The organism is Williamsia serinedens (assembly GCF_024171725.1).
In the GTDB taxonomy this organism is placed as follows: domain Bacteria; phylum Actinomycetota; class Actinomycetes; order Mycobacteriales; family Mycobacteriaceae; genus Williamsia_A; species Williamsia_A serinedens.
Genome location: NZ_JAMTCG010000011.1, coordinates 1 through 54299, shown reverse-complemented (window position 1 = coordinate 54299; position 54299 = coordinate 1). Strand labels below are relative to the sequence as shown.

General features: G+C 69.2%; 62 protein-coding genes (1 of these 62 running past the window's edge). 28 read left to right on the top strand and 34 right to left on the bottom strand.

The annotated features are described in order from the left end of the window. The 15 genes from LX12_RS21415 to LX12_RS21345 all read left to right on the top strand — a co-directional run. Positions 1-1752, top strand: partial view of a cutinase family protein gene (locus LX12_RS21415; protein ID WP_253656648.1) — the 3' portion only. 177 nt of this gene lie to the left of the window's left edge; the window shows 1752 of its 1929 coding nt (coding positions 178-1929); the start codon falls outside the window, past its left edge; it ends in the stop codon at positions 1750-1752. Between the two features lie 169 nt (positions 1753-1921). After that, a complete protein-coding gene (locus LX12_RS21410; protein WP_253656647.1) occupies positions 1922-3988 on the top strand; it encodes a VldE C-terminal domain-containing protein in 2067 nt (688 codons plus the stop codon). After that, a complete protein-coding gene (locus LX12_RS21405) occupies positions 3985-4623 on the top strand; it encodes a hypothetical protein (RefSeq protein ID WP_253656646.1) in 639 nt (212 codons plus the stop codon). The genes LX12_RS21410 and LX12_RS21405 overlap by 4 nt, the downstream gene beginning before the upstream one ends. A 48-nt stretch (positions 4624-4671) precedes the next feature. Beyond that, positions 4672-6708 (top strand): MinD/ParA family ATP-binding protein, encoded by a 2037-nt coding sequence (locus LX12_RS21400; protein ID WP_253656645.1) that lies wholly within the window; start codon positions 4672-4674, stop codon positions 6706-6708. Positions 6709-6748: 40 nt separating this feature from the next. Next, entirely contained in the window at positions 6749-8044 is a 1296-nt protein-coding gene (locus tag LX12_RS21395) for a hypothetical protein (RefSeq protein ID WP_253656644.1), read from the top strand. Further along, complete coding sequence (locus LX12_RS21390) at positions 8041-8448, top strand: hypothetical protein (RefSeq protein ID WP_253656643.1); 408 nt, start codon at positions 8041-8043, stop codon at positions 8446-8448. The genes LX12_RS21395 and LX12_RS21390 overlap by 4 nt, the downstream gene beginning before the upstream one ends. A gap of 31 nt (positions 8449-8479) precedes the next feature. Beyond that, the gene (locus LX12_RS21385; RefSeq protein ID WP_253656642.1) at positions 8480-9220 is read left to right on the top strand and encodes a DUF8175 domain-containg protein; all 741 of its coding nucleotides are present in this window, start codon (positions 8480-8482) and stop codon (positions 9218-9220) included. Between the two features lie 78 nt (positions 9221-9298). Continuing rightward, positions 9299-11554, top strand: coding sequence for a hypothetical protein (locus LX12_RS21380; protein ID WP_253656641.1), 2256 nt, complete (start codon positions 9299-9301; stop codon positions 11552-11554). Positions 11555-11570: 16 nt separating this feature from the next. Then, positions 11571-13190 (top strand): SCO6880 family protein, encoded by a 1620-nt coding sequence (locus tag LX12_RS21375; RefSeq protein ID WP_253656640.1) that lies wholly within the window; start codon positions 11571-11573, stop codon positions 13188-13190. A gap of 11 nt (positions 13191-13201) precedes the next feature. Beyond that, positions 13202-14848: a putative type IV secretion/conjugal transfer ATPase gene (locus tag LX12_RS21370; protein ID WP_253656639.1), complete on the top strand. Its 1647-nt coding sequence runs from the start codon at positions 13202-13204 to the stop codon at positions 14846-14848. 38 nt (positions 14849-14886) lie between these two features. Next, positions 14887-15558 (top strand): hypothetical protein, encoded by a 672-nt coding sequence (locus LX12_RS21365; RefSeq protein ID WP_253656638.1) that lies wholly within the window; start codon positions 14887-14889, stop codon positions 15556-15558. Then, entirely contained in the window at positions 15558-15884 is a 327-nt protein-coding gene (locus LX12_RS21360; RefSeq protein WP_253656637.1) for a hypothetical protein, read from the top strand. The genes LX12_RS21365 and LX12_RS21360 overlap by 1 nt, the downstream gene beginning before the upstream one ends. Before the next feature lie 115 nt (positions 15885-15999). Continuing rightward, on the top strand, positions 16000-16170 hold the full coding sequence (locus tag LX12_RS21355; protein WP_253656636.1) for a hypothetical protein: 171 nt from the start codon (positions 16000-16002) through the stop codon (positions 16168-16170). Positions 16171-16532: 362 nt separating this feature from the next. Continuing rightward, on the top strand, positions 16533-18272 hold the full coding sequence (locus LX12_RS21350; RefSeq protein ID WP_253656635.1) for a type IV secretory system conjugative DNA transfer family protein: 1740 nt from the start codon (positions 16533-16535) through the stop codon (positions 18270-18272). Beyond that, the gene (locus LX12_RS21345; RefSeq protein ID WP_253656634.1) at positions 18269-18889 is read left to right on the top strand and encodes a hypothetical protein; all 621 of its coding nucleotides are present in this window, start codon (positions 18269-18271) and stop codon (positions 18887-18889) included. The genes LX12_RS21350 and LX12_RS21345 overlap by 4 nt, the downstream gene beginning before the upstream one ends. Positions 18890-19135: 246 nt before the next feature. Here the strand turns inward: LX12_RS21345 and rpsO are convergent, their stop codons facing one another. The 3 genes from rpsO to mobF all read right to left on the bottom strand — a co-directional run bounded on the left by rpsO (position 19136) and on the right by mobF (position 24891). After that, positions 19136-19381, bottom strand: a complete 246-nt coding sequence (rpsO, locus tag LX12_RS21340; RefSeq protein WP_253656661.1) for a 30S ribosomal protein S15 — start codon at positions 19379-19381, stop codon at positions 19136-19138. A gap of 579 nt (positions 19382-19960) precedes the next feature. After that, entirely contained in the window at positions 19961-20458 is a 498-nt protein-coding gene (locus LX12_RS21335) for a hypothetical protein (protein ID WP_253656633.1), read from the bottom strand. Positions 20459-20487: 29 nt separating this feature from the next. Beyond that, the gene (mobF, locus tag LX12_RS22105; RefSeq protein WP_301284965.1) at positions 20488-24891 is read right to left on the bottom strand and encodes a MobF family relaxase; all 4404 of its coding nucleotides are present in this window, start codon (positions 24889-24891) and stop codon (positions 20488-20490) included. Positions 24892-25274: 383 nt separating this feature from the next. Here mobF and LX12_RS21325 point away from each other — a divergent pair, with 383 nt between their 5' ends. From LX12_RS21325 to LX12_RS21310, 4 genes are all read left to right on the top strand, one after another. Then, the gene (locus LX12_RS21325) at positions 25275-25850 is read left to right on the top strand and encodes a hypothetical protein (RefSeq protein WP_253656632.1); all 576 of its coding nucleotides are present in this window, start codon (positions 25275-25277) and stop codon (positions 25848-25850) included. Beyond that, the gene (locus LX12_RS21320; protein WP_253656631.1) at positions 25847-26410 is read left to right on the top strand and encodes a thermonuclease family protein; all 564 of its coding nucleotides are present in this window, start codon (positions 25847-25849) and stop codon (positions 26408-26410) included. Before LX12_RS21325 ends, LX12_RS21320 begins: the two co-directional genes overlap by 4 nt. Positions 26411-26492: 82 nt before the next feature. Beyond that, complete coding sequence (locus LX12_RS21315; protein WP_253656630.1) at positions 26493-26795, top strand: hypothetical protein; 303 nt, start codon at positions 26493-26495, stop codon at positions 26793-26795. Beyond that, positions 26792-27472 carry a M48 family metalloprotease gene (locus LX12_RS21310; RefSeq protein WP_253656629.1) on the top strand — a complete coding sequence of 227 codons (681 nt, stop codon included), beginning with the start codon at positions 26792-26794 and terminating at the stop codon, positions 27470-27472. The genes LX12_RS21315 and LX12_RS21310 overlap by 4 nt, the downstream gene beginning before the upstream one ends. On the opposite strand, the gene LX12_RS21305 is transcribed toward LX12_RS21310, so the two are convergent. The 6 genes from LX12_RS21305 to nrdH form a co-directional block, all read right to left on the bottom strand. Further along, positions 27443-27667 carry an antitoxin VbhA family protein gene (locus LX12_RS21305; RefSeq protein ID WP_253656628.1) on the bottom strand — a complete coding sequence of 75 codons (225 nt, stop codon included), beginning with the start codon at positions 27665-27667 and terminating at the stop codon, positions 27443-27445. The genes LX12_RS21310 and LX12_RS21305 overlap by 30 nt on opposite strands. Positions 27668-27781: 114 nt before the next feature. After that, positions 27782-28045, bottom strand: coding sequence for a hypothetical protein (locus tag LX12_RS21300; protein WP_253656627.1), 264 nt, complete (start codon positions 28043-28045; stop codon positions 27782-27784). A gap of 15 nt (positions 28046-28060) precedes the next feature. Next, a complete protein-coding gene (locus LX12_RS21295) occupies positions 28061-28312 on the bottom strand; it encodes a hypothetical protein (RefSeq protein WP_253656626.1) in 252 nt (83 codons plus the stop codon). Beyond that, positions 28309-28563, bottom strand: coding sequence for a WhiB family transcriptional regulator (locus LX12_RS21290; RefSeq protein ID WP_253656625.1), 255 nt, complete (start codon positions 28561-28563; stop codon positions 28309-28311). Before LX12_RS21290 ends, LX12_RS21295 begins: the two co-directional genes overlap by 4 nt. A gap of 3 nt (positions 28564-28566) precedes the next feature. After that, entirely contained in the window at positions 28567-29178 is a 612-nt protein-coding gene (locus LX12_RS21285) for a DnaB-like helicase N-terminal domain-containing protein (RefSeq protein WP_253656624.1), read from the bottom strand. 73 nt (positions 29179-29251) lie between these two features. Next, on the bottom strand, positions 29252-29485 hold the full coding sequence (gene nrdH / locus LX12_RS21280; protein ID WP_253656623.1) for a glutaredoxin-like protein NrdH: 234 nt from the start codon (positions 29483-29485) through the stop codon (positions 29252-29254). Between the two features lie 343 nt (positions 29486-29828). On the opposite strand from nrdH, the gene LX12_RS21275 reads away from it, so the two are divergent. Further along, positions 29829-30059, top strand: coding sequence for a hypothetical protein (locus LX12_RS21275; RefSeq protein ID WP_253656622.1), 231 nt, complete (start codon positions 29829-29831; stop codon positions 30057-30059). Positions 30060-30109: 50 nt separating this feature from the next. On the opposite strand, the gene LX12_RS21270 is transcribed toward LX12_RS21275, so the two are convergent. The 6 genes from LX12_RS21270 to LX12_RS21245 form a co-directional block, all read right to left on the bottom strand. After that, positions 30110-30298 carry a hypothetical protein gene (locus LX12_RS21270; RefSeq protein ID WP_253656621.1) on the bottom strand — a complete coding sequence of 63 codons (189 nt, stop codon included), beginning with the start codon at positions 30296-30298 and terminating at the stop codon, positions 30110-30112. A 306-nt stretch (positions 30299-30604) separates the two neighbouring features. Next, on the bottom strand, positions 30605-31573 hold the full coding sequence (locus tag LX12_RS21265) for a DUF3560 domain-containing protein (protein ID WP_253656620.1): 969 nt from the start codon (positions 31571-31573) through the stop codon (positions 30605-30607). Then, the gene (locus LX12_RS21260; RefSeq protein WP_253656619.1) at positions 31570-31803 is read right to left on the bottom strand and encodes a hypothetical protein; all 234 of its coding nucleotides are present in this window, start codon (positions 31801-31803) and stop codon (positions 31570-31572) included. The genes LX12_RS21265 and LX12_RS21260 overlap by 4 nt, the downstream gene beginning before the upstream one ends. A 2-nt stretch (positions 31804-31805) precedes the next feature. After that, entirely contained in the window at positions 31806-32003 is a 198-nt protein-coding gene (locus tag LX12_RS21255; RefSeq protein WP_253656618.1) for a hypothetical protein, read from the bottom strand. Then, on the bottom strand, positions 32000-32179 hold the full coding sequence (locus LX12_RS21250) for a hypothetical protein (protein ID WP_253656617.1): 180 nt from the start codon (positions 32177-32179) through the stop codon (positions 32000-32002). Before LX12_RS21250 ends, LX12_RS21255 begins: the two co-directional genes overlap by 4 nt. Continuing rightward, positions 32176-32688: a hypothetical protein gene (locus LX12_RS21245; RefSeq protein ID WP_253656616.1), complete on the bottom strand. Its 513-nt coding sequence runs from the start codon at positions 32686-32688 to the stop codon at positions 32176-32178. Before LX12_RS21245 ends, LX12_RS21250 begins: the two co-directional genes overlap by 4 nt. A 417-nt stretch (positions 32689-33105) precedes the next feature. On the opposite strand from LX12_RS21245, the gene LX12_RS21240 reads away from it, so the two are divergent. Beyond that, complete coding sequence (locus LX12_RS21240; protein ID WP_253656615.1) at positions 33106-33264, top strand: hypothetical protein; 159 nt, start codon at positions 33106-33108, stop codon at positions 33262-33264. A gap of 64 nt (positions 33265-33328) precedes the next feature. On the opposite strand, the gene LX12_RS21235 is transcribed toward LX12_RS21240, so the two are convergent. The 4 genes from LX12_RS21235 to LX12_RS21220 all read right to left on the bottom strand — a co-directional run bounded on the left by LX12_RS21235 (position 33329) and on the right by LX12_RS21220 (position 37267). After that, entirely contained in the window at positions 33329-34261 is a 933-nt protein-coding gene (locus tag LX12_RS21235) for a DUF4192 domain-containing protein (RefSeq protein ID WP_253656614.1), read from the bottom strand. A 381-nt stretch (positions 34262-34642) separates the two neighbouring features. Next, the gene (locus LX12_RS21230; RefSeq protein ID WP_253656613.1) at positions 34643-35461 is read right to left on the bottom strand and encodes a DUF2786 domain-containing protein; all 819 of its coding nucleotides are present in this window, start codon (positions 35459-35461) and stop codon (positions 34643-34645) included. A 350-nt stretch (positions 35462-35811) separates the two neighbouring features. Beyond that, entirely contained in the window at positions 35812-36273 is a 462-nt protein-coding gene (locus tag LX12_RS21225; RefSeq protein ID WP_253656612.1) for a hypothetical protein, read from the bottom strand. A 43-nt stretch (positions 36274-36316) separates the two neighbouring features. Then, positions 36317-37267 carry an ArdC-like ssDNA-binding domain-containing protein gene (locus LX12_RS21220; protein WP_253656611.1) on the bottom strand — a complete coding sequence of 317 codons (951 nt, stop codon included), beginning with the start codon at positions 37265-37267 and terminating at the stop codon, positions 36317-36319. A 520-nt stretch (positions 37268-37787) separates the two neighbouring features. On the opposite strand from LX12_RS21220, the gene LX12_RS22315 reads away from it, so the two are divergent. After that, positions 37788-38771: an HNH endonuclease gene (locus LX12_RS22315; protein ID WP_253656610.1), complete on the top strand. Its 984-nt coding sequence runs from the start codon at positions 37788-37790 to the stop codon at positions 38769-38771. Between the two features lie 18 nt (positions 38772-38789). Here LX12_RS22315 and LX12_RS21210 read toward each other — a convergent pair whose 3' ends face one another. The 7 genes from LX12_RS21210 to LX12_RS21180 form a co-directional block, all read right to left on the bottom strand. Next, positions 38790-39089 (bottom strand): hypothetical protein, encoded by a 300-nt coding sequence (locus tag LX12_RS21210; RefSeq protein ID WP_253656609.1) that lies wholly within the window; start codon positions 39087-39089, stop codon positions 38790-38792. A gap of 113 nt (positions 39090-39202) precedes the next feature. Continuing rightward, on the bottom strand, positions 39203-39895 hold the full coding sequence (locus LX12_RS21205) for a hypothetical protein (RefSeq protein WP_253656608.1): 693 nt from the start codon (positions 39893-39895) through the stop codon (positions 39203-39205). 366 nt (positions 39896-40261) lie between these two features. Beyond that, positions 40262-40510, bottom strand: a complete 249-nt coding sequence (locus LX12_RS21200; protein ID WP_253656607.1) for a hypothetical protein — start codon at positions 40508-40510, stop codon at positions 40262-40264. A gap of 319 nt (positions 40511-40829) precedes the next feature. Continuing rightward, positions 40830-41180, bottom strand: coding sequence for a hypothetical protein (locus LX12_RS21195; RefSeq protein WP_253656606.1), 351 nt, complete (start codon positions 41178-41180; stop codon positions 40830-40832). A gap of 76 nt (positions 41181-41256) precedes the next feature. Next, positions 41257-42897: a ParB/RepB/Spo0J family partition protein gene (locus LX12_RS21190; RefSeq protein ID WP_253656605.1), complete on the bottom strand. Its 1641-nt coding sequence runs from the start codon at positions 42895-42897 to the stop codon at positions 41257-41259. 113 nt (positions 42898-43010) lie between these two features. Beyond that, the gene (locus LX12_RS21185) at positions 43011-43379 is read right to left on the bottom strand and encodes a hypothetical protein (RefSeq protein WP_253656604.1); all 369 of its coding nucleotides are present in this window, start codon (positions 43377-43379) and stop codon (positions 43011-43013) included. Between the two features lie 12 nt (positions 43380-43391). Next, entirely contained in the window at positions 43392-43565 is a 174-nt protein-coding gene (locus LX12_RS21180; RefSeq protein WP_253656603.1) for a hypothetical protein, read from the bottom strand. Positions 43566-44021: 456 nt separating this feature from the next. On the opposite strand from LX12_RS21180, the gene LX12_RS21175 reads away from it, so the two are divergent. The 3 genes from LX12_RS21175 (at position 44022) to LX12_RS21165 (ending at position 46351) form a co-directional block, all read left to right on the top strand. Next, on the top strand, positions 44022-45335 hold the full coding sequence (locus LX12_RS21175) for a PIN-like domain-containing protein (RefSeq protein WP_253656602.1): 1314 nt from the start codon (positions 44022-44024) through the stop codon (positions 45333-45335). Positions 45336-45451: 116 nt separating this feature from the next. Next, complete coding sequence (locus tag LX12_RS21170) at positions 45452-45820, top strand: histone-like nucleoid-structuring protein Lsr2 (RefSeq protein ID WP_253656601.1); 369 nt, start codon at positions 45452-45454, stop codon at positions 45818-45820. Between the two features lie 111 nt (positions 45821-45931). Beyond that, positions 45932-46351, top strand: a complete 420-nt coding sequence (locus LX12_RS21165) for a hypothetical protein (RefSeq protein ID WP_253656600.1) — start codon at positions 45932-45934, stop codon at positions 46349-46351. 204 nt (positions 46352-46555) lie between these two features. Here the strand turns inward: LX12_RS21165 and LX12_RS21160 are convergent, their stop codons facing one another. Together LX12_RS21160 and LX12_RS21155 are read right to left on the bottom strand one after the other, a co-directional pair. After that, positions 46556-47149 carry a hypothetical protein gene (locus LX12_RS21160; RefSeq protein ID WP_253656599.1) on the bottom strand — a complete coding sequence of 198 codons (594 nt, stop codon included), beginning with the start codon at positions 47147-47149 and terminating at the stop codon, positions 46556-46558. A gap of 343 nt (positions 47150-47492) precedes the next feature. Continuing rightward, the gene (locus LX12_RS21155) at positions 47493-48380 is read right to left on the bottom strand and encodes a hypothetical protein (protein ID WP_253656598.1); all 888 of its coding nucleotides are present in this window, start codon (positions 48378-48380) and stop codon (positions 47493-47495) included. Positions 48381-48531: 151 nt separating this feature from the next. Here LX12_RS21155 and LX12_RS21150 point away from each other — a divergent pair, with 151 nt between their 5' ends. Next, on the top strand, positions 48532-48858 hold the full coding sequence (locus LX12_RS21150) for a hypothetical protein (protein ID WP_253656597.1): 327 nt from the start codon (positions 48532-48534) through the stop codon (positions 48856-48858). After that, positions 48855-49433 carry a DUF6036 family nucleotidyltransferase gene (locus LX12_RS21145; RefSeq protein WP_253656596.1) on the top strand — a complete coding sequence of 193 codons (579 nt, stop codon included), beginning with the start codon at positions 48855-48857 and terminating at the stop codon, positions 49431-49433. The genes LX12_RS21150 and LX12_RS21145 overlap by 4 nt, the downstream gene beginning before the upstream one ends. A gap of 409 nt (positions 49434-49842) precedes the next feature. Here LX12_RS21145 and LX12_RS21140 read toward each other — a convergent pair whose 3' ends face one another. Genes LX12_RS21140 through LX12_RS21125 form a run of 4 tightly spaced genes read right to left on the bottom strand, consistent with a single transcriptional unit; the run spans position 49843 to position 51523 of the window. Beyond that, positions 49843-50073, bottom strand: a complete 231-nt coding sequence (locus LX12_RS21140; RefSeq protein WP_253656595.1) for a hypothetical protein — start codon at positions 50071-50073, stop codon at positions 49843-49845. A 42-nt stretch (positions 50074-50115) separates the two neighbouring features. Then, positions 50116-50343, bottom strand: coding sequence for a hypothetical protein (locus LX12_RS21135; RefSeq protein ID WP_253656594.1), 228 nt, complete (start codon positions 50341-50343; stop codon positions 50116-50118). A gap of 11 nt (positions 50344-50354) precedes the next feature. Beyond that, positions 50355-51239 (bottom strand): universal stress protein, encoded by an 885-nt coding sequence (locus LX12_RS21130; protein WP_253656593.1) that lies wholly within the window; start codon positions 51237-51239, stop codon positions 50355-50357. Positions 51240-51241: 2 nt separating this feature from the next. Next, the gene (locus tag LX12_RS21125; protein ID WP_372505121.1) at positions 51242-51523 is read right to left on the bottom strand and encodes a hypothetical protein; all 282 of its coding nucleotides are present in this window, start codon (positions 51521-51523) and stop codon (positions 51242-51244) included. Positions 51524-51858: 335 nt separating this feature from the next. Between LX12_RS21125 and LX12_RS21120 the strand changes: the two genes are divergently transcribed. After that, positions 51859-53235: an NAD-dependent succinate-semialdehyde dehydrogenase gene (locus tag LX12_RS21120; RefSeq protein ID WP_253656591.1), complete on the top strand. Its 1377-nt coding sequence runs from the start codon at positions 51859-51861 to the stop codon at positions 53233-53235. Between the two features lie 122 nt (positions 53236-53357). Here the strand turns inward: LX12_RS21120 and LX12_RS21115 are convergent, their stop codons facing one another. Beyond that, complete coding sequence (locus tag LX12_RS21115; protein WP_253656590.1) at positions 53358-54020, bottom strand: GAF and ANTAR domain-containing protein; 663 nt, start codon at positions 54018-54020, stop codon at positions 53358-53360. Positions 54021-54067: 47 nt separating this feature from the next. Continuing rightward, positions 54068-54299, bottom strand: a 232-nt coding sequence (locus LX12_RS21110; RefSeq protein ID WP_253656589.1) for an integrase core domain-containing protein, incomplete at its 5' end; no start/stop codon positions are given.

Below are 54299 nucleotides of genomic sequence, written 5' to 3'. Positions count from 1 at the left end.
ATCGCTGGCTACTCGCAGGGCGCCGATATCGCCGGCGACGTCGCGGCCGACATCGGTAACGGCCGGGGCGTCGTTCCCGCGGCCCAGGTCCTCGGCGTGGGGTTGGTGGCTGACCCGAAGCAGGGGACTGCCGGCGCCCAGACGATCGGCCCGAAGCCGGTGGGGCAGGGAATCTCGGGTATTCGGCCCGAAGGGTTCGGTGCCCTCTCGGCGGTCACAAAGCAGATCTGCGCCCCCGGCGACCTGTATTGCAGCGTCTCGCAGGGCAAGGACGGCCTGCTGAGCTCGCTTGGGAAGGTGCTCGGCGCACCTGCGGGCGGTGCGACGGCCACCACCGCGCTCGCATCCACCTCGTCCACGTCAGCGGCCCCGGCTGTTCCCGCTGCGTCGGCGACGGGTCAGTCGGGCGTCGCGTCGTCCGCTCCGGCCGCAGGGTCGCTGTCGTCGTCGAGCCTGGTGTCGGACTACAGCAGCGCAGACCTCTCGGGCGCAACCTCGACCGCGGGAATGCTGCGCGACAAGCTCGCGACGTTGCAGAACGCCCCCGCCCCGTCCTCGGCGGCCGCGGCCGGTGACGTCGCGAGCATCGGCGCACTGGCACAGCAGCTGGTGGCGACGTTCGCCCCGGTCCAGCAGACCCAGCAGTTCATCTCCTCCACGCCCGGCGTGCGCCAGGAACTCACCACCGCCGCGCCGAACACACCGATGGGGCAGGCGAACTCGCTGCTGTCTCAGCTGGGCAAGGTCGACGTCGGCGGCATCGTCAACAACGCGTCGTCGATCGCATCGACGTTGGCCTCGGTGTCGGGCGCCACGACCGCGCAGGGCACCACCTCACAGACTCCGTCGGCGAGTGCCGGCTCGACCACCTCGATCCTCCCGAGCGGGTCGGCCTCGCCGACGGCACCTACCTCGACCCCGAACTACAACGCCCTGGCCGGAACGGCGACACAGCTCGCCGGCCAGGTCGCACCCGTGGGGTCGATGCCCGCGGACGCACTGGCGACGGCGGGCAACATCCTGGGCACCCTCAAGCCCGCCACGGTCATCAACCAGGCCCTCAACGTGGTCTCCGCGGTCGTCGACACCGACTACCAGGGCATCATCAACTCCCTCGCCACGCTGCCGCAGCAGGTGTTCCGCGGCGATGTGAAGGGCGCCCACAACACCGCTCGCATGCTGAACAAGCAGTTCGAGCCGTGGGTGAAGATGGCCGCGCAGATCGACTTCCACACCGCCGCGCAGCTGGTCACGTTCATCCCCGACACCACCGGCACCACCCAGATCGTGTCGCTGGTCCTGGGCCTGCTCGCCAACGTCGACATCGTGCGCCTGGCCCGCGACGTCGGCCAGATCCAGGAAGTGGCGTGGTCGGTCCTCGAGACCGGCAACCTGCTGCAACTGGCCCGTCTGGTGCCGATCGGCCTGGACCTGGCCTCGGTCGGACTGGGCGTGCTGTCGCCAGGCGCGAAGCTCTCACCCGAGCAGCTCGACGCCGCCGCCGATCCCTCACAGCAGTCGATGGCTGCGGCCGCGACCGGCAATGACCTTCCCGGCATCGCCTCGAACCTGGTGTCGCTGGCGGGAAGCCAAGGCGCGCAGGACCTCACCAGCCTGATCGGTCAGGGCCTCGACGCTGCGTCGTTCTACGCCTCGGGCACCCACACCAAGTACGCCTCGATGCTCGTCGAGGGCGGCAAGACGGCCCTGCAGTGGCTCGTCAACTTCTTCCGTCAGCAGATCTCGGGCTGATCGCCATGACCCATCACCGACCCACGCATCCGGAGGACTCCACCTAGACGACCGATCGCTCGACCATCCATCCAGCCACTTCATTGCCCGGGCGGGGCACATGTACGGCGTGTGAATTGCATTGTGAGGCTGCGCTATGAGCGCTCAATCGACGAAAACGAAGGTAGCGGTGCCGATCCTTGTCGGCGCCGTGATCCTTGGTCTCGTCGCGCTCATCGGGCTCGGCAGCGACAACCCCAAGGTCGACGACTGCCTTCCCGGTGCGGCGACGTCGGGGTCCACGGTCACCGCCGGTGCAAAGCTGATGCCACTCAAGGCAGGCACCTACAAGGTGGGTTCCCCGTTCGGCCCGCGTGACGGTGCGTTCCACTACGGCCAGGACTTCGAGGCCCCGCTGGGCACCCCGATCTACGCCGCCCTCGACGGCACCGTGCGCGAGGCCGGACCGGCGAGCGGGTTCGGCACCTGGGTCGTGATCGACTCCACCGTCGACGGCAAGAAGCTGTCCACGGTCTACGGCCACGAGCCCGCCTCGTCACTCAAGGTGCACGAGGGGGACAAGGTCAGCGCGGGAACACAGTTGGCCACCGTGGGGTCTGAGGGCGAGTCGTCGGGCCCGCACCTGCACTTCGAGGTGTGGCCCGGCGGGCGGCTCGACGGCGGCAAAGCCGTCGACCCGATGCCGTGGCTCAAGGGCGCTGGCGACCCCGGCAGTTCCGGGCAATCCAGCGATCCGGCGCAGCTCGCCGCGGTCGTCGGACCCGCCTCACCCGACGCATCGACCCCCGCATCGCCGCGGGCACCTCCTGCCGGTGATGCGAGCGACACCCCGGCCGCCGCGGCCGGCGGGGACCTTCCGCCGCTACCGGCGCGGATGGGCAGCGAGGCGCATTGGCAGGTCGACACCGTGCGCGTCGCGCGCGCTGTCGCGCAGAAGTTCCCGCAGCTGCAGACGATCGGCGGGTGGCGGCCCCAGGACGCCTACCCCGATCACCCGTCGGGTCGTGCCGCCGACATCATGATCCCCGGCTGGGACACCCCCGCCGGCAAGGCCCTCGGCGATCAGATCGCCGACTACGTGATGGCCAACAAGGACGTCTTCCAAGTCCAGTACATCATCTGGCGGCAGGTCTACCGGCCCGCCCAGGGCGCCTCGAACACCATGGAGGACCGCGGTTCTCCGACCCAGAACCACTTCGATCACGTCCACGTCACCACCGTCGGACACGGCATGCCCACCCCCGGGCAGCGTTACGGTCTGGCCCCCGGCGGCGTCACGCAGGGACCCGCCGCCGGCGCGGGCGCCGGGTGCGGCCCCGCCGCCCCCGGCGCCGGGGGAGCGGGCCTGCGCCCCGGGTCGGTCCCGGCGGCGTTCGAGCCGTGGATCATCAAGGCCGGCACCACGTGTGCCGAGGTGCCCGCACCGATCATCGCCGCGCAGCTCGAGAACGAGAGCGGCTTCAATGTCGAGGCGTACAACGCGGGGTCTCAGGCGACCGGCCCGGCACAGTTCCTCCCCGCGACGTGGGCGGCGAAGGGCGTCGACGGTGACGGCAACGGCACCAAAGACCCCCGCTCGATTCCCGATGCGGTGATGACCCAGGCCGCCTACGACTGCGAGCTGGCCAAGATCGCAAAAGACGACCTGGCCAAGGGCAAGCTCAAAGGCGACCTCACCGAGCTCTACCTGTCGATGTACAACTGCGGGCCCGGCGCCACCGAGGCCCAGGGCGGGGTCTGCCAGAACAGCCAGACCCTCAACTACGTCCGCAACATCCCCGCGGCCGCGCAGGCGAAATTCGCCGGTGCAGCGAACCTCGGGATCTCCGGCGGCACCTTCGGCGCCCGGGTCGTCGCCGCCGCGGCCCGCTGGCGCGGACAGCCGTATGTGTGGGGCGGCGGAGACATCCACGGCCCCACCGGCGGGCAGGGCGGTGGACAGTCCGGCTTCGACTGCTCCGGTCTGGCGCTCAACGCGATCGCCACCGCCTCCGGCGGGCAGATCGTGCTCAACCACCTCGCGTCCGACCAGCTCCACGATCCCCGCGGACGGTCGGTCCCGACCGCTGCTCTGGCCCCGGGCGACCTGGTGTTCCCCGCCGGCGACAACCCCGGCCACGTCGCGATCTACGCCGGCAACGGCCAGATGGTCGAGGCCCCCGACTTCGGGCAGGTCGTGAAAGTCTCCCCGGTCGCCAACCTCGGCGCCGGTTTCCAAGCACGGAGGTTCGGATGATCCACACCCTGCGCACGACAGCAGCCGCGGCCGCCCTCGCCGTCATCGCCGCGGTCACCGTGACCGCCTGCGGGAGCGACGACACCGCCACCACCACACCGACGGCCACGCAAACGTCGATCCCGCGTGCCCAGCAGTGGGACCCCACCGACCTACCCAACGGCGACAGCCCCACCGCCACCGCACCCACTCCGGCGACCGAGCTGCCCGCGTGGGCGGCCGACGTCGACCGCAGCGACCCGTTCCAGGTCGCGAAAACCGCTGTGCAGGTCTGGTACTCGTGGGACCCCACCACCGACACCGGCCCCGATGACGCCGCCGCCCGCACCGCCCCGCTGCTGACCTCCGCGTTCGCCGCGCAGACCACCTCGACCGGATCGGTCAACGGGCCCGGCGCGCAATGGCTGTCGTGGTCCTCGGCCGGCGCGAAGCTCAAGGTGTCGGTCGACGTGATGCCCACCGACGGCGCGCCGACCACCGATCCGTCGAGGAAGTACTTCATCTTCCGGGTCACGCAGCTGCCCTACACCAGCTCCGGCGCCGTCCTCGACCCCGCGCCGCCGCGCCTGGTCGCCGTCGTCGCGACCGAGGCCACCCCCGACATGTGGGAGGTGTCGTCGCTGAGTGAGCGCTGACCCGACCCACCGCACAAGCCTGTTCGTCACCAACGGAGGCGAGAGCCGATGAACGCACACAACCCCGACTACACCGGGCCCGCCGGCCCGGCCGACCCCGCGGAGTACGCCGCCGAGGCGCCGGTGAACATGCGCCGCCAACGCCTGCACAGCACCCGCCCCACCGACGCCGCCGCCCGCAGCGGCGGTGCCCTGCGCGCAGTGTCCGACCCCGCGGCGGGGATTCAGCCGGTCACCACCGGCATGACACCCCCGGCCCGGCCCGGCACCCCCGCCCCGGCCGCGCCCGTGACGTCGTCGGCGACCAGCGACCTCGTCGCCGCGGTGTCGGCGCACAAGGCGCAGTGGGGATGGCGGGGCCGGGTCAACGCCGCATTGGGGTTGCAGCTGCGCCCACCGGCGTCCGGTGACGAGGTCGCCTACCGCGTCAACGCCACCCGCGTGCAGCAGACGATCGCCGGGACCGCGACGGTCGCGGTCATCAACGTCAAAGGCGGGCAGGGCAAGACGCCGACGACGCTGATGCTCGCCTCGATCTTCGGCCGCAACCGGGGCGGGGGAGTGGTCGCCTGGGACGCCAACGAGTCCAAGGGCACCCTCGCCGAGCGCGCCGCGGCCGCCGCTCCCGCAGGCCGCGACACCTGCGTGTGGGACCTGCTCGAGCACGCCGACACCCTCGCCGCGGGCAACACGGCGGCCGGCGCGCTCGGGGCGTTCCTGCGCAAGCAGCCCACCACCGAGGAAGTGCTGGCCTCGGACAACTCCTCCACCCGGCCGCGGGCGATCGGCGCCGCGGAATGCGCGACGGTGATGTCGGTGCTGCGCCGGCACCGTTCGCTGGTCGTCGTCGACACCGGCAACGACGACCTGGCCGAGAACTGGCAGTGGGTCACCAGCCACGCCGACGTCCTCGTGGTCCCGCTGACCATCCGCCGCGACGCCGCGGCGAAGGTGACGCAGATGCTGCGCGGCCTGTCCGCCCGCGGCCTCGACGAGCTCGTGTCCACCGCGGTCGTCGCGATCGCTGCGACCCCGGAATCGTCGGCCGGCGACCGGGCGGCGATCATCGCCGACCTGCAAGCGGCCGGGATCCGGCGGGTGTTCGAGATGCCGTATGAACCGGCGTTCGCCTCCGGGGACCGGATCGTGCCCGAGCAGCTGTCGCAGTCGACGACGTCGGCCTACACAGCCCTGGCCGCGGAGGTCGCCGACACCATCGCCGCCCTCGACAGCGACTACGACGCCGGCGAGATCCCCACCCCCATCCAGCGCCCGGTCGACCCCTACGAGCCTGCCGGACCGGCGGAGTGGCCCGGGGCGATCGGTCCGGTCGAGCCGCCCGCAACGTCCTACGCCGAGGCGGCCCGTGGCGGTGCCGACGCGGTCACCGAGCAACTCCCACCGGTCCAGGCACCGCTCACGGGCTACTCCGAGCACCCCGAACCGTCCTACAGCGAACCGGCCTATGCCGAGCCGCCGGCCACCCCGTTGCCCGGCGGGCGGCCGCCCTCGGGCGGGCCGTCGCGACGCAGGTGGGCCGTGGTGGCCATGGCCGGTCTCGTCGTCCTGGCCGCTCTGGTCGGGGTGATCGGGTGGGCGGTCAGCGGTGACGACTCCGCTCCGGCACCGCGCCCGGCGTCCTCGGGTGACCCGATCAGTGGTGACGGGCAGGCAGGCGCCGCCACCGCGAGCGGCGACTGCCCGAGCACCTCGAGCGGGCCGGTCACGACCGGCCGCGACCGAGGCGACACCACCAGCGGCCCGCAGGTCATCAAGGCGTTCGACTACGCCTACTACGTCGAACGCAACGGTGCCGCGGCCCGCAGTTTCGCCACACCGGATGCGGCGATCGGCTCCGCCGATCAGCTCGACGCCGCGATCAGCCGCACCCCACCGGGAACCACCCACTGCCTGGAAATCCGCGACCAAGGATCCGGCCTCTACGCGGTGCGTCTCACCGAAACCCCGCCGGGGGGAGGTGAACCCACGGTCATCGACCAGCTCGTGCAAACCACCAGCACCGGCGGCAAGACGCTCATCACCGCCATCCCGAAGAACACCACCATCTCCGGCCCCGGCAACTGACACACCGCGGCCACCACCCCCTGTGAAAGGACACCTCGCAATGAGCACCACCCCCACCCACCGGCGCCCCGGCGCACACCGCGCCCACCACGCCGCTGTCGCGGCATCGGTGATCGCGGCGACCATCGCCGGATTCGCGGCCACCGCCGCACCCGCGCTCGCCGACCCCGGCGGCCAGGGCGGCATCACCCAGAGCCCCGACGGCGGCGGACAGGGCGGCATCACCCCCGGCACCGGTGGCGGCCAGGGCGGCGTCACCCCCGCACCCGCACCGGCTCCCTCAACCCGCGGGTCGGCGATCCCGACCCTGCCCGAGGAGACGACGCCGATCGTGCAGGCCGCGCCCGACGCCAGCCAGGCGCCGGCGTTCTACGGGCCGACCGGCCCGGTGTACTACAGCCCGCCGCAGACCTACTCGCAGAGCTACAACGCCGAGCCCGCGGTGGTGTTGCACGCTCCGCGCCCGACCCCGCCGCCGCGCACGATCCTTCCCCCGGTCGGCTACATCCGGATCGGCAACTACATCACCAAGAAGCCCGCACAGCTGTCGAACGCTGACGCCGCGGCGATCAACCAGAACGCCGGTGTCGCCGAGGGCAAGATCGCCCAGTTCTGGGAGTCGGTCGGCCTGCCCAAGGACCAGGCCGCTCGCCGTGGTGCGGCCGCGGTCACCGGCGGTGCCGCCGGCGCCGCGATCGGGTTCGTCGCTCTCGGGGCCCCGGCCGCCGTCGTCGGCGGTGTCGGGGGCGGTTTGATCGGCGCCGGTGTCGGCGCGGCGATCGGCGCGTTCGTCCCGCCGCAGCCGTTCAACGTCGGCACCGGCGCTCTCATCGGTGCGGGCAGCGGCGCTGCGATCGGCGTCGGTCTCGGCCTGGGCGTGGGTGTGCTCGGCGCGGTCGGCGGCGGCATCATCGGCGCCGTCGTCGGGGACCAGGTCGGTGCCGGCGACCCCGGCGCGGACCCCAACGGCAAGACCATCACCCCCGGCACCCAGGACGAGCGGCCCTACCGGGCCGACCCGCCCAACCCGCAGGGCAACCAGTACGAGGCGCACCTGGACCGCACCGGCCTGCCCGGTGGCGGGAAGGTCGACTACGTCGTCAACAAGGCCGGCGACGTCAGCGGCTCGGTGCAGCTGGGGCCGATCAACGCGCCCATCGCCATCTCCCACGCCCAGGCCGACGCCCCCTTCAAGGCCGCCGGGCTGCTCGCCCAGACCGCCCGCGACACCGTCGCCCGCGGCGCCGCCGATCTGTCGGCCCAGGCCGAGAAGGCCATCCCCGGCCTCAAAGTCACGTTCCCGCAGCTCATTCCGACCAATGGAGGTAAGCGATGACCCCGACGATCCGCCGCACCCTGACCCTCACCGCGACCGCGATCGTGGCGGTGACCGCCACCGCCGCTCTCGGTGTGGGGTCGGCCGCGGCCGACACCGCGCACCACATCGTGCTCGCCGCCGGCAATCCCCTCGACGGGGTCAGCCCCGACCTCGGGGTGTTCGGGCCCGCACTCAACTCGACGTGGAAGCGGGTCCTGGCCGGCATCTGGGGCGTCGCCATGGCGGCGTGCGCGGTGTGGGTCATCCTCGCCTCCGTTCAGTACCGACAGGCCAAGAGCCGCGGCTTCTCCGGCCAGATGAACGAAGGCCGCCAAGGAATGATCGACGCCTTCATCGCCCTCGGGTTCTGCGTCGGGGCTGGGGTCCTCATCGGCGCCGTCCTCTTCGTCGTCGGCACCTAAGCCGTTCCCGCACACCAAGGAGACACTTCTGATGGCACGCAACTACTCCGCGCTGGGCACCGACACCGGCGCAACCGCAACCGGTACCGGCGAACCCACCGGCGGGTCGTCGCGCCGCAAGCGTTTGCTGATCGCCGCTGCGGCGTTCGTGGTGATCGTCGTGGTGATCGTGGCGATCGCCGCCTCATGCGGCGGCAGCGACTCCACCAGCACCTCGAACAGCGCGTCGGGCTCGGCACCGGTGCTGCGCGGGGCGCATGGACCCACCGAGCTCGTCAACGGTGTCCCGCGGGGCTACACCCACGACAAGACCGGTGCCGCGACAGCGGCGGTCAACTTCATCCAGGCGGTGTCGCAGTCCGATCAGGGCCGCATCACCGGCGACATCCTGCGCAAGCAGGCCGTCGCCCCGTCGGCGACCCCGGCGCTGCTCGCCGTGGTGGGTGACTCCGCCGACCGGGACACCTCCGACGGGGTGTTCAACACGATGCCGGTGGTGACCACGGTGCGCTCCTACGACCCGGCCAAGGCCGTGATCAGTGTGTGGGCGCTGGGAGCGTCGCAGTCCAAGGTGAACGCCGCGGGCAAGGTGTCGCTGCAAACCCTGTGGTCGACGACCACGGTCACCGTCGCCTGGAACGGCCAGGACTGGCAGGCCGCCGACTGGCAGTTCGCGGCCGGCCCCGAGCCGTCGTCGACGACGTTCCCCGCCGACAACTCCCCGCTGGCCCAGCGCGGGCTCGGCGGCTTCTACACCGTCTACGTCGACTGACCCGGCACGGCCGGGGTGGGCGCACCTGTGAGCGCCCACCCCGCGACCCCCGACCCCTCTCGATCAAGGGACATCCCGATGCGCACCACCACCGTTCGGCTGCTCGCCGTCCTCCTCGCCGCCTGCGCGGCACTGGCGCTCGGCGGCGGCACCGCCGCGGCCGCACCCGACTCCGCCGCGCAGCCCGGCCAGACCTCGACCACCGCGGGCAGTCTGCCCAAGGGGTTCCCCGATGACCTCAAGCAGTTCATCGGCGGGACGCCGGAATTCAAACGCGGGCCGTGGTTCTCGGGGGCGTGCGCCAACCGGGGCGGCGACTTCGGGATGTACCTGTCGAAGATGTTCCCCGTCGAGAACCGGCTGCGGTACTGGGCTCTAGACGCCGACGGCAAAGCCGCCCTGCTCATCGGCTACACCCAGACGCAGCAGTCCGTGGCCAGAGGATTCGTCGACAACCCACCGGTGAACCTCATCGTCGACGGCCAGCCCAAAACCGTTGCCGGTAAGGATCAGATCGCCAAGGCGATCACCGACGGCGCGACCCCGGCCAGCGACGACGTGTACGGCAAGACGTTCCCCAATGACAACGCCGAGTTCTACCCGCCGGCCCCGACGTGCGCCGACGACCTGGCCCGGTGGACGTCGAAAGCGTCGACGACCTGGGGGATGAACTGGGTCGGCACCCCCGACGACGCCTCCCGCCAGGCGATGATCGCCGCCGGCGCCCCGGACGCCTCGGTCACCGACCCGTGCGGGATGGACACCAAGCGCGGCGGGTGGGCGTACTGCGCGCACGCGATGTTCGTCAACTGCGACAAGGCCGACCGCGGCGACGACCTCGCCCGCTGCCGCGACTGGAACCTCGGGATCGGCCGCATGTTCGCCGGGACGAAGGACTGGATCGACCGCAACACCAGCTTCGGTGACCGCGTCGATGACGCGATCCGCTCCACCCCCGAGTACCGCGAGGCCAAAGCGCTCGCGGATGCGTTCACCGCGGTCTACCAGTTCTCCAAGAAGGTCGTCGCGTTCGTCAAGGACCCCGGCAACGTGATCGACGACTGGGCCAACGACATCAAGGAATGGGCGGTCTCCACCACCCAGGCGGTGTTGCGGGGGCTGGTGTCGGTCGGTGAATTCAACGTCGGGACCGACTGGTTCCTCTCGCAGTACGCGATCGCCGCCGGCCTCGGTGTGGCGGTGATGTCCATCATGTTCATCACCCTGGCTGCGCGGGCGGCCCGGCCCCGCGGCCGCCACGGCGGGACCAGCGAGCTCGTCGGTGTCGCATTCGGCTACCTGCCCGCGGGACTGCTGGCGATGATGTTCGCCCCGGCGGTGATCGCGGTGCTGCAACCACTCACCCATGGCCTGACCGAGTTCTTCGCCCAAGCCATCGGCTCCAAAACCGACGAGACGGTCAACAACGTCTCCGCGACGCTGGGTGGGCTGACCAAGGACACCCTCGTCGGCGGCACCATCGCCGGGATCATCGGGTTCCTGCTCCTGGGTCTCGGTGCGTTCGCGCTCTACATCGGTCTGCTCATGCACCAGATCGGGCTTCCACTGGCCGGGATCATCTCGGCGATCTGCTGGGGCATGTGGATTCACCCGAAGTGGCGGGCCAAGGCGCTGCGGCCGGCGCTGATGTTCCTCTCCCTGATGCTGTCGACACCGCTGCTGTTCCTGTGCATCGGGGTCATCGAGGACGTCATCAACTCCGCAGCGAAGTCGTCGATGACCGGCGACGGAGACCTGAAATCACTCGGACAGCTCGCGTTGATGGGGCTGGCGTTCTTCGTCCTCGGCCTCGCCCCGTTCTCGCTGCTCAAGTGGGCGCCGATCCTGCCGTCGGCTGAGGACGCCGACCGCATGGGCGACTCCGGTGCCGGGTCCGGTGCGATCGCCGGCGCCGGGATGGGAGCGGGCCTGTCCGCCGCCCGCGGCCCGCACCGCTCGGTCGGGTCCGGTGCGGCGACCAACTCCGCGGCCGCCAGCTCGCCCGGGGCGTCGTCGCACTCCGGCAACACCGGGTCCGGTGGGCACGCCCCGTCGGCGGCGTCGTCACCGATCTCCCCCAGCGGTGGCGGCCACGGCGGCGGTGGGGGACACCACGGCGGATCGGCCGCGGCCGGAGCGGGCGGCAAGGCGATGACCGGTGCCGGCGGCAAGGCCGCGCTCGGCGCCGCCGGCGGCCTCGCGACCGGCGGGCTGGTCACGACCGCGGCGCTGCTCGGCTCGGCCGCCCAAGGCGGGTCGCGGGCTGCGGCGATCTCGGCCATGAACCGCATCCACGGCACCGCCGCGGACTCCGCACCCACCACCGACCAGTGACCCACCAGGAGACACGATGAGCGACACAGAAATCCGCACGTCCATCCTCGGTGGCGAGGTCGCCCGCCGGTCGGCCGCGGGCCTGCACGAAGCGGTGTTCGCGGCCTGGGCCGCGGCGCTGCTGTTCGCGGTCTTCGTCATCGTCACCTTCGGCGCGAGCCTGGTCACCCTCGGCCTGGTGATCGCCCTGGCCATCACGGTCATCGGTGTCACCGTCGAGTTCAACGGCGAGCAGTCGATCGCCGGAGGCTGGGTGCACCGCCTACGCGGCTCCCGCCGGCGCCGCCGCGGCGAACACGTGTTCATCAACAGCAGCGATCCCGACTGGGGCAACCCCGAGGTTGACCCCGGCTGGGACTCCCCGGTGCAGCTGGGAAGGGTGAGCAAGCTCGACCTCGACGGCACCGGCCTGGATGACCTGTTCATCCTGCACCACCAGAACCCCGGTGAACCTACCTACTTCTCGGTCGTGCTGGCCGTGCAAGGGCTCGCCGAGGGCCTGCGCGGCGACGGCGCGTGGGGCCGCACCTCCGAGCAGTTCTCCTCCATGCTCGCCGCGCTCGCACGGCGGTCGTCGTTCATCCGCACCGTGCAGATCGTGCATCGCTCGGTGCCCAAAGATCTGAACCCGCACGTGAACTGGATCCGCGAGGAACTCGCCCACCTCGGCCCCGAGCTCGGTGAGCAGCTCGCCGACCCGATCGCCTCCTACGGCGACCTCATCGACACCATGCGGCCGCTGTCGGAGGATCACCACTGCTTCTTCGTCCTCTGCTTCCCGCAGTCGGGTCCGATGATGAAAGAGGCCGCACGCATCGCGCGACAGAAAGAGGCGACGATCGAGGGCGGTGTCGCCCAAGTCATCCGCGACGACACCGAACGCGCCCAGCAGCTCCTCGCGATGGCCGGCATGGGCGACGTCGAGGTCCTCGGAGAGCAACGCGCGTGCGCGGTCATCCGCGCCATGCTCAACCCCTCCCACCAGATCGAACGCCACCTCGGCGCCCGCTGGGAGACCTGCATCCCCACCCTGTTCGGTGGACATGAGTCGGTGACCGTGCGCGCCTCCACCGACCCCGACCGCCGCGGCGAGCAGTGGCACCACCGGGTGGCCACCGTCCCGCCCGGCCACATCGAACCGGTTCCGCTGGGCCCCCACTGGCTGCGCAACCTGCTCACCGGTGTCGCCCCCGACCCGGGCGACCCGGCCGACGGTCTGCTACCCAGCCCCACCATCCGCACCATCACCGTGCGCATCGACCTCGTCCGCGACGTCCACGCCCGCACGGCGGCCAAGCGGCACGTCACCGAGGACATCGCCACCCAGATGCGTGAAGCAGAAAAAGGCATGGTCACCGACGGTATGAGCGAGGTCAAAGCGGGGGCGTCGGGACGCCGGCGTGCGGACCTGATGCCCGGTTCCGGGCATCACGGCGTCATCTGGGGCATGACCGTCGCGGTCACCGGCCGCGACCTCGACGACCTCGAGCGGGCCTGCAACCGCGTGTCCGAAGCCGCGGAGTCCACCCCGATCAAGGACCTGCGGTGGAAGGACGACCTGCACGACATCGCGATCTTCTGGACCCTGCCGCTCGGTCGGGGTCTGGCCATCACCCGCCACAGCAAGAAGGTCTGAGGACACCGCCGATGAGCCTGAACAACAACCTGATCGACCTTGCCGGTCCCACCCAGGAACACCGCGCCCGCGCCACCCGGCGCCGCCGCGGGCTGTGGCGCCGCCGCGACACCCCGGTCGCCGCCGACCCCAGCGTCGCCGTCGAGGCCCGCCACCGCCGTCCCACCCACCCCGACGACCAGCCGCCCGGGGCGATGCCCCGCCGGCCGCTGCTCAAACGCAACCGCATCCTCGACAAGTGGGGCTGGTACGAGCCGCGCCCCGAAGGGGCGTGGTCGACCACCCGCCAAGCCGAGGCGCTGAACCTGGCCACCGCACGCCGCTCCGGGCGGTTTCGCGGGCTGCTGTCCGGGCGCAACCTCATGGGCCAGTCGATGGTGTCGGCCGACCCGTTCGAGCTCTACGCCGACCGGCGGGTGTCCCTGTCGAACATCAACGTCGCCGCCATCGGCGACATCGGCCGCGGCAAGTCCTCGGGCATCAAGTGCTCGTACTGCTACCGCCAACTCATCCGCGGCCGCCAGGTTGTCGTCATCGACAAGAAGTTGCAGGCCAACCGCGGCGAGTACTCACCGATCGCCGACACCCTCGGGGTGACGTCGCTGGTGTTTCAGACCGGCGGCGGCGGGATGCGGCTGAACCTGCTCGACCCGGCGATCTCCACCGACGGCCACCACGCCGGCGCCAGCGTCGACGTCGTCCCCGCCGGCCAAGAACAACTGCTGCTCGCCGTGCTCGCCGACACGATGGACCGCCCGATGGACGAGACCGAGAAGGCCGCGGTGCGGGTGGCGTTGAAGAACGTCAACGCCCGCGCCGCCGCCGAAAAGCGGGACCCCATCCTCATCGAGGTCGCCCAGGAACTCCTCACCCCCGACGGCGCCGAGGCCGAGAAGATCGCCGCCGCCGTCCGGGCCGGTGAGCCGATCCCCGAGCAGTACTACCGCGACCTGCGCGACACCCACAACGAGCGGGTGCTCAACATGGGCGACCGCGGCTACTTCGGTCCCCGCTGGGCCGCCCGCGCCCTGGAATGGGGCCTCGAGCCCGGCCTGGCCATCCTGCGGCTGGTCGACGGTGACCTGCGGGGTCTCGTCGACGGCGCCACCTCACCAGAAGTCATCGACGCCCTGGACCACCCGTTCGTCCACTTCGACGTGTGCAAGCTCCCCGAATCCGGGCCCGCACTGCGCGTGGTCATGACCGTCATCAACACATGGCTGGCCAACCGGCTCGCCGCCCGCGCCGCCGAACGCAAACAGACCATCCTCATCGTCGAGGAAGGCTGGCACGTCGCGACCGGCTCCACCGGCGCGGTGTTCCAGCGCAACATGAAGCTCTCCCGCGGCCTCGGCCTGTCGACGGTGTCAGCGTTCCACCACATTTCCGACCTGCCCACCGATTCCCCCGCCCGAGCGCTGATGAAAGAGGCCGGGATCGTGCTGCTCTACGGCCAGGACATCGACGAGGACGCCCAAGAAGTGTGCGACATGTACCACCTGCCGCCGGGCACCAAGGACATCATCATGTCCCTGCCGCAGGGCCGCTGCCTGGTGAAAATCGGTTCCGCCGAACCGATCTTGATGGAACACATTCGCTCACCCCGCGAAATCGTCCTCACCGACACCGACGCCGCCGTCGTCGGCGCCGACTCCTGACCTCCCACCCGTCCTCGACTGATTGAAAGGCACCCCAGATGAGCGACAGCAGCACCGAATGGGACACCGCGGCCGCCGCGGTGGCCGAGCATGCCGACCGGCTGCGCGCCGCGAAGACCCATCGCGAGATTCGCACGTGGGCCGACGAGGCCAAGGTGACCGGTAAGCGGATGTGGCCGAAGGTGAAAACCGAACTACGCAAGCAACTCGACATCGACTACGACGCGCTGCGCACCGCCACCACCGACCGTGAGGCCGCCGAGGTGTCCGCGGCCGCGGCGCTGCTCGACGTCCCCACGATCGAGCTGTACGCCGCCGGCGACGCCGAGTGCGACAGCTTCGCCGTCGTCGCCGTCGGCGACGAACGCGAATCCTGGTACGGCGACTTCCATCCCAAGGACACCATCTACCGCGGCGACGACCTCACCGCCGAATTGTCCGCAGCCGACAAGGCCGTCTACCTCGCCGGCCGCGCCCGCGACGCCCAGGGCCTCGACGCGGTCAAGCTGCACCTGTTCATCAGCCACCCCGACGTCGACACCACCGCTCTCGCGGCGACCGCCGCCCGCCACCGGGTCGCCGTCGAGGTCGAGGTCACCGACATGAACCCCGCCGTCGCCATGTGCCGCGCACCCGGCTACCGGCAGTGGCGAGAAGTGAAGCTCACCAGCCTGTTCGCACCCCGCGAACCCGACAGCGGAGCGGCGTGATGAGCACGACGGAGACCGCGATCCGACTGCGCCGCATCATCAGCGACTACCACCACGCCGCCCCCGACTACGGCCCGCACTTCGCGACAGCCGCAGAGATCCTCGCAGGCATCCTCCGCGCCGAGCGCACCGCCACCGCCCTCGCACACGCCGTGGACGCCGCCGTCGACGAACACCCCGAACCGGTGGCCTGGCTGCTGCGCAGCGCGCACGTCCGCCTCACCCACGACATCGTCAGCGTCGGCCGCGCCGCGAACGACGAGATCAACGCCCGCACCGCCACCCCGTCGACGAAAGGCGCCACCCGTGACTCCCTCTGCGGCTGATGACCACACCTCTGGCCGGTCACGGCCGCTCGACGTACTCGCCTGCACGGGCCTCGTCGCCACCATCGTCGCGACCATCATCGTCGGCGTAACCGCCGCCCCGGTGGGTCCAGTGGTGCCGTTCACCACAACGCGGTGGTTGATCGCGATCTGGCATGCCCTCCCGCTGGGGTGGACACTGCTCACGATCACCCTGGCCGTCGTCACCCTGGGCCTGGCCGCCGCGGCCGGCGACATGGCGATCACGGCCGCCGACACACCGATCCAGCGAGCCCACTATGAGTAGGCGCCGCACCAGGGAGCAACGCGGCCTCGTCGCCACGTGGTTGCCGCTCGCCGTCGCCGCAGCACTGTTCGTCGCCGGGGGAGTGGCGTTCGTCCTCTCCGAGTTCATGGTCCCCACGCCCCCGTTGCGATGCAGCGCAACGGGTGAGTGCTCCGTGCTGGTCACTGAATTGCCGCCCGCCTGGTGGATCGCCCCCGGCCTATTCGCTGCTGCGGCCCTAGTAGCGGTAGTCGCCACCACGACCGGCCACCGCCCAATCACCTCGGATAGCGAAAGCGACCACGCGGATGCATGACCTATCAACTCCCGCACCACCGTCCGAGCCGCTCATCCCGCTATGGGTTCGGCCTGTCGTCCCGGCGGTGGGCGTCGCCGCCGTCACCGTTCCCGGCGGCGGCGCGGTATCCGGCGTCATCGCTGGCGAAGGCTGGGCGTGGCCCGGCGGGCTGCGGGCAATGGCGCAGTCCTACCTCGCGATCTGGGCCGCCCCCGGCGACCCCGCCTCGAGGTGGCCCGGCACCGTGTCACCCGGCCCGGTGTGGGCGGTGTGGACCGGCATCGTCGTCGTGCTCATCGTCGCCGCGATCGCCGCCGGGATGGTCAACAGCGTCCTGGTCCGCATCAGCGACCGGTTCCGCACCGACCACTCCGGTCTCGGCGGCCGCGGCGAAATGGTGCGGCTGGGGCTGACCGAGAAGGCCGCCAAGGACAAGGCCCGCAACGAGTTCGGCAGCCTCCGGCAGGTCAAGGCCCGCAAGATCGACGCCGCCCGCGCCGCGATCCGGCTCGGCAACAACCTGACCACCAACACCGCCATCCACATCCAGCAGCGGGACTGCACCATGGTCGAGGGCCCGACCGGCGCCGGCAAGACGTGGCGCCTGGCGGTGCAGCGGTGCTGGGAGGCACCCGGGTTCCTCCTGATGACGTCGACGAAGGTCGATCTGATCAGCGCCGTCTACTCCCGGCGTGCAGCGATGGGACGGGTCGAGATCTTCGACCCCGAGAACATCACCGGCTGGCCGACCCCGATGCGCTGGTCACTGTTGTCCGGGTGTGAGGACCCGGCGGTCGCGATCCGACGCGCGGACGCCCTGGTCAAGGCAAAACCGATGGGCGACACCAAAAACGCATCGTTCTGGGAAGGCAAAGCCTCGGTCCTGATGCGCTGCTTTCTGCACGCAGCCGCCGTCACCGGCGAACCGCTGTCCCGGGTTCAGCAGTGGGCCACCTCGCGCACCAGCCGCTCGGTCATCGACATACTGCGCGAGCACCGCCCCGAGTGGGCCGCTGAGCTCGCCCAGATCCTCACCAGCGAAGCCGACTCCGCCGACGACATGATGAGCGCCTGTTCCTCGCTGCTTGCACCACTCGCCGACCCGGCCATCCGCGCCAGCGTCGACGTCCCCGCCGGCGAGTCGGTCGACCTCACGGAGCTCGTCCTGTCCGGGACGAACACGATTGCCCTGGTGTCCAAGGGCGACGGCAACTCCACCGCACCGATCGTCGCGACGCTGGCCGCCGAGATCCACCACCTACTTGACCGGCACTCTCAGATCCTCCCGCAAGGCCGCCTCGACCCGCCGGCCCGCCTCGTGCTCGACGAAGTCAACAACGTCGCGCCCATCCCCGAGCTGCCCGCCCTGATGAACGACTCCGGCGGCCGCGGAATCTGCATCTGGGCGTTCGCGCACAACAAGAGTCAGAACATGGCGCGGTGGGGCCGCTACGGCGGCGAGATCTTCACCGACTCCCCGCCATGCCGGATTGTCCTGCCCGGCCTGCGCGGCGACCAGGAACTCGCCGAGCTGTCCCGGCTGTGCGGCGACCGCACCGAATGGATGCCCACCGCGCCCGGCCAGGCCCCCCAGCAGCGCATCCGCCCGGTGCTGACCCCCGCCCAGATCCGCCAGCTCCCCGAGGACGTAGCGCTGGTCATCTTCCGCAACGCCCAGCCGATGCTCGTGCACCTGCGCTCGGTGTGGGAGATCAAGGACCACCGCAAGGAAGTCCTAGCCTCGCAGCGCGCCTACTCCGCGGCCGCTGGCATCACCCAGGCCGCCGCGGTCGGGATCGCCAGCCCTCCGCCGAGGTGGGCGTGAGCAGCGACGTCCAGTGGTCCCGGTTCGTCTGGCGCCACCTCGACCAAGCCGCGGCCGCCGAACTGTGGGACGAACTCGCCGACTGGGTGCAGTGGGCCCGCGAACGCTACGACCTCGGCGACCGGATCCCCGCGTGCTGGTTCCGTCACCCCAGTGCCGTCGAGCAACTCACCGCCCTCATGTCCGCGCACACCGCCGCCTACCAGCAGCAGTACACCGTCAAAGGCGTCCCCGTCCGCGACTGGGACCTGATGAGCAACTGGCACCGCGTCGACCTCTGGCCAGTCGTTGAGCGACTGGCTCGCGACCTGGGGGAGTGCGCCGCCGGCGGCAGCTGCGCCTACCGGCCCCGACCGGCCCACGTCGACCCCGAGCTCAACGAGTTCGTGGCCACCGATGTCGCAGACCGCCCCGAGACCAGCACGACCCGACCGACCACCGACGTCGACGACGACGCCGATGACGGTCCAGAGCTGACGACCATCGACATGGAGGACCTCGTCAAGCGCGGCGACGCCGTCGTCGACGACCCCGCCGACCCCGAGAGCGGCGTCCACTACCGAGACCAACACTGGACCTACGACCCCGACAGCGACACCTACCGGCCCGACGACTAACCGTCAGACCACCCCAGACCGGCGACGTCGAAGAGCACTTGACGTCGCCACACCGCTGCGGTCGGGGCGCCTGGAATCCCCGCCCGGACAGGCACCCCGACCGCAGCTTCTCTCGAGATGGGACAGCGGTTCGATCTGGTTGGTCTTCCGATGGCGCGAGGAGACCGCGAACCACAGGGTGACGGCTCTTCGGACGTTGGCGGGGCTTCTTACGCCGACGGCTGGCCACAGCCGGGCGAATGGAAATTAGCGGCGCAGGCCGAGACGCTGAATCAGCGAACGGTAACGATGTACGTCCTCCTGCTCGAGGTACTTGAGCAGGCGACGGCGGCGGCCTCTGAGCAGAAGGAGGCTGCGGCGGCTGTGGTGGTCGTGCTTGTTCTTTATGAGGTGCTCAGAGAGTTGGCTAATTCGCCTGGTGAGCATCGCGACTTGGGTCTCGGGCGAGCTCGTGTCGGCCTCAATCTCTGCCAGACCGTACTCGGCCGGAATGGCCGTCCTCTGCTTGCGCGACTTGACCTTTTGCTCAACCGAACCGGCTGACGCAGCCTGCTGGCCGCCCGCAAGGTATTCATCAGCAACCCTTTGGACCCGCTCTACAGATTCGAGATATTGCTGTATAGCCGCATTCCCCGCGGGCCCGTTTACTAGGGCAAGGCGGGCAGCGGCGTCGCCAAGATCCGCGACGGCCAGCAACTCCTCGATGGCGATGTCCTCGGCAAACGGAGGCAGTACAGCTGCGGCTGCGCGGGCGGCCTTCGCTTCCTCCGACAGATGGTCGCCCGCGCCGAGGCCATCCGTGACGGATTGCGACGGGATACCGATGTGTTGATCGGCGGTCTCCCCCGACGCAGGACCTGTTCTTATCGCGCGCGAAACTGCATCGTTGTCGCTGTCCAGAACCCTGCGGGCCGCGGCCCTAGTTGCAGGAGCCGTGTTGGGGTTGTCGTAGACCTTTTGGGCGATCCTGCGGGCGGCCGTGAGCGACGTCGCCTCGTCGGCGTTCGCGAACGCGCGATCGAAAATGGTCATGCCTGCACACCCTCTGCATTGTTAAGTGCCCACTATCCATCATGACCCCGCTTCCGGCTCGTCACCAGCACGAGCCCGGTCGCCGGCACCGGAAGCAGTCGAAGCCGTGCCAAGTCCACCCTCCTCGAGCTTGTTGGCAAGCTCGACAGTGAACGCATCCCGCTGCTGCTCAATGAGCTGGATCAGGGCAGCATCATTCTCCGCCCTCGCTACTTGCTCAACGACCTCTAGCAGCGCGACGACGGTGTCGATGTTTTGTGTGGCCGCTTGATTGATTACCCAGGTGAATCGTTCCCAGAGCTGGCTCTGACGTTGCGCGGCGGCATCGACCGCCCGGGCGCTCTCCTCGTCTTTCCGTTGCTGTTGTCGTGCGCGCTCGTCCTTGTTCCGCGTGAGCGCCACCTGCCATGCCGCGACCACTGCTGCTGCGACCGCCGCCAGACCGGCGACACCTGGTGAGGTCACGAAAGCGCCGAGTCCGTGGCCGAACTGGTCCCAGAACCCGACGTTGTCCCCCCATGCGAGCACTGTGCGCATGAGCGAAGACGGTACGGGACCTTTGCCGGTCAGAGGCCCATGCGATGGGTGTGCTCGCGCTCGACACCGACGGTCTCGGCGCGGTGACCCTCCCGCACCTGCTGCGGATGCATGTCGGTGTGCAGCTCGTCGATCTGTTCGGCGAGTTGGCGGTGGGTCTGGCGTTGGGCGAGGCCCGCGTGGTCGGGTTCGGCGCCGATGGCGCTGTCGGTGGCGGTGATGTCGTGGTGGGCGCGGTAGGCGGCGACCTGGGCGGCGGTGTCGATCCAGGTGCGTCGTTCGGGCCCGTCGTCGGGGACTGGGCCGAGGTGGTCGGTCCACGCGGGCAGGTCGACCGCGGCGGTGCGTCCGGCGTCGCGGGTGGCGTCGCGGAGCGCTCGGTAGTGCTCGGTGGCGGTGGCGGCGAGGGTTTCGTCGACGTGGGCGGCGTCCAGGGGTGGCGGGGTGATCCAGGTGGGTGCGCCGGCGAAGTGGGCGGCCGCGGCGGTGGTGTGGTCGGGGCGCCACGCGGCGAGCAGCTCGGTCGCGGTTGCACCGGTCGGGTCGTTGACGCGGCGGGCGAGGAGCCCGGCGTGGTGGGCGGGGTCGATGCCGGTGTGGGTGTGGCGGGCGGCGAGGTCGTCGACGAGCTGCCGCCAGGCGGGGGAGTCGGCGGCAGCGGCGGCCGGGAACTGCGCGGCGAGCTCGGGGTGCTGAGCGAGCCACGAGCTGCGTCCGCTTTCCGCGTGCGCAGCGGTCGCCCGATCGAGCTGGCGGGCGAGAGTGGTGGCGTCGAGGGTGTCGCCGGCGTCGTCGCTCTGGGCGACGGCGTTGGTGATGGTGCGGCGCGGATCGGCGCCGAGGACGGCGGCGCGGGCGGCGGCCGCGCCCAGTCGGGCGGCGTCGGGATCGGTGCGCAGACGATCGCCCAGCTCGGCGGGTAGTTCGGCGGTGAGGTGGGCCAGGCGTGCTGCGGTGAGGTCGGCCAGCGCCCGGTCGTAGCGGTGCAGGGCGCCGCGCAGGCCGGTGCGGGTGTGGGTGGCGCGGTCGTGTTCGTCGGCCGCGGCGGCGGCGTAGTCGGCGAGTTCGTGGTCGGTGCCGGGGTGCCGCGGGGGCAGCGGCGGGAGGGCGTCGGGGGAGCGGTCGGGCCGCTCCGCGCCGGCGAGGCGGGCGACGAGGACCGCGGCGGCGTCGCGCGCGGCGTGGAGGTCCTCGGCGTCCCGGAGCAACGGGACGATGTTGACGCCGTGGTCGTGGAGGTCGGCCAGCGCCGCCCGCAGACGGGCGTGGGAGTCGGGGTGCGCCTCGCGGATGGTGGCGACCATCGACGCCGGCAGGGCGGTGTCGATGACGTGGGTGATGTAGGCGTCGCGCAGCAGTGTGTGGGCGGCGCGATAGTGGGTGGCCAGACGCTCGGGGTCGTCCGCAGCGGCCAGGGCGTCGCGCAGTTCGGTGGTCGCTGCGCGGTGGCCACCGTCGTTGTCGAGGGCTGCGCGGAGGACTTCGGTGGCGTCGGGGGCGCGGCCGGTGGGGTCGACGTGGACGCCTTCGGTGTCGATGGCGACGTTCTGGTCGGTGGGGACGTACAGGTGGTTGGCGGTGGCGCCGCGGGTGGTTTCGACGTAGAGCATCCGCTTGTTGGCGGTGATCGAGTGCAGGGCGCGGGCGATGTCGACGGTGACGCCCTGGGCGCGGTGCACGGTGACGGCGTAGCCGAGTTCGACGCTCTTGCGCACGTACGGCGCGGGCAGGGTGATGCGGCCGCGGTGGGTGATGTGGCGGACGGTCAGTGACCCGTCGGCGTGCACTGTCTGGACGGTCCACAGGTCGCCGTTGGCGACGGTGGCGCCCTTGCGGGTGCCGCCGACGGTGCGCAGGGAGGAGTCGTTGGTGCGGGTGACGATCTGGTCGCCGACGCCGGCGGAGTGCTGATCGCGCAACGGGGTGGTGGTGGCGGTGTCGGCGTGGCCGGTGGCGCGGTGGGCTTGTTGGACGGCGTAGTTGAGGTCGCGGACGTCCTCGACGGTGCCGGCCATGAGGACGCCGGTGGCGCCGCGGGCGGTGTCGGCGAGGTGGTCGGCGACGATGCGGGTCTTGAGTTCGTCGGTGGTGCCGTCGTGGATCCAGCCGCGGTCGGTGAACAGGGCGATGGCCTCGTGGTCGCCGTCGCGGACTTTCAAGGAGTTCTCGGCCTGGGCGGTGTCGTCGCCGAAGCGGACGACGTCGGTCAGGGCGGGGGCGTGGCTTTCGTCGGCCAGTAGACGGAACGCGCCACCGGTCTCGACGGCGTCGAGCTGGTAGGGGTCGCCGAGTCCGCAGACGATCGCGCCGCGCTCGCGGGCGATCTGGACCAGGGCGTGCAGGTCGGCGGTCGCGGCCATCGATGCCTCGTCGACGAGCAGCATCGTGCCGGGCCGGATCTCGGCGTCGAATCGGTCGGTGAGGGTGCCGGCGGGGATGCCCATGTGCTCGAGGCGGCCGCGGTAGGCGTAGGTGATCGCGGCGACCGAGGCACCGGTGGCACCGATCTCCGACCCCAGCAGGTCGGCTGCGGCCTTGGCGGGGGCGAGGGCGACGACGTTGCGTCCGGTCGCTTCCCACGCCCGCGCGGCGGCGCGCATGGCGGTCGTCTTGCCCGCACCGGCGGGCCCGACACCGACCCGCAGCAGCGGGCCGGAGGCGGTGAAGTGTTCGACCAGTGCGCGTTGTCCGGCGTTGAGTTCGCGGCCGGACTCACCGGCGAGGCGGGCGCATTCGGCGTCGATGACGTCGCGGGTGACGATGTGCGCGGTCGGGGTGCGGGTGGCCTCGATGAGGTCGCCTTCGGCGGCGAGGATGCGGTTGGAGGTGTGCAGCAGCTCGCCGTGGCGGGTCAGCTGCGACTCACCGTTGGCGCGTTGCAGTGCCGCGGGGGTGGCCGCGAACTCCGGTGTCGCGAGGGCGATCGTGCGGGCCCGGGCGGCGGTGATGGTGTCCTCGATCGCCGCCCGTCGACCGTCGTCGGTGGCGAACCGCATCGGCGCGATGTGCGCTTCGACCGCTGCCCGCAGGGTCGGCTCGGTCCAGGTGGCGCGGCGATCTTCTAGCCGTGAGACGACGCGGGCGGCTTCGAAATCGGGGTGGGTGAACGTCGGGGTGTGCTCGGCGGTGGGGGACAGGGCGCGGGCGATCATCGCCTCGACCGCGGCCTGCGACCCGAGGTGCTCGATGGCCTTCTCCCGCCACCCGGCGCGCATCTGAGCCAGGCTGCGGTGCGGCGCTTTGCCTTCGCGGGTGTCGAGGGTGGCCTGTTGGAACAGGGCGTAGCTGGTGCGGTCCGAGGGCATCTTGCCGTGCCGGTCGCGGTGCTCGCGGACGAGTTGGTCGTGGCGGGCCTCGATCTCGGTGCGCCGCGAGGAGAACATCTCGCGCAGCGACTCGTCGACGCCGGCGACCTCGAGGACGGGCTGCTTGCCCTCACCCATCGCCCGGGCGGTGACCGCGACACCGAGGCGGGCGCGCAGCTCGGCCATGATCCGCGCGTTGTAGCGCTGGGAGGCGGCGACGGCGTGGCGGTGCAGGGCCTTGGAGTCCACCGATCGCCACACCCCGTCGGTGCCTTGCACCTTCACCGACACCGTGGCGTGGGTGTGGAAGTTGGGGTCACCGGAGCGGTTGTCGAAGTGGTCGAACATCGCGACGGTGATGCCGCGGGTGTCGATCTGGCGTTCACCGGCCGTGCCGGTGCGGGTGTAGATCGCCTCGTGTTGCAGCCATTCCAGGGCGTCGGTGACCGCGGCATGGTGGGCGTCGGTGACCGCGGCGCGCACGTGGTCCTCGCCCAGGCCCCACAGCACCGACACCGACTTGGCGGGGGTGAACACGAGGTCGAACCCGGCCACGGGCTGGCGGACCTTGTTCTTCTCGTTGACCATCCACGACGCGAGTTCCCGGTCGGTGCGCAGCGGGCGGCCGCGTTCGGCGGTGAACAGCTCGTCGGCGACGTCGCGTTCGATGGCGTGCCGCTCGGCCAGCGTGGGCCGGTGGCCGTGGGTGTTGGTGTAGCGCTTGATCGCTGCGTCGGAGCGCACCAGCAACGGGATCTCGTTGGCGAACGCCGGGAACTTGCGGCCCAGCCGGGCGGTCTTGATCGCGTCCTCGGCGGACATGCCGTCCTCGATGAGGTGGGCGATCAGGGCGTCGGCGTTGGGGTGCAACCCCTCACCGAACAACGCCTTCATCTGCGCCTCCTCGACCCGGCCACCCACGGCCAGGGCGGGGTGATCGTGGCCGATCAGCCCATCCGGGTCGGCCAGCGCCTTCAAGCCCTCGCCCCACCACACACCCGGCGGGGTGCCCGCCGCGGTGTAGTAGTCGGCCAGTGATTGGCCCTCCTCGAGGAGCCGGTCGCCGGAGGCGACCTGCTCGGTGAGGTAGCTGTAGCCGTCGCCGGCGTGCAGCACGTGCAGGGTCATCACGCGGCCCAGCGTAGCCCGCACAGACCGGGCAGGCACCGCCAAGTCAGAACATCTGCCAGAGGTATGTCGGATCTTTCTGGGTGGGGCACGTCAGTGGCCCTGGGAGGGTGGCTGCGAGCTGGTCGACGTCGATGGGTGCGGATGCGGATGAACGAAGGTGAGGACGAGGAAGCGGGGTGCAGAGATGGCAGTGCAGCGAGCGGGGTGAACCTTCCTGGGTGTGTGCAGACCGTTCCCGTGTCCCGGGGCAACGAGGTCTGCCAGAGCACCCCGGGGGCCGCGTGGCGGCGCTGACAGCGCCGGCGGGGGGCCGGTATTCTGTGGCTGCCATCGGCCGGAGGGTCGGGAGGAATGGCGCGTGAGATCCCGGAGGATCCGCCATGCCCTCGACCGGTACCAAAGTGTCTGCACGCTCCAAGGCCCGCGAGAAGCTCGCCGCGGCCCGCGAGGCCCAGCGACAGCGTGAGGCGCTCGCCGAGCAGAACCTCGCGACGCTGCTGTCGGCGGACGACGTGATTGCCAAGGCCCGCAGAACCCAGCAGAGGGCGATCGACGCCGCGCAGGCGTCCTACGACGCCGCGGTCGCGGCGGCGGGGAAGGTGTTCGAGTCGGCGACCGCCGCGGCGCGTGCCGAACAGGCCGCCGCCGCGGCCGCGATGAAGGACGCTGGCGAAACCATTGCCACGATCGCCGAACTGGCTGACCTCTCGCCCCGCGAGGTCAGCGCACTCATCCGTGAACACACCGACGGCCGCCCGGCCGCGGGAGACGACACGACCAGCAGCGACGATCCGGCGTCGGGCACGCCCGGCAACGCCATCGACCCGGACGGCGACTCGCAGGAGTCCGAGTCCGCGGCGGCCGATGACTCAGCGCCGTCACCGACACCCGGCGACGACACCGGTGACGTCAGCGACGACGCCGGACAGCGGGAGTGGGCGGGAGCCACGGCATGACAGTCCGCGTGCTTCGGCACGCGGCCGCGACGGCGATGCTGTGCGCGGCGACCGGCATGGTCGCCGCGTGCGGCACGCCGGTTCCGCCGACCGACGCCGGCGCCGCCCCCGCGGTGACGGCCAGCTCCGCAGCGGGCATGCGGCAGGACGCGACAGTGGTGCGGGCGATCGACGGCGACACGCTGCTCGTGCGCGTCGATGACCGCACCCAGCGGGTGCGGCTGATCGGGGTCGACACCCCCGAGACGGTGAAACCCGATACGCCGGTGCAGTGCTGGGGCAAGCAGGCGAGCGCGCACACCGCCGCGCGCGCCGGCCGCGGCACCGCGGTCACCCTCGAGTCCGATCCGGTCGCCGGTCGGCACGACCGCTACGGCCGGACGCTGGCGTATGTGTGGCTGCCCGACGGCATCATGCTCGACGAGGAACTGATCGCCGAGGGCTACGGCCGTGAGTACGACTACGCCGACCAGCCCTACCGGTACCGGCCGCAGCTGCGCGCCGCCCAGGACGCGGCCCGCGCCGCGGGCCGCGGGTTGTGGTCGGCATGCCCGCAGTGAATACGGCGAGCCATTCTGCATCTGTCGTACGTCGGTGCAACGCTCAACTCAGCAACAGACCTACGACAGGAAGGGGTCGGCGATGAACGGCCTACTGATGCTCGCCGGCATCGTCGTTCTTGCCGGCATCCTCACCTGGGGGATGGGCTCGGTCATCTTGCGCGTCGTCGGGATCCTCGCCGTCATCGACGGCGTCGGCGGCGTCATCATCCGCGCTGGCATCGTGACCCACTGGAACGGCCTTGAGATCGTTGTCGGCCTGGCGATGTGGATGGCCGGGCACTGGCTCTACGCCGCGAAGTACGGGGCGTGGCGCTCGATCGCCGGCCGCGCACCGTGGAAGCTGCCGGTGCTATCAGTGCTCGCGCCGGTGCCGGTCCGATGACAGCGCAGGCGGCTGCGCGTGACCCTCTGCTCGCTGCACGGCGGGAACTGGTTCGCGCCACCTTCGATGAAGCGGTGGCGCACCTCGGCTCGAACCGTCAGCCACCCGCCCTTCGTATCGAGCGCGGGAAGCGCGGCTCGTGGCGCGGACGCTATGACGAGCGGTCCAACACCGTTCACATCTGCGAGACAGGGTTCGTTGCCGACCCCGCCGTGCCCGCCGACGCACTTCGGTTCGTCGTCGCGCACGAGGTGGGCCATTGGTCCGATCCCGACCTCACACGTCAGAGTCGCCGCGCGATCCTCTGCATGCTTCCGCCGGTGGTTGCGTTCGCCGCTGCGCTCATCGTCCTGATCGCGTCTGTCTTGCCCGACCCAGGCGCCCCGCCGCCGTGGTTCGGATTCACCATCGCGGGCGTAGCCGCCCTTGCGCTGGTGTGTTTGGTTCCGTTCGCCTACTTCAAGCATCCGACGGAGTTCTACGCGGACGCCGCGGCGGCCAGGGTTGTTGGCCGCGATGCGGCGCTTCGGTCGATGCGAGCTGAGACCAACTCCCGCTTTCCGTCGTACACGCACCCGCGGTGGTCGACAAGGATCGCGCGCGTCGAGCAGCTGAGTGTCTCGGAACGCCGCCGAGCGGTGGACGGCTCAGGCGCGGCGGATTGCGCGGGCGAATAACTCTTCGTCGGTGATGCGGCCGAGGATTACGTCGATCTGGTCGGCGATGTCGTCGCGCGTCGGTTTCCAACCCTCCAACACGTTGTTGGAGATCGCGTTGTGCAGCGCGCGGGCTTGGCGGTCGTCGAGTTGGGCGAACAGCTCGGGGTAGGCGCGCGGCCACCCCAGGACGGCGACGTCGGGGGAGAGGGCCATCAGTTCGCCTTTCGTGCGGCACTGGTGCCGTCGTCGGATCGGGTTCGCGTCTGGCAGGCAACCGCGCCCACACCGCGGCTGACGTGCTCGCGCCACCGGATGACGCTGGCGGTCCTAGACGGACAGCATCACCAGCAGCACGCCGGCCAGAATTAGCACTGCCGCCGCGATGTACCCGGTGGCGACACGGGGGTCGCCGGACTGTACGAGTCCACCGCGGCGGACAGCGACCAGGGCGGGCACGATGAGGACTCCCACAACGATCATGGCCACCCAGGCGTAGAGCCCGCCGTGGAGGAAATCGGCGACAGCCGAGGGCTCTTTCGGGTTGATCTCGATGCCGTCGCTGGCGGTGGTGTGCACGGTTGATCGGATCATGGTGCGCTCCTCGGGTCAGGTGGCGTGGGTGGCATGGGGGTGCGACAGGCTGGCGGGGTCGTCGAACAGGCACAGTTGGTCGCGGGCGGCGAGCTCGTCGACGTGTGCGAGGTAGGCGGTGTGTGCGCGTTGGACGTAGACCTGGGGCTCGGCGAGCTGGTCGGCGATCGCCGGCCAGGACAGGCCGGTCGCGCGGAGATCTTCGGCGGCCCGGCCGAGGTCGAGATCGTCGGCGTCGACGTCGGCGGGGTGGGTGTCGGTGCTCATGCGGTCTGCCGCTGGGCGCCGCGGCCGAACTGGCGGTCGCGTTGTCGGGTGTTTAGTCCGCCCCAGATCCCGAACCGCTCATCGCGTTCGAGGGCGGCGTCGAGGCACTCACCTTGCACGGGGCACTGGTTGCAGAGCCGGGCGGCGTTCTTGGAGTGTTCGCCCTTCTCGGGGAACCACAGCTCGGGGTCGACCTCGCGGCAGATCGCGTCTGCTTCCCAGTCGGCGGGTTCGTCGATCGGTGTGGGCATGGGTCAGTCCTCCTCGGCGCGGTCGCGGGTGAGTGTTTGCCGGCGGGCCATCCAGTCGGCCTCGGCGCGTTGCTGGAAGCGGGTGAGCTGTGCCCAGCAGTCGCCGAGCTCCTCGACGGATGCCTCGAGGCGGTGCTGCTCCATGCGGCGCAGGAGGCCGGTGTAGCCGCGGCGATACCAGGCGTCGAGGAGGTGCACGGCGAGCGGGAGCATTCCGGCGGTCGTAGTGATGGGCCGGTCGAGTGGGGCGGTCAGCGTCACCAGCGCGGACATCACGAGCTGTCCACTGCCTCCGCGGAGTGCACCGGTCTCGGACAGGCGCGCTCGCACGAGGATCGGGGTGGGGTCGTTGCCGGCGGCGGCGACTTCGGCGATCGCTGCGGCGATGGTGGCGTGCACGGGACGGTAGAAGTGACGGGCCTCGACGGCGGCCAGGATGCGGCGGGCGCTGTGCTGGTCGGTCCACATGAGTGCGGTCAGCAGGGTTGCTTCGACGTCAGCGGCAACGGAGATCTCGGTGTCGGGGTCATCGCCCAGGGCGCCGGCGTAGACGGTGGGGTCGGTGACGCGGCTGTCGTCGAGCCCGGTGGGTTCCTCAAGCAGGGCTGCGGTCATGTCGTCGCCACCTCCTTCGGGCTTTGACTGGTCAGTGTCGTTGTCGGGCATCGGGCCTCCCGGGTGCTGCTGGTCATGCGGCGGCCGCCGCGAGTGCCTTGATGCGGTCGGGCCGGAAGCCGGACCAGTGGTCGTCGCCGGCCACCACGACCGGGGCGGCCAGGTAACCCAGGCTCAACACGTAATCCCGTGCGGAGTCGTCTTCGGTGATGTCGACAACCTCGTAGGCGACGCCGGCCTTGTCGAGGGCCTTGTAGGTGGCGTTGCACTGCACGCACGCGGGCTTGGTGTAAACGGTGACAGTCATGGCGTCGGGTCCTTTGTTCGTTGGGTTCGACTGCATTTCCTCTTGCCTTCTATTGTCGCATGTAAAGCGTTGCGCTGCAATACTTCTAGCCCATTTATCCCATTGTTACGAACGGTGTCCGCAGCATTGTTGGGAGGCATTCTTGGCCTCATTTCCTGATATTCGGCGAGGGCGTGCGGGCGGTGGGAGGTGTCCAGTTGCGGGGTGCGAGAAATGGCCGCGAAATAAGGGAGCGGATGCGACCGCGTGGGCATTTGTTGTGCCGCGTCTGCTTGACGCCGGACACCGGCCGTGGGTCATCATCGGCCGATCAGGGGATGACACCGGAGGTAGGTTGGCCCGTATGGATGAACCGAATCGGGCGACAGCCGGGGACCTGGTGTTCGGGTTTTGGCTGTGGGTCGCGTTGTCGGCGTTCGTGTTCGCCGCCCTCTGGTTCTGGGGCGCCCTTCTCGGCGACTGGACTGTCGGCCGCGTAGCCGCCTTTACCGCTGTAATCGTGGTTATTGCAGCGGTGTTCGGCCTGGCCCGGGCAGGTTGGCGCCGGTGGCGCCGCGATGGCCCTGGCGCGTGAGGTACATGCCGGTAGCGGCCCCACCCGTGTTCGGGTGGGGCCGCTGGCGTTCACCGGCTGTAGGGGTTGAGTGGGTCGAAGTCGTTCGGCCCGGCCCAGGCCCCGGCGTCGACGAGCTGGGGCTCGTCGTGGGGGATGGGTCCTTCGGGTGACCAGACTCCGGTCTCGAGGGTGATGCTGCCGTCGGGGTGGTGGCGGTAGGTGGAGTAGGTGCCGGAGTGGAATCGGTTGCTGGCCATGATGGGTGCTCCTTGTTCGGTGGGCGTTGACGCCGCCGATTGGGGCTGGCCGGGGTGGCCGGTCAACCCCGTAGAGCGCAGGGACCGGAACCGACTTCGGCTGCGAGCGTAGCGAGTGCGGGTGGCTGGGGTCGGTGGAGCGCGTGGGCGTAGCGCAGCGGAGAACACGCGAGTGTCCCGGAGTGTGGGTTGACCGGTCGGGGCCCCGGCCAGCCACGATGAGAAGGCGCGCGCCCCTGTGGTGACCACAGGAGCGACAGCTGTAGGCGGGCAGGCTCGATGCCTGCCCGCCTGCACCGCCCGTCCTCACCGCGGCGTCGACGTCGGCCGGTGCCCGGTGAGCTTGTGGTAGCCGATGGTGTCGGTCCACGAGCCGCCGACGATCGAGGGGATGCTGACGGTCTTGGGGTTGGCGCGGCGGACGGTGAACCACTGCCCGCGGTAGAGGACCTGGTCGCCGGGGTGGATGGTGTCGCGGCTGTAGTCGCCGGTCTGGCCTGCGGCGATCTGCTGTCGGCGGATCTCGGCCCAGTAGGCGATGTCCTCGGCGCGGGCGGCCATCCGGGCGGTGAGCAGGTCGCGGCGCTCCCCGGTCGCGGGCGTGCGGGAGTCGACGACTTTCGTCCCGTCGCCGGTGGTGAAGAGGGTGCGGGTGTGTCCGTCGAGCTCGCGTTGGTCGGCGCGCTGCTCGGCCTCGAGTCCGTCGATGCGGTTCTTCACGGTTTCGGGGTTGTACCGGCGATCGGTGGCCCGGGAAGCGACGTCGGCGCGTCGAGCTGCTTCGCCGGCGTCCCGTTCGGCCGCGACCGCACGTCCCATCGCCTGCTGTGCTTTCTCGATCCCGCGCCGGTGGCGGTGTTCGGAGTGGTGGCCGATCTTGATCGGCTCCCCACCGGGAGGCAGTGCGGCGGTGGCGCGGCGGTCGGCCTCCCATGCCGCGTCGGCCTGGTCCCGGCGGCGGTCGGCTGTGGCGGCCAGGGCGTCGGCGCGGTCGCGGGCCCGGGTGGCGCGGTCGGCCTCGACGGTCGCGGGGTCGCGGTGGGTGTCGTCGATGATGACCTCGACGGTGTGGCCGGCTGCCCGCAGCGCGGCGGCGGCCTGCTCGATCCGTACCCGTTGGGGGTCGCGGTCGCGGCTGCCGGCGATGCCCCACTGTCCGAGGGTGCGGAACCACCGGAAGCCGGCCGTTCTCAGGATGGTGTTGGTGCCGTCGCCGCGGGTGGTGCCCTCGACGAGGGTTCCGTCGGTCGGGGTGTGGGTGATCGTGATGGTCATCGGGGGGTCTCCTGGTCGTGTCGGTTGGGCTCGTCGACGTCGTCGAGGGGCTCGGTGATGTGGGTGGCTCGGTGGCCGCAGGCGTGGCAGTCGACGAACAGGCCCCAGTCGTGACGGGTCCACTCGGTGTGGGAGTCGCAGTCGGGGCAGTGGCTGTCGGGGATCACGGTGGCCCGGCCGCCGTCGGCGGTGATCACCGACAGTGAGATCCGTTCGCGGGGTGGGGACATGGTCAATCTCCGATCGAGACGAAGTCGTGGCGGCCGCAGCCGGGGCAGTCGGAGGCGTTGCCCCACGCCTCTTGGGTCCACACGGTGTGGGTGTCGCAGTCGCGGCAGTGGCCTTGGCGGCAGGCGGGGTCGCCGCACGGCGGGACGTAGCTGTCCCGGCCGGGAGCGGTGGTGGTGGTGGTGGTGGTGGGGTCGCTCATCGTGTTGTCTCCTCGGGGGTGGTCTCCGCGGCGAGCAGGGCTCGCAGGCGGGCGAATTGTTCGTCGGTGATGGGTTCGGCCGGCGGCCGGACGCCGGGGTCGTTCTGGGCGGCGCTGTAGGTGTCGTGCCATCCGCCGCGGCCACGGGAGTAGCGGATGGGTGCGCGGCCGCTCACGGGTGGTTGATCCGGTGGCGGGCGGCGAGCTCGGCGCGCGTGACCGCGAGGGGAACAGCTCTGGCGGTGATGAGCCAGCTCGGGCCGCGGTCGTAGTCGGGCAGACGTCGGATCGTCATATCCCGCAGCGCGTCGCAGAACCGGGCGGCCTCACTGGTCGGCCAGGTCTCGGTCTCGCACGCCTGGTGGGTGTAGCCGTTGATCGCTCGCAGGATCTCGACCGGGGACCACTCGGCGCGGGGCTGCTGGTAGCTGTAGACGTAGGTGTTCTCTCCGCCCCAGCTCGCGGCGATGCTGGCGGCGTTGGCGTCGAGGAGCATCTGTCCGACCGCGTCGACCGTGGCCGGGCGCAGCTCGCGGTAGCGGGTGCCGTTGGGTTCGGCGATCCCGTTGCTGACACTCGGCGCGGTGGTGTCGGGGGTGGTCCAGCGCAGGACGAACGCGCCGCGCGGCAGTCCGGCGTGGATCAGGACGTGCAGGTGTTCGGGGTCGACCAGCTCAACACTCACGGTGGGGTCCTCTCGACAGGTGACGGACCCGTTGTCCGCCAACTTTTTTGCCCTTCTGGCAAGGGAGATAAAGACCGGCGCAGGAGGACAGAGCGCCACCCCGCGATCGGGAAAGTTCTCGTGCGAGCGCAGCGAGTACGGGACGGGAAGTTTCCCGACCCCTCGGGGCGGAACGTCGCGGGGTTGCGTGGCGGACGACGCCGGTCACGATCGGACGGCCAGAAGGGCAAAACCCCCGACAGGGCAATCGGTCTGCGCGGCCGCAGGCCGCTCCGATGAGGACACTGCCCGGGCCGGCAGGCCCGGTCCGCTGCTTGGTCGCGGCGCGACCACCGCCGGCGGGCGCAGCCTGCTGGCGGCCCGCCACGCGGCGAGAGTTCGCCGGCGACGCCGGCGGGGACGGCTAGCGTGGTCCTCATGTCCAGTCTTGTTGAGCGCGCGCTGCGTCGCGCGGTGTCGGATGCGGTACCGACTCCCTCGGCGCGCCAGCTCGAGTCGTGGGTGACCGACGGCGCGCCGGCGGCGGCGCGGTGCGACGTGTCGTTCGTCGACGTTCCCGCGGGCCTCCTCGGTTAGCTCCCCCCGCACCCGGTGGGTATCGGCTCCCGCTTCCCGGGGTCCGATACCCACCGCCGGGCGCTTACAGCGGGAACAGCGCGCCGAGGTAGGTGCTGGCGTCTTTGCGGGTGGGGATGAGGCCGGTGATGATGCGGGGCGGCATCGCGCCGGTCAGTGCCTGATCGAGCAGCCGCATGAGGCTGGTCTGCTCGGCTCCTTCCTCGGTGACGGTGTCGGCAGCGATCCCGGCCGCACCTCCGTCTCCTGCGACGTAGAAGAAGAACATCGCCAGGGTGAGCACCCGGGCGCGGGCGTCGGACCGCAGGTGCGCGGCGGTGCGGGCCATGACACGCGCGGCGGTGTCGGGCTGCTCCCCGCCCAGGCGCAGCATCGCGTCACGCACCTTCACATCGGTGATGAGCGCACCGAACCGGGCGGCCAGGTCGGCGCCGGGGTCCACGCCACGGCTGACCGCGTCGGCCATGTCCCGGGCGATGGTCGCCGGGTCGATGGTCGCCGGGTCGACGGGTGCGGCTGCGTCGGTGGTCGCGAACATCCGCGCGAATTCCTCCCGTGACCCTCGGATGGCCTGACCCTCCTCGACGGCGCGGGTGGTGGTCATCTCGCTGTCGCGGTAGTCGCGGGTCATGCCGGTCTCACCGGTCACATAGTCGATGTATTCGGTGGCATGCTCGCAGGTCCGCACGTGCACCCGGCGGGTGACGTCGATGCCGTAGTCCGCGAGGTGACCGGCGAGTTCTGCGTGCGCCTCGGCAGTCGGCTCGGCCCCGATCCCGACGAGCAGCACCTGGTCGGCGCCGTTGCGGGCGATGATCGCGGCGAGGTGTGCGGCGACCTTCTCGGTGATCTCGGCCAGGTCCTGACGTGCGCTGAACAACCCCCGCCCGTCTCGCATGGCCACGGCGACCATCGACTCGGTCGGGATGAATCCGAGCAGGGCAGGGATCGCGGCGACGAGGTCGGCGACGGTGGTGATGTTGATGCGTCCGGTCATGGCGAGACTCCCTCGGAACTGGTGACGGACCCGTTGTCCGCCAATCTTTTTGCCCTTCTGGCAAGGGAGATGAAGACCGGCTTAGGAGGACAGAGCGCAACAGGGGAGCGGGGCCAGTTCTCTCCGAGCGCAGCGAGGGCGGGTTGAGAACTGGTGTCGTCTCCCGCCGGAGGCCGCGCAGGCGCTGTTGTGCGGCGGACGACGCCGGTCACAATCGGACGGCCAGAAGGGCAAATCCCCCGACAGGGCAATCGGTTCTGCGCGGCCGTAGGCCGCTCTGATGAGGACACCGCCCGGGCCGGCAGGCCCGGTCCGCTGCTGGTCGCGACGCGACCACCACCGGCCCCGCCCGACGGCGGGGACCGGCGGCCGATCGTCGCCTCAGGATCCGATCGCGGCTCTCGGCCCGCCGAGGGTGGCCTGGTCGCCGATGCGGGCTCGTCGACCGGCCTGGTCCCCGGCGCGGCGTGCGCCTTCGGAGTACCCCGCCGATGCGCTCGATCCGCGCCAGGTGCCGCGCGCGGTCGACTGCGAGCGGTGGTAGTCGACGACCTCGACCTCTTTGCCGCGCAGCGCGACCTCGGTCGACGTCGACCGGGTGGTGTCGGCGGCGGCCGCCTCGGCCCGGGCCTCATCGCGGGCCTCCCGCAGCCGTGCCCCGACCCGTTCGGCGAACGCGGACTGGAAGTTCAGCCGCGCGGTGATCGGTGACAGCGGCGTGTACTCCACCCGCCGCCGGGGCTGCCACCCCGAGCGGTCGGTGACGACCTTGGCCGCGACCTCCTGCTTGTAGGCCCCGGATTTCAGGTAGGCGTCGCTCGCGGCGACCATCTGCACCACCAGCGACGAGTACAGCGCCTCGGTGGCGTCGATGTCGCCGGGGAAGCCGTAGGCCATGACGAACGTCGAGTTGTGGGCGACGTCGACCTTGAGGTCGTTGGCATGCCCGATCGCCACGAACAGCGCCACATAGGTTTTCAGCCCGCGCTTGCCTGCGCTGCCGATGATGACCTGCCGCACCGTCGGTCCCGCCGGTGCTCCGGACGGGTCGTGGGCGCGGGCCACAGCGAGGTCGATCGACGCGGCGGTTGCCAAGCGTTGCGCGGCTTGGAGGAACGTCGCCGCCTCGTGCTCGTTGTCGGTGCCCTCGGCCTGCCGCAGCAGGTTCCCGATACGGGTGAGCGTCTTGTCGTCAGTCATGGTGGCCTCCTGTTGTCCGCCTGCGTGTTTGCCCTTTTGGCAAGGGAGATGACGACCGGCGCAGGAGGACAGAGCGCCACCCCGCGAGCGGGAAAGTTCTCGTGCGAGCGCAGCGAGTACGGGACGGGAAGTTTCCCGACCCCCTGGGGGCGGAACGTCGCGGGGTTGCGTGGCGGACGACGCCGGTCACGATCGGACGGCCAGAAGGGCAAACCCCCGACAGGGCAGGAGTTCTGCGCGGCCGCAGGCCGCTCCGATGAGGACACCGCCCGGGCCCGCAGGCCCGGTCCGCTGCTGGTCGTGACGCGACCCCCGCCCGCCGGCATCGCCGGCGGGCGGGGGCGCCGGCGTCAGCCGGTGATGTGCTCGGCCCCGGGCGGGTCGGTGAACGCCTCACCGATCGCCGCGGCCACGGCGGGACAGCTCGCGTCGGCGACCGCGCTGTCGCGGTGGGCGGTCCAGTCGCCGCGGGTCCAGCCGGCGCCGGCGTCGACGGTGACCGTCGCGGTGGGGGTCTCGCGGCCGTTGAGGAACAGCCGGGTGGTGGTGTCGCCGTCGGGGTCGCGGACCACGATCAGCTCGACCCGTGGGGGAGTGTCGAGGAATGCGTGGACGTGGGCGTGGACCTGGTCGATGAACGCGACCAGCTCGCCGGGGTCGCCTTCGATGACCAGGCCGTCGCCGCTGCCGCCGCACAGTTGCAGGGCGTGGCTGGTGTCGATGGTCTGTCCGACGTACTCGACGGACTCGGCGCGGGTGATGACGCCGTAGAGGGCGTCGCTGGTGGTGGCCCATTCCTGTCGGGTGCTCATGGCGATCTCTCTTTCTGTTGGTGGTTGTCGAACGGGGGTCGGCTCAGGCCGCGTCGGGCGCCGCGCTGTCGGTGTCGTCCTGGTCGTCGTGGGGGTGCAGGGCGTCGGCGATGCGGTGCACGCAGGCGAGGACTCGGGTTGCGGTGGCGGTGACCAGCTCGGGGTCGCCGTCGGCCCATCCGGTGATGTAGCCGACGCTGTAGGCGCTGGTGTCCAGGCCGCAGAGGGCGGCGACGACGTAGGCGACGGATTCGGCTTCGACCTCGCGGATGCCGCGGTGGGCCTCGACGTCGCCGGTGTCGACGCGGTTGCCGTCGGGGTCGGCGTGCAGCAGCGCGTGGGCGGTCTCGTGGATCATCGTCTTGGCTGCCTGCGCGGGCGCGAGGTCGGCGTCGACAACGATCTGCTTGGTGCCGTCAACGCGGGTGTATCCGTTGGTGGTGCCGGCGATCTGCTCGCGGGTGATGGTCCAGCCCTGGGCGGTGATGAAGGCGGCGACCCGGTCGTAGATGCCGGTCTCGTCCTCACCCTGCACGTGGGTGACGATGTCGCCGGGCTCGGTGACGGTGCGGTCCTCGGTCCCGTCGATGGGGTCGGTCTGGGCGATGTCGAACACGCTCAGGATGGGGAACCGAGGAATGCGGGTCTGCGACTCCTCGCCGGTGGCGGGGTCGGTCTCGGTGACTTTCTTCGAGGAGAACCCGAAGATGCGGATCGCTCTCTCGCCCTTGCGGACCTGCCGCCCGAGGGACTGCCAGGTGCGGAAGCCGGCGACCTGGGTCGCGTCGGGGCGCTGAGCAGCGATAAGCAGGATGTTCCGCAGGCTGTAGCTGTGGAAGTTCGCGAGGTAGTCCAACCATTCGCGCCAGCCGGTCGACTCGGCCATCGCCTGCACCTGCTCGGCGATCTGGGCCTGCATCTGCTCGGCCTTGGCGCGGCGATCGGCGGCCTTCTGCTCGGCCGATCGAGTGCTGACGGTGCGACGACTACCCATGACGACTGCTCCCCTTCGGTGCGCGGCAATTTGTTTGCCCTGCTGGCAAGGGAGATGAAGACCGGCATCAGGGCGACAGAGCGCCACCCCGCGAACGGAAAAGTTCTCAGGCGCAGCCGGGTTGCGAAGTTTTCCGACCCGCCAGGGCACACCGGTGTCGCGGGGTTGCGTGGCGGAGCCCGCCGGTCACAATCGGACGGCCAGCAGGGAAAACCAACAAGATCGGTTCACCGCGCGGCCGCAGGCCGCTCCGAGCGTGCGCAGCACGCCCGCATCCCGGCCACTGGCGTCACCGCCGGCCTCAAGGACCGGGCGAGCGGCTCCACCGCGCCACCAGACCAGGCCAGCTGTGCGGGAGCAGCGTTTGCCCGGTAGGTCACCGGGGCCGCGGTAGCTCGAATGCAGGCGCAGAACGGTGCGCTGTACGTCCGATTTGTGCCATAGCATGCTGTTCGAGCATTGCCCGAGCCGACGTCGACGGGGTGGATCGTTGCCGATAGTTGTTGCGATAATTCTACTGGTGATTATTTTTTATGTAGTCCGTTATCTTTTTGTCTCAATCTGGTTCATCACCATCCCCGCGATTTTCTTGGTCGCGTTAGCGTACTTTGGTCCTGAAATTCTCCGCGCGATTCGCGCCCGCCTATATTTCGCGAGCGAGCCGTTCGTACGACAGCGAAGCGCCCTTCAGCAGGTCGTGGAGGAGCACAACCAGATCGCGGGTTACCTCGACGAGCTCCGCCGTAGTGAACGGTTGACGCTAGGCACCTCGGCGGCGGGGAGTCAGTCGCACCTGGCGTCATTTGAGAACAGGAGTGCGTTCAACTATCAGCGGGACCGCAACGTTTCGTCTGGGTCAGCATCGAATGTGCACACCTGTTCGCTGCAAACGGTCCGGAACGCATCGAACGACCCCTTGAAGTACTTAAGCAAGTACTTCAACATCAAACCAGAGGAGAGCCGACTTACGCAGGTGGAAGCGTTGGGCGCTGAAGTCGCGCGTTTGGAGGGCGCGGTCAGGAATCTTTCGGAGCGCGAGGAGTCACTCTTGGCGTCATTTGACCCACCGCGCTTCATTGTCGAGCATTACTGGGACCGCTTCATGGCAAAAGTAGGCGTCCGCCTGAACTCGGTAGAAATTCCCTACCCGGAGTACATTTTCGAGTACGTGAGCGCTGGCGGGAACAGTAGCCAGGTTGCCAGGATCATCCTGGACACCGAGACCATTGACCATCTCGTTTTTTTCCTCGCCGAGAAGATTCGGTTCAAGAGGAGCGCGGCCGGTCAGCGTGCGTTGATGACCGCGCGACTGCGAAGCGAGATCAAGCAACGCGACAATTTCACGTGTCAGGGATGTGGAGTGTCGGTAATGGTGGAGCCTCACCTGTTGCTGGAAGTGGACCACATCATTCCGGTCTCGCGTGGAGGACTGTCAGTCCGGGAGAACTTGCAGACCCTGTGCTGGCGGTGCAACAGGACCAAGTCGAACCGTCTTCCCGCCTAGTAGTTGAGTGCGGGGCCGTCAGTCTCGTAGAACACCGACCGTCCGCCGCATCTGCTCGACCTGGTCAATGAGGGTTTGGAAGTCGACGCCGCCGGCGCGGGTTTTGCCGGCGGCGGCGACGAGGACGGGTGCGTCGTCGATGCTGATCGACAGGAAGGGCGGGGAGTCGGGGTAGCGGCCGGCGAGGTCGTCGAGCGCAGCGATGGCGACCTCGCCGGCCGCCAGTCGGGCGTCGGTGAGGCTGGTGGCGGCGTCGGCGGTGAGGATGCCGTCATCGGGGTGGGTGGCGGTGAATGCGGTGACGCTCCAGCAGATCATCGGTGCTCCCGGGTCGGTGGGGTGGTGGGTCCAGCATGGACCTGCCACCCCACCGGTCGCGGTTGTGCGGACCGCCGTAGGCCCCGGCCTGTGGATGGGCCGGGGCCTGGGGATCACGGCCGGGGCGGGATCGTGACCGGGGGGTCTTTGCGGTCGGGGTGGTCGACGAGCCAGCCGGTTCCGCGGACTGCGAACCGGTGTGCGGCGCGGGGTGTCCAGCTGGGCGCGGCGCTGTTGTGTCGGTAGATGTATCCGTCGTCGAAGGTGGCGACGGCGAGCTTGTGGGCGCGCTGCATGGTCTCGACGGTGGTCTCGATCGCGGTGGTGTCGAGCATGGTGATCGCGACGGGGTCGATGCTCAGGGTCACGCACGGGGTGACGTTGCGGGTGACGGGGTGGGTGAACGTCGACCGGCTGGCTGCGCCCATAGGGACGCGGGTCCAGGTGAGCGTGGAATGCATGTCGGCCAGCTCGGCGGCGCTGCGCAGTCCGGGGATCGCGAGACGCTCGGGCATCCCCATTCGGGCCTGGCGGGCGAGGGCGAACAGTCCGAGGACGTGCTGCACCTGCTCGCAGCACAGGAACTGCATGGTGAATCCGGGCAGCTCGACGACGAGCGCGGGAACGTCGGTGCCGGGGGCGATCACGCGGACGGTCCCGGCCTGCTCACCGGCGGCGGTGATGTGCAGGCGGGTCACGACACCGTTGGTGCGTGCGGGCACCGGGGTGGTCTCGTGGCGCGGGCGGTGACGGTCGCGCGCGCGGCGCTCGACCTGGGAAACCTTGTGATCCTTCGAGCTGACCATGGCGGTCCTCCTTGCCTCTGAGGTGACGGACCCGTTGTCCGCCAATCTTTTTGCCCTTCTGGCAAGGGAGATAAAGACCGGCATAGGAGGACAGAGCGCAACAGGGGAGCGGGGCCAGTTCTCACCGAGCGCAGCGAGGGCGGGTTGAGAACTGGTGTCGTCTCCCGCCGGAGGCCGCGCACGCGCTGTTGTGCGGCGGACGACGCCGGTCACAATCGGACGGCCAGAAGGGCAAATCAGCAAGCGCCCCGGCCGCTAGGCCGGGGTCGACAGTGCGACCCGCAGGGGCGCTCCGATTCCGGGGGCGCCCAGCACCCCCGCTGCGACCCCGTCGGCCGCGGGCGGCGGGGTGCCCCGGGGTCCGGGTTAGGCGTCGGGGTCGGCGTAGCGGGGGGTGACGGTGAGCAGTAGCCCGCCGCCGATGATCGCGCCGTAACCGAGGATCTCGATGCTGTGCAGTGCGAGGTCCCAGTCGGTGGGGGCGATGTCGACCATGGCCTCGAGGTCGGCCAGGGCGATGAATCCGCCGCCGAGGACTGTGTGGGCGCGGATGATGAGGTCGGCGTCGGCGGTGGTGCCAGTGATGTTGTCGTAGGACCAGGTGTTGCGGCGCATCGGGTTTCCCTTTCGTAGGCGGTGTGTGACCGCCGTGGTCAGGGCTGGCTGGGGTGGCCGGTCAACCCCGCCAGAGCGCAGGGACCGGAGCCGACTTCGGCTGCGAGCGTAGCGAGCCCGGGTGGCCGTGGTCGGTGCAGCGCGTGGACGTAGCGCAGCGGAGAACACGCGAAAGTCCCGGAGTGTGGGTTGACCGGTCGGGGTCCCCGGCCAGCCACACTCGGTGGCGTCACGGACCAGTCCCAGGTGAGTCGATGGGGGTGGTGTGGCCCCGGTCGATCCGGGGCCACACCACTCGCGGCCGCCAGGCCGCCGTCCATCATGCGATTGTGGCGCAGTCGCGGCACTCCCATCGCCGGGCGATGCGGGTGCAGCGGCGGCGTTGCTCGCACAGCCAGCACCGCTGGTTCGACCGGGTCTCACCCTCGCCGGCCTCGGTGTCGTCGCCGGCGTCGGCGGTGGTGAGTGCGGCGTGGCTGCGGTAGGCGGCGAGGGTCTCGGCGTCGCGGGCTGCCTGGTCGGCGGCGGTGAGAGGGGCACCTCCGGGGGTGTGGGCGAGCAGGGCGCCGAACGCCTCCCGGCAGCCGTCGCACGGTTGGCCTTGCGTGGCCGTGAGGGTGTCGCAGCCCGGGAGCGGGCAGTGGGCGAACAGTTCGGGTTCGACGAGCATGGGTGGTCCTCCTGGGCAGAGCGAGGGCACCGGTGGCGGCGGGACCGGGATTGGTCCCGCCGCCACGCGGGCGGGGTCAGGCGGTGAGGTCGATCTGGTCGGCGGTCAGGTCGCCGGTGACGACCTTCTCGACGTCGGCCAGCGTGTAGCCGGTGACGTCGGCCAGGAATCGCAGGTAGGCGACCCGTGCCGCCGCGACGTTGCGGTTGTACTCGTGGCCACCGCGCCACGCGTCCTTGGGCAGGTTCGCCTCGTGCGCGGCGCACACCACGGCCAGCGCGATCACCTGCGCCCGTTCGGTCGACGCTCCCTCCCCGAGAGCGAGCGGGTCCCCACCGAGCAGGTCGGCGGCGATCTTGCGGGTGTCGGCGTCCTGACGGGTCAGGCCGAGCTGGTCGTAGAACCGCCACATCAGTTCGGTGGTGAACCGGGCCACGGCGGCTCCGCTGCCCTTCGGGAGGGTCTTGCGGGCCAGCAGGGTCCGCACGTGCTCGCGACGCACCTCTTGGGCGGCGAGACCGGCCTTGTTGAGGGCCTTCACCTGGCGGCGCTCGGCGGCCTCCTTCTCCTTCTGCGCTGCCGCGAGGGCCTCGTGGTCGATCTCCCCGGTCTCGGTGACCGCACCGGCCTCGGTCGCGGCGGCGAGTGTCGCGTCCTGGTTGTGCTGCCGGTTCCAGCGTGCGGACGCCGTTTCCAGTCCGTCCTCGGCGGGGTTGGTGTGGAACCACGTCACGACCGCTGCCACGCCCTCGGTCAGGGTGCGCGGGTCCAGGCATCCCTCACGCGGGGTGTCGGCAGGGTCGGAGTCCTCATCGAGCGACCAGTCGATGCGGGACTCATCGACCGGGAGGCCCTCGGCGTCGGTCCAGACCTCCTCGACGTCGACGTCGGCGGCGAGGTACTCCCGCGTCAGCGACGACACCTGATCGTCGGTGACGTCCTCGCCGGTCTCGATGTGCACCAGGCGGCTCAGCGGCGTGTACTCGCTGCCGTAGCCCCACGGGCGGGACTCGAGGATCGTGTACCCGGCCTCGATGAGCGGGGCGGCGGCTGCGCGGATCGCGGCCCGGTCACCGGCGGTCGCGGCGAGCTGCGCGGCCTTGTGGTCGAACCGGCCCTCACCGGCTGCGGCGGTCAGCGCCTCCACGGCCTCGGTGTCGCCGGCGTCCTCGTACTCGGCGAGGATCGCGGCCTGCTCGATCGTCAGGCCCCACGCCAGACCGTTGATCCCGGCCTCACTGCCCGCGACGGCGACGGCGGCGTCGACGGCCTTGGTCGACCCCAGCCGAGTCACCTTGCCGATCTTGGTGCGCGAGACGTTGAGCGCGATCAACTGCTGCGCGGCCTGCACCCGCTGGGTGCTGGTGAGGTCGGCGCGGTGCTCGTTGGCGATGAGCTGATCGGTGATCCGCTCGACCTCAGCCTCGTCCCCGGCGGCGTCGGTCGCGATTACGTACACCGGGATGCTGGTCAGCTCGGCTTCCCGCGCGGCGAGGGTGCGACGCTGCCCGTCGCGCACGTGCAGGGTGCCCTCGCTGTCGCGGGTGGCGAGGACCGGCTGGATCACCCCGCGCTCCTTGATCGACGCGACGAACGCCCGGTCGACACTGGCCTCGGTCCGCACGTTCGTGTCGACCACGAGGGTGGCCGGGTCGACGTGCTCGATGATCGCCTCGGTGGTCGCGGCGGCGGGGGTGGTGTTCTGGTTGTTTCCCACTGGTGTCTCCTCTAATCTGTGAGTGAAACAGCCAGCCGACTAGGGATCGGCTGGTTGTTTTTGTTGTGCGGCAACCCGGTCGGGCTGTCCGCGTCCCGCGAACCCTGGTCGGGTCAGCGGTAGTTCTGGTCCCGGAGGTCGGGGTGCTCGGCGTTCATGCGGCGCATCGCGGCGCAGTGCTCACGCTGCTCGCGGTAGACCTGCATCGCGGCGTGGCATTCCTGGGCGGCGATCACGTCGAGGGCGGCGGTCGCGAGGTCCCCGGCGATGGTGTTGTCGCGGGCCTTGGCGAGCCAGTCGGTGGCCATCTGCGCCTCGGAGTGGATCCCCGACACCAGCCGCTCGTCCCATTCGGCGAGGAGCTGTTCGCGGGCCTGGTTCTTGCTGATCCCCCTCATCGCGGCGACCACGGCGACGGCGGTCAGGTTCGGGCCTTCCACCGTCAGGGCATCGGGGTCGAGGTGAATGTGGTTGGTGCTCATGTCCTGCCCCTCTCAGGCGATCTCGACGGTGACGGTCGCGGCCTCGCGGATCGCGGGGTCGTCCAGGCCCAGCTCCATCAGAGCGGCCTTCTCGTCCACGCCCAGGGCGTCGAACGGTCCGTCGGTGGGGGTTGCGAGCATGCGCCACGCCACCTGCGCGGCGAGGATGGGGTCGATACCGGTCATGGCTGCCTCCTGTTGTCCGCCAATCTTTTTGCCCTTCTGGCAAGGGAGATAAAGACCGGCAAAGGAGGACAGAGCACAACCCCTGATCGGGAAAGTTCTCTGCGAGCGCAGCGAGTGGGGGAGAGAAGTTTCTCGACCCCGCAGGGGCGGCACGTCAGGGGTTGTGCGGCGGACGACGCCGGTCAAAATCGGACGGCCAGAAGGGCAAATAAATGCGCCCCGGCCGCTAGGCCGGGGTCACCGTGCGGCCCGCAGGGCCGCTCCGATTCGGTGCGCAGCACCGCAGTGGTTGTGGTGGGCTCGCCGGCATCCTGGCCGGGCGGGGGAGGAGTGGGTGAGTGGCTCGACCGCACCACCAGACCAAGCCGTTTGTGCGGGAGCCGCGTTTGTGCGGGAGGTCGTCGGGTCGCGGTAGCTCAATGGGTTGGGGTTTGATGGCGTAAGGAGGTCAGCGGGATGCGAGATACTTTTGCTGAGTGGTATTGGCCAGATGATGACGATTTGCGCGAGATTGTGTCGAATGGCCTGATTGTTCTTGATTCGAATGTGCTTCTTGATCTGTATCGGCATAGCGCGGAGACGCGGGAGGCGCTGTTCTCGACGTTGGAGCATGATCGCATACGCCCTCGGCTGCGGTTGACGTATCAGGCGGGGCTTGAGTTCCATCGAAATCGGCTGAGAACGGTGGGTGAGCATAAGCGCCAGTACGACGATGTGCTGCGCGCGTTGAGGGAGCTTGAGGAGTCACCGCAGGTGGTGCTGAAGGTTTTGTTCGACCGAATCGGGGCTATGCGCGATCCGGGCGTTCAGGATGAGCTGAACCGGGTGGCTCGGAAGGCGACTAAGCGGCTGGTTCGTCGGGTGCGTCGAGAGCTGAAAGCTGCTGCGAGAACGAACGTTGTAGTGCCCAGCGATGTTCGCGTCCGCGATGAGATTCGGGATCGGATCGAGCGACTGTTCAGCGACCCGGGCCAGGTAGGGTATCGGCCGTCCAGCGAGGAGCGCGAGGAGCGTGAGAAAGACGTTCGAGATCGCTTGAGGAGGGGTCTCCCTCCCGGCACCGAGGACAAAGAAAAGGAAGACGGCGGGATTGGCGATCCTCTCATCTGGTTGGAGATGAAGAGTCTCGCGGTGGCGGAAACGCTGCCTGTGCTTTTCGTCAGCGGGGATGCGAAACGCGACTGGATTCATAGAACGGCCGGCGAGGCCGCGGGGCCGTTGCCGGCGTTGCGGCAGGAGTTTGCTGTTGACACCGGGCAGTCGTTTCACAGCATGAAATGGGGCGGGTTGTTGGAAAACGCCCGCAAATACTTGGACGTAGAGGTCGCAGCTGAGACGGTTGAGGTTGTTGAGGCGGATGAACGCGAGGCCGATCGCCGCCGGCAGTTCCAGGCTGCGGCGCGAGCCGCAGCGTCCACGCCCACAAGCGGGGTGGGCTCGGGTAACGCGTTTGCGGACCTTGCGCGGCAGGCAGGAGCGTTGGATCCGTTGCGCAATTCGACGGTCTTCGAATCAATCTTGGACAGCCTTCGCGAGAACATCACCTATCCAACCCCCAGCGATATGTTCTCAGACTTTGTCCGCCAGAAAATTCATGCTCGCCCGCCGAGCGAGATGTTTCCGGACATTGCTCTCCTGAACGCAGCGACAACCAGAAGGCTGGCGCCGCTCGAGAACATGGACTCGAACCCGCCATCGCCGCAGCAGAAGACGACAGAGTCAGACGCCCCCGACGCGGCGTCTGACGATGATCAGGACGCGCACCAATAGAGCGGTTGCCCGGGCCGCCTTGACCGCGAGTTCAACCGCGTTGTGCGTCTGTTGTGTACGGTGTCGGGCTGGGTGGGGGCCTAACCGATAGACACCAGCTTTGGGGGCGATCACATATGGCGCAGACCGTGAACACCATCTACGTCGACGATCTCGACGGCACCGAGATCGCTGCCGACCAGGCCACCACCGTCGCGTGGTCCTGGCGCGGGGTGGACTACGAATTCGACACCAGCGCTGACCGTCTCGCCGGGCTCGAGTCCGGCGACCGGGCAATCACCGTCGCGCAGCTGCTCGCGGCCTCCCGCCGGGTCAGCGGTCGACGCGCAGCGGTCCGCCCGGTCGGCGGGTCCAGGCCGGGCAACGCTGATGCGGCCGAGATCCGCTCCTGGGCTCGCGACAACGGCATCCAGGTCCCCGACCGGGGCCGCATCCCCGCACCCATCCGTGCCAGCTACCTTGCCGCGCGGAACCGCTCCCGGTGAGAGGCGCCCAAACGCCCTTTGAGGAGCCGTAGATGGCCGGCCAGCGGAGAAGGAGGCGAGCGGTATGCCGCGGCGGCAGCCGGTGTCGGGTTCGCGGTCGTCGCTACCGGGGTGTTCGTCGCCGGGTCGCACGAGCTGGCCGTGTTCGTCGCGGCGTGGGGTGTCGTGGTGACGCTCACGGCGTGGGCTGAGGCGTCGCCTCGCCGCACTGTCCGCCGCGTACCAGCGAGAGTCCCGCGCACCCGATCGTGGGGGCCGATCTTCTCCGACTACCCGTCACCGGACCTCACCCCGGCCGAGATCAAGCTCGCCGATCGTGCCGCCCGCCGCGCCGCCTTCGAGGCCAAAGGGTCATGGACGATGACCAAACGACGGGCCTACGGCATCTACCGCGCCCAGTCCGGCGACCGGTTCCTCGACTGGCCGCGATGGCGAAGGATCTACCTCAGCGAATACACCAAAGAGGGCCCGCTCGATCCGGGCTCGAACGGCTCCGGGCTAGGTACGCCAGGGACGCAGTATTACTCGTGAGCGCCGGGCCTCGGCAGGATCGGTGGAGGCTTTGCGGCGAGGTCGGACGGCCATTCCGCTAGCATGGCCGAAAACGGCAGCAGGACTGAATGTTTCGACTTCACCCTGACATAATATAGATTATTGGCGCCGAGTTGGGGCGAGTTGCAGAGCGTGAGAGTAACCGCGTTGCAACATCATCAACGGGAAAACAGGATGGTCTGGTCACCCGCCGTTTCGGCGATAGTGGGCTATGCGCTGATTCTTGTTGCCACCAAGACGGAACCGTAAGCCTCGTCGAGGCGGTGGCCAGCGGTGAGCAATCTGCTGGGCCGCGGGTTCGATCGGGACTTCCAGCGAGGAATCTATTCTGCGATAGGTCACGGCGGCGTTGGCGAAGAACTGATCACTTCCGCGCACAGCTGTCTGAGTCACGTCGTGCGACATACCCGCAAAAGCGAGCCCTTCGCGTTCGTACATCAGGTGACAACCGATCGATGCCTCACCCGCCACAGCATCAGACGCGGCGTTCACCGAGGCGAATGGGCCGAGGCTCAGGACAGTGCCGACGAGTTCCCCACCTGCGTCCGTAGGGTCGGAGTCGAAACACATGACTACCGAGACCAGGTGTTGCACCCCTTCGGTGGTGGCGACATCGACAACGGAATGCGAGTGCGCCACTAGCCGTCCTCCGCCTTGATCCGCGGCCGCCAGCGCTGTTGACGTGATCTCTCGCGACACTGCCGCTATGGCGTCGAGCAGCTCCGCGAATGGGCCCACAACGTAGGCCACGGCGTCGAAGTCTCCCGGATCACGCACTCATCGAGTATGGCCGCTTTCCTACCAGCAGCGACGAGTCAGTGGCGGCGCGGCTACCCGGGAATCCGTGCGAACGGTTCGATCTAGTCGATGAGCTGGGCGGGACAGCCGGAGGGTTCCTCGGCAGCTTCGAATTCGCGATGGCGTTGCGCAATAAGCGCATCGATCGCCGCGGCGGCACCCACATCCGCGTTGTCTGGGAGCCGCCCGACCCCCGCGCCAGGCATCAGTGAGTAGAAATCGAACGCCTGTGAATACTTCGCTGCTATTAGGTAACCACACGGCGTGAGAGTGCCCGGCCTGCTCACTGTGCGTTTCGGCTGCTGCCCATCGGGAACAGCCGTTACGGAGCAGCTCCCGACGGGCCGGCAGTGGTCGGCTGGTCCGCCATATCGTGGACGACTGACCGCGCTTGTACTGCGGCGGACGCGAAGAGAATCGCAAGAGCGAGGACTACGAGAACAGCCGTCACCACAGATCCTGAAACGACAGGGTCGGAGTTCGCATTCACCAGTGGGCGTTGCCAGCGGCTCGGCTCGTGTTGGATCGGGTGTCTCGACAGCACCGAGGTCGACGGAACGACCTCGATCCGTCGGTCGTCGGTGAGCAACTTTGTCCACCGGGGGTCAGCCGACACGACATAGCCGCTGGTCGGTGCTTGTTCGAGGACGTCAATCCGTTCTCGTGGCAGCCAGTTCGACTGACCAAACCCGAGCACGAACATCACCGTGAAAAAGACCATGGCGACGACTCCGACGACCCCGAATCCGATCGGGACCAACCGGGCCGCGACTCTCGCTCGTCCGCGGTGTCTAGCGGCGAAGTAGGCGACCGCGATCGTCACAAGGCCCGCCCCGTTGATGAGGACTAGGTACGCAGGCGTCTCGGAGACGATCAGGGCAGCCACGAGGACGGTCGGGAGAAACACCCACCCGAACGTCTCGGACGCCCTCTTGCCCTCTTTCCGGTCGGTGTTGACGCGGCCGGCTACAACCCCGACGAATACCCACAGCGCGATAGTGCTCCCGACGGGCAGAAACGTCGACAGCAGCAGCCCGGTCACGTCGATGTTCTGGACCAGCGTCCGGACGATCTCGGGGTCGCCCTGTGAGACAGCCAGAACGCGGGATCCGGCGTAGACGATCGGAAACAGCGCTAGCGCCCACGGCCAACGCTCCCACCAGGGCTTTTCGGTCCCACGCGATCCGTTTTGCAGTGGTCGTTCCCCCATCTCGCCCCCTGTCCGAACTGTGCGGCTACTGTCGCTGTCTATCAGAGGTGTCGGACACCGCGCGGGCTTGGCATAAACAGCTCTGACCTGGCGTTATCCGCACAGGCGTGCTAGTTTGGACACCAGTCAAGCTTGAAAGGAGGTCCAGCAAATGCGTGGAGCCAAGTCGTTACGTCAGTCGATGACGCATGAAATCGCGCTGGACCTGCTACGAAGCGATCCCAGCCTTCTCGAGAGCCCGCTTGTCCGCAAGCGCTTGGAGCAGAAGCGCGCGCACGCTGGTGGCGAGCTGTACGAACAGTGCCTAGACATATGGGAGACGCTCGTTTCATCGTCCGACGTTGCTGGCATCGAGCACTACGCAACAGGTAGCGACGGGCTTGCGGAAATGATGCGCGCGGTATCACCGCTCGGCTGCCTCTTAAGCGAAGATCAGCGTTTGCATGTGATCGAGCGGGCACACCAGATCGCCGCGTGAATAACGAGGAGCTTCGAATCGGAATCGAAGCTGCTTACAGGGCGGCACGTGCGTGCGTGATCGTGGTCGGCTCACAAGCCATCTTGGGCAGCTACGAAGCGGCGGCACTACCTGCGGCGCTCTCATTCTCCGGTGAGATGGACGCAACCCCAGAACTCCAGTTCATTGGGGCAGCGCCGTCCGAGGTAGAAGAGGCAATCTCGCGAATAAATGTGGCCGTCGGCGAAGACAGCGACTTCCACAACGAAAACGGGTTCTACGTCGAGGGAATCTCGATGCGGACGCTGATCCTGGCAAAGGGCTGGGAAAACCGATTGGAATCCTACGAGATCACAGGCCCTGAAGGGGAGCGAGAACAGGCCGGCTGGTGTCTTAGCCCGGTGGACATCTGCGTGTCCAAGGCGCTTGCCGGCCGCCCGAATGATGTCGAGTACGTGATCGCCCTCGTCAGGAGCAACCTGATCGACGTAGACGAAGTACTCGCGCGCGTGACTGGGCGACTCGATTGGGGTGATCACGAACCGGACGAGCGGCGGATCGAACGAGCAGTCAGGTTGGTCGAGTCCGCGCGGTAGTCTTCTGCCCCGCAATGTTCGAAAAACCGTTGCGGGAGAATGCTACAAGGCCACGACCTGACATAAGGTAAATTATCGGCGCGCGAAATTTGCTGCGAGAACCAGGTTCTCGCAGAGATGTGGCCCGACGCTGATCGTCGTTGCACCCAGCAACGCGAGCCACTCGCACCCCCTGGGCGGGTCTTCAACCCAGCGGTCGCCGGGGGATCTGGGATAGCGATGTCCCGTCGGCGGCGAGCGAAGAATATCCGACGAACGCGGTAGGGACGAGCACTCCGCGCTACTGATGACGGGGCTCCCCGACCCCTGGGGACCAGCAACTAGCGACGCGGGTTTGCACGAGCCTCTGAGATACCCAGGGCGATTCACACCGGGAACGAGACGCCACAGGGGCAAAGGGGGCGGCGGGCTACTGGTTGTCGGTGGCGTTGATGACTTGTTGGGTGGCGTCGGGGTTGGTTCCGCCGACGACGATGTAGTGGCGGTCATCGGGGTCGGCGTTGTGGACCCATCCGTCGGAGTCTATCTCTTGCCAGTCGACGAGGTGGCCTTGTGGGTTGAAGGCGAGTGCGGGTCGGTTGGGGTATTGGGCGGCGATTAGGGCGATCGTGCGGGCCAGCGGAGTCGGTTCAGTGGTCATCGCGTTGTCACCTTCGTAGGTGTGGAGTGGGCGGGGTGTGGTTCAGCAGCGGTGTAGCCATAGGTAGCGGCGGGCGGTCGTGTCGAGGTTGCGTCGCGTCGTGTCGTCGACGTGTGGTGGGTGTTCGTTGAGGATTCCGAGCAGCTTGGTGAAGAACCGGTCTGGGGTGATGTGCAGGTCGTCGATAATGCTGGCGGGGTCCAGGGTGTGGTCGTGATAGTGCTCGACGGCGTAATCGAGCAGATCGCCGCGGCGGGCGGTTTCGTGCATGCCGCTTCCTCTCAGACTCGATGAGGATCAGGGTGGGTGAAGGTGACGGGCCATCGGGCACGGCGCAGGACCGCGGCGCTGGTCGACCCCAGCAGCAGTGATCGGATCCGGCCGCGACCGTGGGTGCCGAGTACGACCATGCTGGCCCCGGTCGCTGCGTCGAGGATCGCGCGGGCCGGATCTACGCCGCCGATGAGGGTTTCGTCGACATGCATCGCCGGATAGCGGTGCTGGTGCTGTGCGATCTGTTCATCCAACGCGCCCCGGGCCGGGGTGGTGAGTTGTTCGCTGGTGGCGATGACGGCTGGTCCGGTGATGACCGCGGGCGGGGTGAGGGCGTGGACGATCCGTAGTCTCGTCCGGTGCATCGACGCCTGCCGGAATCCCTCGGCGACTGCGGCGTCGGAGATGGGGGTGGCGTCGGTGGCAACTACGACCGGCCCGCCCGGGACACCCGGCCCGGCCACCACGGTGACCGGGCAGCGGGCATGGGCGGCGACCTCGGAACTGACCGAGCCCAGGAACCGGCGAATTCCGCTGAGATGACGCGTACCGACTACGACATTGCGTGCCACACCCGAGAGGTGTTCCAGCACGTCCGCGGGCGGTCCGGCCATCGCGACCGCTTCTACAGCCGCCCCCGGTGCGGCCGATTTCGCGGCGGCTGCCGCGTCGTCGGCGAGGCGGTGCGCGTCGACCACAGCGGCGTCGATGGCTTCCTGAGGTAGGGGCACCGCTGCGTCGACGACCGTTGCCGGCGAATAGGCGTGCACGATCATCAGCGCGGTTGATTCTCGGAGCGCAGCGTGTGCGGCCCACCGAGAGGCCGTGATGGCCTCCTCGGATCCGTCGACACCCACACAGATCGCATCTGCGGCCTCCAGGGTGACCGGCATCGTTACTCACCTGCCCATAGCCGGGCGTACAGCAGGCGCTGGGCTTGCTCAGCACCCTTCTGACTGTCGGCCTTCGCCTTTTCGAACAACGTCGCCAACTCGGTGTCGCCGGCACTGTAGGCGTCGACGATGAACGTCTGCAGACGCAACGCGTTGTTCAGACATTTCTCGATGAACCAGTACAGGTCGTAGTGGGTGTCCGGGGTTCCAGTTATCGCGCCGGCCTGCGAGACGGGTTCGGTCACTGTCTTCCTCCTCGATGTCGTTGTTCTCCCGACCACCATCTGCGAGCACCGGACTGAGGCCACCTCATGGCTGGAGTGGAACTGCCCCGTCCCACACCCGGCGGAAGAACAGTCTTACTGGACGGACAGGCGGCCCAACACAACTGCGTTGCCAACAGCGGATGACACACCGCATGCCCTACGAGAACCCACACGGGGCGAATCGGAATCGCGACTCGCGGGCTCCCGTCACTCCACCGTCCGCCCCACAACCGCGACTCGCAACCACTCGCTCGGGTTCTTGCATATTCCTCGTGACTGGCGGGGCGGTCAGCGCACACGCCAGATCCGGCGGCACAGTTCTCGGCGAATCGCCGTCGGCGTAGCGTGGGAAGATGAGCACTTACGCGACGACGAATCCCGCGACCGGGCGCACCGAGCGCGAGTTCCCCTCCATCGCCGACACGCAGGTCGACACGGTGATCGGCCGATCCGCAGCAGCGTTCGACTCCTGGCGGTCGGTGTCGCCGGACGAGCGCGCCGCCGCGTTACGGCGTACAGCCGACATCTATGCAGAACGTTCCGACGAACTCGCGGTCGCGATCACCACCGAGATGGGCAAGCCGCGGGCGGAATCCGTCGCCGAGGTCGAGTTGGCGGCGTCGATCTACCGCTGGTACGCCGACCACGGACCCGATCTGCTCGCCGACGAGACACTCGACCCCCAGGGGGCTGAGGAATCGATAGTGCAGACCGCACCGATCGGACCGCTCGTCGGAGTCATGCCGTGGAACTACCCCTACTACCAGGTCGCACGGTTCGTCGCCCCGAACCTCATGGCGGGCAACACGATCATCCTCAAGCACGCCAGCATCTGCGCCGCATCCTCGGCGCTGATGGCCGACGCCCTACACGACGCTGGAGTACCCGGGGACGCCTACATCAACGTCTACGCAAGCTCGGACCAGGTCGCCGACATGATCGCCGACCCGCGCGTCCGGGGCGTGTCGCTCACCGGTAGCGAGAAGGCGGGCAGCGCAGTCGCGGAGGTCGCGGCACGCAACCTCAAGAAGGCGGTTCTCGAGCTCGGCGGTTCGGACCCGTTCATCGTCCTCGACACCGACGACGTCGCATCGGTCGCGAGAACCGCAGCCACGGCGCGGTTGTCGAACACGGGCCAGGCCTGCAACTCGCCGAAACGCTTCATCGTCGCGTCCGAGCACTACGACCAATTCGTTGACGCGGTCGTCGCCGAGTTCGAGTCCGTCACGATCGGCGACCCCGCCGCCGACGACACCGACCTCGGACCACTGTCATCGGTGGAGGCCCGGGACACCGTGATCGACCAGGTCCGTGGCGCTGTCGAGCAGGGCGCGACCCTGCACACCGGCGGGACGGCGATCGAGGGTGACGGCGCGTTCATGCGTCCCGCTGTGCTCACCGGTATCACTGCCGAGATGGACGTCTACGGCGAGGAGGTCTTCGGCCCCGTGGCGATGATCTACCGGGCCGAATCGGTCGACGACGCGGTCCGGCTGGCCAACGATGTGGACTTCGGTCTCAGCGGGTCGGTGTGGAGTCCCGATCTCGACCGTGCTCGCGCCGTCGCCGACCGGCTGGAGGTGGGCATGGCGTATGTGAACGAACACGGCACGACTCTGCCGGGGTTGCCGTTCGGCGGGGTGAAACGATCGGGATTCGGTCGAGAGCTCGGACGGTGGGGCATGGGCGAATTCGTCAACGCCAAACTGCGACGCACCGCCGCGGAATAATCGAGGGCACAATCCTGCGGCCGAGCTAGGCGGGTCGAGGTCGGTGCCGGTGAACAGCCGGGTGAACTCGCCGTGGGCGGCGTGACAGATGCGCAGACCGTTGATGTCCTGGTCGAACGGGGTCAGGGACGTTCGCCGGGACGCGAGAGGTCTTCCTGGGCTGGAGGCGTGGGGTGGTCGGCGTCGACCAGTTGGGTGGCGACGTCGCGTAATGCGGCGTTGGTGTCCTGGGACAGCCTCTTGAGCAACTCGAATGCCGAGACCGCATCGATGTCGAACCGCTCCATGAGCATGCCCTTGGCCTGGCCGATGATGTCGCGGGAGGCCAGCGCGGAGCGGAATTGCTGATCGCGGCGTGCCCCGGACAGAGCGATCGCGGCGTGGGTGGCCAGGTTGAGCGCGAGCTGGCCGGTGTCGAAGTCGAACGCGTCGACCTGATCGGAGTGCAGGTTCAGCGCACCCATCTCGTTGTCAGTCACCCACAACTGGATCGACATCGTTGACCGGATGGGTAGTTCGGCGGTGACTCTATCGACCAGCTCAGGCCATCGTTGTTCGGTGGTCATGTCCCGGATGACGACCACGCCCGACTCCCACGCCGCTTCGAAGCACGGGCCCTGCCGGTGGGTGTGTTGCAGTTTGTCGAACCGCTCGGCCACAGTGTCGGTGGCAGCAGTCGACGTCAGGGTGGGCCGCCCAGTGCGTTGGGTGTGGGTCAGGGTCACCGCGGCGTGCTGAACGGGCTCAAGCATGGCCACCGCCGAGGCGGTGGTGTCAGCGAGCACCTCGTCGGGATCGGGAGCATGGGCGCGGTCACCGTGCAGCGCGCGCGCTAGCTGTGATGTCCAGGGAGGTTGGTCAGGCGGGTGATGGGTGGCCGACCTCCGGTGGCGCTGTGGGCTCGGTGGTGATTGTAGAAGTGCATCCAGGGCTGTAGGGCGTCGCGGCGGGCGGTTTCGCTGTCGTAGCGGCGGGCGTAGGCCCAGCCGTCGGTCAGGGTGCGGTGGAACCGTTCGATCTTGCCGTTGGTCTGGGGCCGGTAAGGGCGTGTGCGTTTGTGGACG

Bases quoted from the DNA above. Each gene is read 5' to 3' on its own strand.
- LX12_RS21405 (WP_253656646.1), top strand. From the start codon at position 3,985: ATGATCCACACCCTGCGCACGACAGCAGCCGCGGCCGCCCTCGCCGTC.
- LX12_RS21400 (WP_253656645.1), top strand. From the start codon at position 4,672: ATGAACGCACACAACCCCGACTACACCGGGCCCGCCGGCCCGGCCGAC.
- LX12_RS21395 (WP_253656644.1), top strand. From the start codon at position 6,749: ATGAGCACCACCCCCACCCACCGGCGCCCCGGCGCACACCGCGCCCAC.
- LX12_RS21390 (WP_253656643.1), top strand. From the start codon at position 8,041: ATGACCCCGACGATCCGCCGCACCCTGACCCTCACCGCGACCGCGATC.
- LX12_RS21385 (WP_253656642.1), top strand. From the start codon at position 8,480: ATGGCACGCAACTACTCCGCGCTGGGCACCGACACCGGCGCAACCGCA.
- LX12_RS21380 (WP_253656641.1), top strand. From the start codon at position 9,299: ATGCGCACCACCACCGTTCGGCTGCTCGCCGTCCTCCTCGCCGCCTGC.
- LX12_RS21375 (WP_253656640.1), top strand. From the start codon at position 11,571: ATGAGCGACACAGAAATCCGCACGTCCATCCTCGGTGGCGAGGTCGCC.
- LX12_RS21370 (WP_253656639.1), top strand. From the start codon at position 13,202: ATGAGCCTGAACAACAACCTGATCGACCTTGCCGGTCCCACCCAGGAA.
- LX12_RS21365 (WP_253656638.1), top strand. From the start codon at position 14,887: ATGAGCGACAGCAGCACCGAATGGGACACCGCGGCCGCCGCGGTGGCC.
- LX12_RS21360 (WP_253656637.1), top strand. From the start codon at position 15,558: ATGAGCACGACGGAGACCGCGATCCGACTGCGCCGCATCATCAGCGAC.
- LX12_RS21335 (WP_253656633.1), bottom strand. From the start codon at position 20,458: ATGCGCACAGTGCTCGCATGGGGGGACAACGTCGGGTTCTGGGACCAG.
- mobF (WP_301284965.1), bottom strand. From the start codon at position 24,891: ATGACCCTGCACGTGCTGCACGCCGGCGACGGCTACAGCTACCTCACC.
- LX12_RS21325 (WP_253656632.1), top strand. From the start codon at position 25,275: ATGCCCTCGACCGGTACCAAAGTGTCTGCACGCTCCAAGGCCCGCGAG.
- LX12_RS21320 (WP_253656631.1), top strand. From the start codon at position 25,847: ATGACAGTCCGCGTGCTTCGGCACGCGGCCGCGACGGCGATGCTGTGC.
- LX12_RS21315 (WP_253656630.1), top strand. From the start codon at position 26,493: ATGAACGGCCTACTGATGCTCGCCGGCATCGTCGTTCTTGCCGGCATC.
- LX12_RS21310 (WP_253656629.1), top strand. From the start codon at position 26,792: ATGACAGCGCAGGCGGCTGCGCGTGACCCTCTGCTCGCTGCACGGCGG.
- LX12_RS21305 (WP_253656628.1), bottom strand. From the start codon at position 27,667: ATGGCCCTCTCCCCCGACGTCGCCGTCCTGGGGTGGCCGCGCGCCTAC.
- LX12_RS21300 (WP_253656627.1), bottom strand. From the start codon at position 28,045: ATGATCCGATCAACCGTGCACACCACCGCCAGCGACGGCATCGAGATC.
- LX12_RS21295 (WP_253656626.1), bottom strand. From the start codon at position 28,312: ATGAGCACCGACACCCACCCCGCCGACGTCGACGCCGACGATCTCGAC.
- LX12_RS21290 (WP_253656625.1), bottom strand. From the start codon at position 28,563: ATGCCCACACCGATCGACGAACCCGCCGACTGGGAAGCAGACGCGATC.
- LX12_RS21285 (WP_253656624.1), bottom strand. From the start codon at position 29,178: ATGACCGCAGCCCTGCTTGAGGAACCCACCGGGCTCGACGACAGCCGC.
- nrdH (WP_253656623.1), bottom strand. From the start codon at position 29,485: ATGACTGTCACCGTTTACACCAAGCCCGCGTGCGTGCAGTGCAACGCC.
- LX12_RS21275 (WP_253656622.1), top strand. From the start codon at position 29,829: ATGGATGAACCGAATCGGGCGACAGCCGGGGACCTGGTGTTCGGGTTT.
- LX12_RS21270 (WP_253656621.1), bottom strand. From the start codon at position 30,298: ATGGCCAGCAACCGATTCCACTCCGGCACCTACTCCACCTACCGCCAC.
- LX12_RS21265 (WP_253656620.1), bottom strand. From the start codon at position 31,573: ATGACCATCACGATCACCCACACCCCGACCGACGGAACCCTCGTCGAG.
- LX12_RS21260 (WP_253656619.1), bottom strand. From the start codon at position 31,803: ATGTCCCCACCCCGCGAACGGATCTCACTGTCGGTGATCACCGCCGAC.
- LX12_RS21255 (WP_253656618.1), bottom strand. From the start codon at position 32,003: ATGAGCGACCCCACCACCACCACCACCACCACCGCTCCCGGCCGGGAC.
- LX12_RS21240 (WP_253656615.1), top strand. From the start codon at position 33,106: ATGTCCAGTCTTGTTGAGCGCGCGCTGCGTCGCGCGGTGTCGGATGCG.
- LX12_RS21235 (WP_253656614.1), bottom strand. From the start codon at position 34,261: ATGACCGGACGCATCAACATCACCACCGTCGCCGACCTCGTCGCCGCG.
- LX12_RS21230 (WP_253656613.1), bottom strand. From the start codon at position 35,461: ATGACTGACGACAAGACGCTCACCCGTATCGGGAACCTGCTGCGGCAG.
- LX12_RS21225 (WP_253656612.1), bottom strand. From the start codon at position 36,273: ATGAGCACCCGACAGGAATGGGCCACCACCAGCGACGCCCTCTACGGC.
- LX12_RS21220 (WP_253656611.1), bottom strand. From the start codon at position 37,267: ATGGGTAGTCGTCGCACCGTCAGCACTCGATCGGCCGAGCAGAAGGCC.
- LX12_RS21210 (WP_253656609.1), bottom strand. From the start codon at position 39,089: ATGATCTGCTGGAGCGTCACCGCATTCACCGCCACCCACCCCGATGAC.
- LX12_RS21205 (WP_253656608.1), bottom strand. From the start codon at position 39,895: ATGGTCAGCTCGAAGGATCACAAGGTTTCCCAGGTCGAGCGCCGCGCG.
- LX12_RS21200 (WP_253656607.1), bottom strand. From the start codon at position 40,510: ATGCGCCGCAACACCTGGTCCTACGACAACATCACTGGCACCACCGCC.
- LX12_RS21195 (WP_253656606.1), bottom strand. From the start codon at position 41,180: ATGCTCGTCGAACCCGAACTGTTCGCCCACTGCCCGCTCCCGGGCTGC.
- LX12_RS21185 (WP_253656604.1), bottom strand. From the start codon at position 43,379: ATGAGCACCAACCACATTCACCTCGACCCCGATGCCCTGACGGTGGAA.
- LX12_RS21180 (WP_253656603.1), bottom strand. From the start codon at position 43,565: ATGACCGGTATCGACCCCATCCTCGCCGCGCAGGTGGCGTGGCGCATG.
- LX12_RS21175 (WP_253656602.1), top strand. From the start codon at position 44,022: ATGCGAGATACTTTTGCTGAGTGGTATTGGCCAGATGATGACGATTTG.
- LX12_RS21170 (WP_253656601.1), top strand. From the start codon at position 45,452: ATGGCGCAGACCGTGAACACCATCTACGTCGACGATCTCGACGGCACC.
- LX12_RS21155 (WP_253656598.1), bottom strand. From the start codon at position 48,380: ATGGGGGAACGACCACTGCAAAACGGATCGCGTGGGACCGAAAAGCCC.
- LX12_RS21150 (WP_253656597.1), top strand. From the start codon at position 48,532: ATGCGTGGAGCCAAGTCGTTACGTCAGTCGATGACGCATGAAATCGCG.
- LX12_RS21140 (WP_253656595.1), bottom strand. From the start codon at position 50,073: ATGACCACTGAACCGACTCCGCTGGCCCGCACGATCGCCCTAATCGCC.
- LX12_RS21135 (WP_253656594.1), bottom strand. From the start codon at position 50,343: ATGCACGAAACCGCCCGCCGCGGCGATCTGCTCGATTACGCCGTCGAG.
- LX12_RS21130 (WP_253656593.1), bottom strand. From the start codon at position 51,239: ATGCCGGTCACCCTGGAGGCCGCAGATGCGATCTGTGTGGGTGTCGAC.
- LX12_RS21125 (WP_372505121.1), bottom strand. From the start codon at position 51,523: ATGGTGGTCGGGAGAACAACGACATCGAGGAGGAAGACAGTGACCGAA.
- LX12_RS21120 (WP_253656591.1), top strand. From the start codon at position 51,859: ATGAGCACTTACGCGACGACGAATCCCGCGACCGGGCGCACCGAGCGC.